At 42.4% G+C, this 57671-nt stretch carries 47 protein-coding genes and 3 tRNA genes; 31 read left to right on the top strand and 19 right to left on the bottom strand.

The window, feature by feature from the left end; genetic code table 11:
• The 11 genes from A8L45_RS24525 to A8L45_RS08445 form a co-directional block, all read left to right on the top strand.
• On the top strand, positions 1–210 hold a 210-nt coding region (locus tag A8L45_RS24525; protein ID WP_175401946.1), incomplete at its 5' end, for a hypothetical protein.
• The gene (locus A8L45_RS08405) at positions 183–6650 is read left to right on the top strand and encodes an Ig-like domain-containing protein (protein WP_068901178.1); all 6468 of its coding nucleotides are present in this window, start codon (positions 183–185) and stop codon (positions 6648–6650) included. The genes A8L45_RS24525 and A8L45_RS08405, both read left to right, overlap by 28 nt.
• 331 nt (positions 6651–6981) lie before the next feature.
• Entirely contained in the window at positions 6982–8184 is a 1203-nt protein-coding gene (locus tag A8L45_RS08410) for a hypothetical protein (RefSeq protein ID WP_217492140.1), read from the top strand.
• Complete coding sequence (locus tag A8L45_RS08415; protein ID WP_068901182.1) at positions 8184–9422, top strand: HlyD family secretion protein; 1239 nt, start codon at positions 8184–8186, stop codon at positions 9420–9422. Before A8L45_RS08410 ends, A8L45_RS08415 begins: the two co-directional genes overlap by 1 nt.
• 3 nt (positions 9423–9425) lie before the next feature.
• Positions 9426–9914, top strand: a complete 489-nt coding sequence (locus A8L45_RS08420) for a hypothetical protein (protein WP_068901183.1) — start codon at positions 9426–9428, stop codon at positions 9912–9914.
• Entirely contained in the window at positions 9907–10362 is a 456-nt protein-coding gene (locus tag A8L45_RS08425) for a hypothetical protein (RefSeq protein WP_068901185.1), read from the top strand. Before A8L45_RS08420 ends, A8L45_RS08425 begins: the two co-directional genes overlap by 8 nt.
• Positions 10362–12137, top strand: coding sequence for an EAL domain-containing protein (locus A8L45_RS08430; protein WP_068901186.1), 1776 nt, complete (start codon positions 10362–10364; stop codon positions 12135–12137). Before A8L45_RS08425 ends, A8L45_RS08430 begins: the two co-directional genes overlap by 1 nt.
• Before the next feature lie 133 nt (positions 12138–12270).
• Positions 12271–14217, top strand: coding sequence for an ATP-binding cassette domain-containing protein (locus A8L45_RS08435; RefSeq protein ID WP_083228258.1), 1947 nt, complete (start codon positions 12271–12273; stop codon positions 14215–14217).
• Between the two features lie 58 nt (positions 14218–14275).
• Positions 14276–14458, top strand: a complete 183-nt coding sequence (locus tag A8L45_RS24530) for a hypothetical protein (protein ID WP_175401947.1) — start codon at positions 14276–14278, stop codon at positions 14456–14458.
• Between the two features lie 24 nt (positions 14459–14482).
• Positions 14483–15475, top strand: a complete 993-nt coding sequence (locus tag A8L45_RS08440) for a hypothetical protein (RefSeq protein ID WP_175401948.1) — start codon at positions 14483–14485, stop codon at positions 15473–15475.
• A 200-nt stretch (positions 15476–15675) separates the two neighbouring features.
• Positions 15676–17007 (top strand): transglycosylase SLT domain-containing protein, encoded by a 1332-nt coding sequence (locus tag A8L45_RS08445; protein WP_068901192.1) that lies wholly within the window; start codon positions 15676–15678, stop codon positions 17005–17007.
• Here A8L45_RS08445 and A8L45_RS08450 read toward each other — a convergent pair.
• The gene (locus A8L45_RS08450; protein ID WP_068901194.1) at positions 16988–17641 is read right to left on the bottom strand and encodes a glutathione S-transferase family protein; all 654 of its coding nucleotides are present in this window, start codon (positions 17639–17641) and stop codon (positions 16988–16990) included. The genes A8L45_RS08445 and A8L45_RS08450 overlap by 20 nt on opposite strands.
• 12 nt (positions 17642–17653) lie before the next feature.
• On the bottom strand, positions 17654–18619 hold the full coding sequence (locus A8L45_RS08455) for a Gfo/Idh/MocA family protein (RefSeq protein WP_068901196.1): 966 nt from the start codon (positions 18617–18619) through the stop codon (positions 17654–17656).
• A gap of 395 nt (positions 18620–19014) precedes the next feature.
• On the opposite strand from A8L45_RS08455, the gene A8L45_RS08460 reads away from it, so the two are divergent.
• Both A8L45_RS08460 and A8L45_RS08465 read left to right on the top strand, forming a co-directional pair.
• A complete protein-coding gene (locus A8L45_RS08460; RefSeq protein WP_068901198.1) occupies positions 19015–19692 on the top strand; it encodes a response regulator transcription factor in 678 nt (225 codons plus the stop codon).
• Positions 19693–19877: 185 nt separating this feature from the next.
• Positions 19878–20885 carry a sensor histidine kinase gene (locus A8L45_RS08465; RefSeq protein WP_068901200.1) on the top strand — a complete coding sequence of 336 codons (1008 nt, stop codon included), beginning with the start codon at positions 19878–19880 and terminating at the stop codon, positions 20883–20885.
• Between the two features lie 360 nt (positions 20886–21245).
• On the opposite strand, the gene A8L45_RS08470 is transcribed toward A8L45_RS08465, so the two are convergent.
• Positions 21246–21980, bottom strand: coding sequence for an EAL domain-containing protein (locus A8L45_RS08470; protein WP_068901202.1), 735 nt, complete (start codon positions 21978–21980; stop codon positions 21246–21248).
• 281 nt (positions 21981–22261) lie between these two features.
• On the opposite strand from A8L45_RS08470, the gene A8L45_RS08475 reads away from it, so the two are divergent.
• From A8L45_RS08475 to A8L45_RS08495, 5 genes are all read left to right on the top strand, one after another.
• Positions 22262–23233: a nucleoside hydrolase gene (locus A8L45_RS08475; RefSeq protein ID WP_068901203.1), complete on the top strand. Its 972-nt coding sequence runs from the start codon at positions 22262–22264 to the stop codon at positions 23231–23233.
• 357 nt (positions 23234–23590) lie between these two features.
• A complete protein-coding gene (locus A8L45_RS08480; RefSeq protein WP_068901205.1) occupies positions 23591–24523 on the top strand; it encodes an AEC family transporter in 933 nt (310 codons plus the stop codon).
• A gap of 263 nt (positions 24524–24786) precedes the next feature.
• Positions 24787–25218 (top strand): hypothetical protein, encoded by a 432-nt coding sequence (locus A8L45_RS08485; protein WP_068901206.1) that lies wholly within the window; start codon positions 24787–24789, stop codon positions 25216–25218.
• A 612-nt stretch (positions 25219–25830) separates the two neighbouring features.
• Positions 25831–26319 carry an RDD family protein gene (locus A8L45_RS08490; protein ID WP_068901208.1) on the top strand — a complete coding sequence of 163 codons (489 nt, stop codon included), beginning with the start codon at positions 25831–25833 and terminating at the stop codon, positions 26317–26319.
• 3 nt (positions 26320–26322) lie between these two features.
• A complete protein-coding gene (locus A8L45_RS08495; protein ID WP_139122339.1) occupies positions 26323–26766 on the top strand; it encodes an MAPEG family protein in 444 nt (147 codons plus the stop codon).
• A 66-nt stretch (positions 26767–26832) separates the two neighbouring features.
• On the opposite strand, the gene A8L45_RS08500 is transcribed toward A8L45_RS08495, so the two are convergent.
• The 4 genes from A8L45_RS08500 to A8L45_RS08515 form a co-directional block, all read right to left on the bottom strand.
• Positions 26833–28101, bottom strand: coding sequence for an O-acetylhomoserine aminocarboxypropyltransferase/cysteine synthase family protein (locus A8L45_RS08500; protein ID WP_068901210.1), 1269 nt, complete (start codon positions 28099–28101; stop codon positions 26833–26835).
• 587 nt (positions 28102–28688) lie between these two features.
• A complete protein-coding gene (locus A8L45_RS08505; protein ID WP_068901212.1) occupies positions 28689–29939 on the bottom strand; it encodes a cysteine desulfurase-like protein in 1251 nt (416 codons plus the stop codon).
• Positions 29914–30552, bottom strand: a complete 639-nt coding sequence (locus tag A8L45_RS08510) for a 2OG-Fe dioxygenase family protein (RefSeq protein WP_068901213.1) — start codon at positions 30550–30552, stop codon at positions 29914–29916. Before A8L45_RS08510 ends, A8L45_RS08505 begins: the two co-directional genes overlap by 26 nt.
• Positions 30553–30981: 429 nt before the next feature.
• Positions 30982–31842, bottom strand: a complete 861-nt coding sequence (locus tag A8L45_RS08515; RefSeq protein ID WP_068901216.1) for a LysR family transcriptional regulator — start codon at positions 31840–31842, stop codon at positions 30982–30984.
• A 333-nt stretch (positions 31843–32175) separates the two neighbouring features.
• Here A8L45_RS08515 and A8L45_RS08520 point away from each other — a divergent pair, with 333 nt between their 5' ends.
• Positions 32176–32862: a nitroreductase family protein gene (locus A8L45_RS08520; RefSeq protein ID WP_068901343.1), complete on the top strand. Its 687-nt coding sequence runs from the start codon at positions 32176–32178 to the stop codon at positions 32860–32862.
• A 180-nt stretch (positions 32863–33042) separates the two neighbouring features.
• Here the strand turns inward: A8L45_RS08520 and A8L45_RS08525 are convergent, their stop codons facing one another.
• Entirely contained in the window at positions 33043–33663 is a 621-nt protein-coding gene (locus tag A8L45_RS08525; RefSeq protein ID WP_068901221.1) for an HAD family hydrolase, read from the bottom strand.
• Positions 33664–34791: 1128 nt separating this feature from the next.
• Between A8L45_RS08525 and A8L45_RS08530 the strand changes: the two genes are divergently transcribed.
• The 5 genes from A8L45_RS08530 to A8L45_RS08550 all read left to right on the top strand — a co-directional run bounded on the left by A8L45_RS08530 (position 34792) and on the right by A8L45_RS08550 (position 39715).
• Positions 34792–35832, top strand: a complete 1041-nt coding sequence (locus A8L45_RS08530) for a substrate-binding domain-containing protein (protein ID WP_068901223.1) — start codon at positions 34792–34794, stop codon at positions 35830–35832.
• Between the two features lie 74 nt (positions 35833–35906).
• Positions 35907–37289 (top strand): phosphate ABC transporter permease subunit PstC, encoded by a 1383-nt coding sequence (pstC, locus tag A8L45_RS08535; protein WP_068901224.1) that lies wholly within the window; start codon positions 35907–35909, stop codon positions 37287–37289.
• Positions 37282–38583 carry a phosphate ABC transporter permease PstA gene (gene pstA, locus A8L45_RS08540; protein WP_068901225.1) on the top strand — a complete coding sequence of 434 codons (1302 nt, stop codon included), beginning with the start codon at positions 37282–37284 and terminating at the stop codon, positions 38581–38583. Before pstC ends, pstA begins: the two co-directional genes overlap by 8 nt.
• A 130-nt stretch (positions 38584–38713) precedes the next feature.
• Entirely contained in the window at positions 38714–39466 is a 753-nt protein-coding gene (gene pstB / locus A8L45_RS08545; protein ID WP_217492147.1) for a phosphate ABC transporter ATP-binding protein PstB, read from the top strand.
• Positions 39467–39624: 158 nt separating this feature from the next.
• Positions 39625–39715 (top strand) — tRNA-Ser (locus tag A8L45_RS08550).
• Positions 39716–39771: 56 nt separating this feature from the next.
• On the opposite strand, the gene A8L45_RS08555 is transcribed toward A8L45_RS08550, so the two are convergent.
• From A8L45_RS08555 to A8L45_RS08580, 6 genes are all read right to left on the bottom strand, one after another.
• A complete protein-coding gene (locus tag A8L45_RS08555) occupies positions 39772–40224 on the bottom strand; it encodes a PaaI family thioesterase (RefSeq protein WP_068901231.1) in 453 nt (150 codons plus the stop codon).
• Positions 40225–40530: 306 nt separating this feature from the next.
• Positions 40531–40881, bottom strand: coding sequence for a DUF2750 domain-containing protein (locus A8L45_RS08560; RefSeq protein ID WP_068901233.1), 351 nt, complete (start codon positions 40879–40881; stop codon positions 40531–40533).
• A 374-nt stretch (positions 40882–41255) separates the two neighbouring features.
• Positions 41256–43307: a prolyl oligopeptidase family serine peptidase gene (locus A8L45_RS08565; RefSeq protein ID WP_068901240.1), complete on the bottom strand. Its 2052-nt coding sequence runs from the start codon at positions 43305–43307 to the stop codon at positions 41256–41258.
• Positions 43308–43632: 325 nt separating this feature from the next.
• Positions 43633–44055 (bottom strand): hypothetical protein, encoded by a 423-nt coding sequence (locus A8L45_RS08570; RefSeq protein WP_068901249.1) that lies wholly within the window; start codon positions 44053–44055, stop codon positions 43633–43635.
• Positions 44056–44237: 182 nt separating this feature from the next.
• Positions 44238–44831, bottom strand: coding sequence for a class I SAM-dependent methyltransferase (locus tag A8L45_RS08575; protein ID WP_068901256.1), 594 nt, complete (start codon positions 44829–44831; stop codon positions 44238–44240).
• A 499-nt stretch (positions 44832–45330) separates the two neighbouring features.
• Entirely contained in the window at positions 45331–46674 is a 1344-nt protein-coding gene (locus tag A8L45_RS08580; RefSeq protein ID WP_068901262.1) for a sodium/glutamate symporter, read from the bottom strand.
• A gap of 707 nt (positions 46675–47381) precedes the next feature.
• On the opposite strand from A8L45_RS08580, the gene A8L45_RS08585 reads away from it, so the two are divergent.
• Entirely contained in the window at positions 47382–48728 is a 1347-nt protein-coding gene (locus A8L45_RS08585; RefSeq protein ID WP_068901267.1) for a serine hydrolase domain-containing protein, read from the top strand.
• Positions 48729–48875: 147 nt separating this feature from the next.
• On the opposite strand, the gene A8L45_RS08590 is transcribed toward A8L45_RS08585, so the two are convergent.
• Together A8L45_RS08590 and A8L45_RS08595 are read right to left on the bottom strand one after the other, a co-directional pair.
• Positions 48876–48952 (bottom strand) — tRNA-Asp (locus A8L45_RS08590).
• A 35-nt stretch (positions 48953–48987) separates the two neighbouring features.
• Positions 48988–49078: transfer RNA gene (locus A8L45_RS08595), tRNA-Ser, on the bottom strand.
• A gap of 261 nt (positions 49079–49339) precedes the next feature.
• On the opposite strand from A8L45_RS08595, the gene A8L45_RS08600 reads away from it, so the two are divergent.
• The 4 genes from A8L45_RS08600 (at position 49340) to A8L45_RS24535 (ending at position 51042) form a co-directional block, all read left to right on the top strand.
• Positions 49340–49675: a PilZ domain-containing protein gene (locus tag A8L45_RS08600; protein WP_068901271.1), complete on the top strand. Its 336-nt coding sequence runs from the start codon at positions 49340–49342 to the stop codon at positions 49673–49675.
• 177 nt (positions 49676–49852) lie between these two features.
• Entirely contained in the window at positions 49853–50185 is a 333-nt protein-coding gene (locus A8L45_RS24155) for a hypothetical protein (protein WP_139122342.1), read from the top strand.
• Positions 50186–50290: 105 nt separating this feature from the next.
• Positions 50291–50845: a GNAT family N-acetyltransferase gene (locus A8L45_RS08610; protein ID WP_068901275.1), complete on the top strand. Its 555-nt coding sequence runs from the start codon at positions 50291–50293 to the stop codon at positions 50843–50845.
• Positions 50846–50904: 59 nt separating this feature from the next.
• Positions 50905–51042: a hypothetical protein gene (locus tag A8L45_RS24535; RefSeq protein ID WP_175401949.1), complete on the top strand. Its 138-nt coding sequence runs from the start codon at positions 50905–50907 to the stop codon at positions 51040–51042.
• A gap of 187 nt (positions 51043–51229) precedes the next feature.
• On the opposite strand, the gene A8L45_RS08615 is transcribed toward A8L45_RS24535, so the two are convergent.
• Positions 51230–51946, bottom strand: coding sequence for a DUF2799 domain-containing protein (locus tag A8L45_RS08615; protein ID WP_068901277.1), 717 nt, complete (start codon positions 51944–51946; stop codon positions 51230–51232).
• Between the two features lie 1527 nt (positions 51947–53473).
• Here A8L45_RS08615 and A8L45_RS08620 point away from each other — a divergent pair.
• Both A8L45_RS08620 and A8L45_RS08625 read left to right on the top strand, forming a co-directional pair.
• The gene (locus A8L45_RS08620; protein ID WP_068901279.1) at positions 53474–54376 is read left to right on the top strand and encodes an NAD(P)-dependent oxidoreductase; all 903 of its coding nucleotides are present in this window, start codon (positions 53474–53476) and stop codon (positions 54374–54376) included.
• Positions 54377–54886: 510 nt separating this feature from the next.
• Positions 54887–56323, top strand: a complete 1437-nt coding sequence (locus tag A8L45_RS08625; protein ID WP_068901280.1) for a glyceraldehyde-3-phosphate dehydrogenase — start codon at positions 54887–54889, stop codon at positions 56321–56323.
• Positions 56324–56483: 160 nt separating this feature from the next.
• On the opposite strand, the gene A8L45_RS08630 is transcribed toward A8L45_RS08625, so the two are convergent.
• Both A8L45_RS08630 and A8L45_RS08635 read right to left on the bottom strand, forming a co-directional pair.
• Positions 56484–56879 carry a DUF3192 domain-containing protein gene (locus A8L45_RS08630; RefSeq protein WP_068901282.1) on the bottom strand — a complete coding sequence of 132 codons (396 nt, stop codon included), beginning with the start codon at positions 56877–56879 and terminating at the stop codon, positions 56484–56486.
• An 87-nt stretch (positions 56880–56966) separates the two neighbouring features.
• A complete protein-coding gene (locus tag A8L45_RS08635) occupies positions 56967–57626 on the bottom strand; it encodes a LiaF domain-containing protein (protein ID WP_068901284.1) in 660 nt (219 codons plus the stop codon).
• Between the last annotated feature and the right edge of the window lie 45 nt (positions 57627–57671).

Here is a 57671-nt window from a genome sequence, read left to right on the forward strand (position 1 = left end):
CTGGTGCCGTCAGGGCTCCCCCTGACGCTGGAGTTGGACACCACCGCCGATGTAGGAAATGACTTTGCAATCGTTCCTGCTCTATCGGACGGCATTTATAACAATGATGAATATGAAAATAACAGTTTCTCCCTTCAGGGATCGATACAGCTGATCTCGATAAAGTCACCATTGTACTCAGCATGGAAGGAAGGCCAGACTACACATTAGAACGTCCAGCGTCTGATCTCAGTATTCCTAGTGATATTTTTGTTACCGCAGGGATGACCGAAGGGCAGATATCGATTGCGGCAACGGTGACCGACGTCGCCGGAAATACTAAGAACGCAAAGGAAATACAGGTAACTATTGATAGAACAGCGGATAAAGACAGTGATTTTGAATTGGTGCCCAGTGTAATGGGTGCGCCATTTGGCACAGCTGATCTTTCTGAGAATAATTTGTTCAGCTTTAGCGGCGATGATGATGATAAACAGAAAATTGTTGTGACCTTTAAGCATGAGAACGAGCCACTTGTGACAAGAACTTTAACTGCTCCTGACTTCACTTTCCCTGATGACGTTTTGCGAGGCTTTGGTGCGGGAGAAGTTGCAGTTAATGCTACCATTTACGATGCAGCGGGTAACACCGCTCAAGCGGCAGAGGTGAAAATTGAGATTGATTTATCTGCAGATACTGAAGGTGATGACTTTGAAATCGTTCTAGACATTGAAGATAAAAAATATAATGCAGATGAATACACAGAAAATAGTTTTACGTTGAGTGGATTTGATTCCGACATTAAAAATATCACCATTATATTCACTCAGGATGGTGTGACATCAGATCCTATTGTCCTTCCTTCTCCATTTACCGTCGCTAAAAACATTTTTGCTCAAGCTGGCCTCGATCATGGTGAAGTAAAAATTGATGCATTCGTAACAGATAACGCAGGAAATACGGTCAATGCTCCTCCTCAAATTATTGAAATAGATACTTCCGCAGATGGTGATGATAGAAAGCTCGCTATTATTCTCGACAATCCAGATGGTCTCTATAATATTGATGAAATAGACACAAAGAGCTTTTCAATTTTCGGTACGGACACGGATATCGAAACCGTAGTAGTCAGACTCACCAGAGTTTCTGACAGCACATTTGAGGATTTTGAACTTAATAAGCCAGCTTGGAATGTAGATAAGAATATATTCAAAGACTTCGATGGTGACATTGAGATTAGTGTTACAGTTACTGATACCGAGGGAAACACGGCTTCTGCTAAACCTAAAACTATTACTATTGATAAAACAGCCGACGTCGATAGTGACTTTGAGATCGGCATAAATTCACCTGACAAACTGGTTAATAAAACTGAATCCACTGACTTACCGATAAAGTTGATAGGTATAGATAATGATACCAAGACTATCGAAGCATATTTTTATCACAAAGATAGCCCTGAAAATAAGTTCACCATTAATATCACCCAAACAGATGATGATACGTGGGTTGCAGACAACATTGATATTTCCTCTCTTGACGATGGTCAGATTATTTTAGAGGCTATCGTAACCGACAATGCGGGTAATACCACTGTCACGACCACTGATGAATTCACCCTCGATAAAGTCGCCCAGAAACCGATATCTGTCTCATTTGAGGCGGATATAAGTGAGGATGGCTACCTTCAAGATGAAGAATATAACGCAGTCTCAACCGTCGTCAGAATTTCTCTGCCCAACGACGCAGAGGCGGGTAATCTTTTGTATGTCTACGACAGTAAATCAGAGTTAGAGAAACAATACACATTGACAGAAGGTGACATTTCTAACGGATATTACGAGGTTTCTCCGCAATCACCTGCAGATAATGAGGTGTTGACAGTAAGAAGTTACATTGTTGACAGTGCAGGCAATCAGTCTGAAACAACAACTGCGTCTATCGAGAGGGATATCAAAGCTGATCGAGGTCAGGTGTTGCGTGTTGAGATACCTGAAAGCCTTGAGAATGTGAGTGGTGACGAACAAAAAGATTTGGCGTTTTCATTGGTCGGTGTTGATAACGACATCAAGGACGACGGTATAACCGTGAGGTTTATTGATGTTAATAAAGAGTCGGTATTAGGTCAGGCAATTAAAAATGAAGATGGCTTCTGGGTGATAAAAGGTGATGTCAGCTCGCTTGATGATGGAGATATTAAGATTGAGGTCACCGCAGAAGATAAAGCAGGAAACACTATCATTAACGACAACTCGACAATAAATAAAAATATTCAGGCAGACTTCACGGGTGAATTTTGTTTGAAGGTCGACCAAGAAGATCTGTTGGTTAACAAAGTTGAGAGTAACAAGGTTGAATATGACTTCGAAAATTTGGACGAGCGTGTCAACAGGGTAAAGATTGTTGTCACAGACTCGACAGGTAAGAACAAAAATGAAGTCGAAGGTAAAGTGTCACTCTTTGGTGATAAATATTTTGATATATCAGAATTTGATGATGGTGAAATAACCTTCAATATTACTTTTTATGATGAACATGATAATAAGAGAGACTTTGTTGAAACCATTACGCTTGATAAATCTGTGGCTAATGAGTTCCGATTGGCAGCATCATCTGATGCTGGATTTGAAGATGATGATGAAAGGACAAACGACACTACGCCGACTTTCACCGGTATAACTGATAAAGACGGAAAAATATCATTAACGATTAATGGTAAAACGCATACGAATATTATCGTAAATGATGAAACAGGAGAGTGGAGTTTTACGTTACCAGAAGAGGATGCACTAAACATTGATGGGCCCTATGAAGTAAATGTACATGCTGAAGATAGGGCGGGTAACACTAAAAATGCGGAACCAGTAACGTTTGAGCTCGAAACAACACTTCCTGAGAATTTTAATAACTCAGGTATTTTAGAAGAAGATGATACGGGGATCAGCCAAACTGATGAAATAACGAGCGAGCGTCAACCTTCGTTCTCAGGCACGGTAGAAGCAGGTTGCCGAGTTACGCTTTACATAGATGGTAAGGAATATCCAGCGACTGTTAATGGTGAACAATGGGAGGTCACTGTCACTACTCCGTTGGCTGAAAATAAAACCCACACCTACCAAGTCGTGGCGATGGATGTGTTTGGCAATACCAGCGTTATTGATCAACAAACACTGATAATAGACACGAAGGCCCCTGACATCACTTCATCCATTGAGCCGTCAGCAGATAAGGTATTAATTGAAAATACAACAAATGATGTCACTCCCTCTTTTAGAGGAACATTATCCGATCAAATTAAGGTCGCTAGCGTCCAAATGTATTTTAATGACAATGGCACCGAGAGGGAAATAAGCGTTAGTCTAAACGAGGGCAAAACCGAATGGACTGCTGATTGGCTCTTCGATGCTCTTACACATGGAGATTATCAGTACCGCCTGGTTGCAGCAGACGAGGCTGGTAACAGTGAATCCTACAATTTCAATTTCTCTGTCGATTTGAGGGCTGAGGTCACCGTAGATTTGCTAAGCGATACTGGCACGCAATCGTTAAAAGTCGAAAATATTACTAATGTTGAACAACCCGCTATTGGAGGAAGGGGCGACCCGGATTCCAGTATCGTCCTGACCTATTTAAATGCTGACGGTGGTGAGGTGACGCAAAATGTAGCTGTGAATTCAGTGGGAGACTGGTCGTACACAATTACTGATCCGCTGGGTGAGGGCAACAATACAATCACTGTCACTCTAACCGACCCGTTCGGCAATGAGGACGTCGCCGAACTTAACTTCATATTAGATACCACACCACCAGCGGAGCTAAACTATGCCCTCGATGCGGATACTGGCTCTGATGACAATGATTACGTCACGTCTAACCCTAAAGTTGAGATTTCCAATCTGGAGTCAGGTGCCTTTTGGGAATATTCCTTAGACGCTGGTGTGACATGGACAAAAGGGCAAGGTACATTTTTCAACGTACCTGACGGTACCTATATCACTGATCAGGTGCAGCTTCGTCATACGGATAAGGCAGGAAACAATGCCGTCTCTAAACTTCCTGCGATCACAATAGATAAAACGGTCGAGCAATTGAATTATGAGCTTGAAGCAGACACTGGCTCAAATACAAACGACAAAGTGACATCTAACCCCACCATTGAAGTGTCCAATCTGGAGGCTGGTGCCTCCTGGCAATACTCGCTCGACTCTGGTGCGACATGGCAAACGGGACAAGGTACAACGTTTGATTTAGCCGAGGGCGTTTATGTCGCTGACCAGATACAGCTTCGTCACACTGACAGGGCCGGAAACAGTGAAGATACACTTCTACCCGAGATCACCATTGACAACACGGTTGCAAATCTGACGTATTCCCTCCGAGAAGATACGGGTGAAGACTCAAGTGACAATGTGACCTCTAATCCAACAATTGACATCGCTAATTTAGAAGCGGGTGCAACGTGGGAGTACTCCCTAGATTCTGGTGTGACATGGGTAACAGGACAAAATACATCATTTAATGTGCCCGAGGGTGAGTACGGAGCCAACGAGGTTCAGATTCGTCATATTGATAAAGCTGGAAACGTTGTTGATACTAAACTCGCGGCGATCACAATAGATACCACGGTTGAGAGACTGACATTTTCGCTCAGAGATGACACTGGCTCCAGCGCATCGGATAAGGTGACATCCAATTCTACGATCGACATTTCCAACCTAGAGCAGGGAGCTTCTTGGCAATACTCGCTAGACGCTGGTGAGACATGGATAACCGGGCAAGGTACATCGTTCACGTTGCCAGAGGGCGTGTATGCAACAAACCAGATACAGCTTCGCCATACTGATAAAACAGGGAACGTTGCAGATACTCTTCTCCCCGAGATCACCATAGACAAAACAGTTGAGAATCTGACGTATTCCCTCCGAGAAGATACAGGTGACGATACAAACGATAATGTGACCTCCAATCCAACAATCGACATCGCTAATTTAGAAGCGGATGCAACGTGGGAGTACTCCCTCGATTCTGGTGTGACATGGATAACAGGACAAAATACATCGTTTAATGTGCCCGAGGGCGAGTATGGAGCCAACGAGATTCAGATTCGTCATACCGATAAAGCTGGAAACGTTGTTGATACTAAACTCGCGGCGATCACAATAGATACTTCGGTTGAGAGACTGACATTTTCGCTAAAAGAGGACACTGGCTCCAGCGCATCGGATAAGGTGACATCCAATTCTCAGATCGAGATTGATAACTTAGAGCAGGGAGCCTCTTGGCAATACTCGCTCGACTCCGGTGCGACATGGCAAGCTGGACAAGGTACAAGTTTTGATGTGCCCGAGGGCGTCTATGCCGCTGACCAGATACAGCTTCGTCAGACGGATGAAGCGGGCAATAAAAATGACACCAAACTCCCAGCCATAACTATCGATAAATCAGTTACTGAAGTATCTGTTGATGTCAAATCAAAAGATGGTAGCAGTGGTGATTACAATACTCGTGATGGGATAATAACTGTGTCTGGTGTGGAGGCAGGGGGTAGTTGGGAGTATTCAATAGATGGTGGTAACACATGGTTAGACGGAGCGAGCAGTAATCAGTTCACTTTACCTAATCAAGGTAGCTATTCAAGCGGCAATATACAGGTAAAACATATTGACTTAGCGGGAAATTCTAAAATTACCATCTATACCAATAAAATTACTTACTCTGACCTAAATGTACAAAACATCTCTGTTGAAAACGATACGGTGGCTGAAGGCAGCGCCAATGCATTAAGCTGGAAAGTAGAATTTGACGGCCAGAATGTCGGCGATCATCGCCTCAATCTTCAATTCACTGGTATCAATGGTTTTGATAGTGATGATGTTGAAAAACTTGAGGTCACTTACTTGCTCAATGGTCAACCACAGAAAAGCGAAGTTTCCGTCAGTGATATAAGCAATATCGAATGGATCATCCCTGACAAGGCAGAGGAAGCCACATTCAAACTTTATACTAAACAAGATACAACACTTGAATCTAATGAAAGTATCAGCTTGAGTGCATCGGTTGACCATGGTGGTACTTTGATTCAGGCGAACAAGGCAGCAACAATTAACGATGACGATGATGTATCGATTCAAGGAAGCCAAGATCCTAATCCGGCCGATTTTATCACCAATAGCGAAACACCCACATTCGAGGGTGAGGTGGAACCGGGTGCGACAGTCAGTCTTAGCGTTAACGGCGAATTTGTCGATAGTGATGTAGCAGATAGCCTGACCGGCAGCTTTAGCATTAAAGTCGATGACCCACTTACCGAAAGTAACCATACCTACTCGCTGTCAATAAGTTATAAGAAAGATGTTGATGGAGTGTTGCAGGATATCACGACAGAGAAAACAGGAACGTTTGAGGTGGATACAACGCCACCGCCAATACTGCTCGATTCTGACGACTTAAACGAGGGAGATAGCAGCCTCGGAGGAAGCGGCTATACGGGTAACGACATCGGTGCAACCGTAAAACTACTGAAAGATGGTCAAGAACTCGGTTCAACGACGATTAAAGAAGATGGAAGCTGGGAAATTAACGACCCCAACTATTCGCAAGGTGACCAAGTGACCATTTCAATCGAAGACATTGCTGGAAATACCAACAATAGCATTCATGATATCGGATAATAGTCGGTATAAAGTATGTAAATTAATTTTATAACTCATTAAAAACAACCTTATAATTAAGGGTGTGAGGATAATAAAAAAATAAAATTTCTCAGCAAGGATGCATGACACGCTTTCAGGATGAAGTATTCGGTGTCGGAATCTGCGGTATTCTTTTAGGGATAGGTTTCGTCTGATTTGTTAACCGGACATAAGACGGCTGATTATGAAAGCTCATAATTCACTTTGCATATTACTTCTGACCGCTGTACAGAGCTTTTCAATATGTCATGCATTTGAGTTATCACCAAATGTAAATAGAACAATACGATATAGCGTATCTTTTAATGATGTGTTTGAACAAGCACTTTATTCTTCCAGAGGTTACCGTGCTATTCAAAAAGAGCTACTGTCAAACTCTGAATTATCAAGAAAAGAAAATAACTATTATTATCCAAAGGTGTTGATCACAGGTGAAATAAAAGAAAATTATGGTGAACCAAAAAAAGACCCAAAAACAACAGCAGACATTAAACTCACACTAAATTCGAAAGTATACGGCAGCCAGACAAAAAATCGCCAAGATGCTGCAGGAAATAATGTTTTATCTTCAGATTTTACTTTAATGAGTAAAGAAATTGAAGTGTATTTTGTTGTATTAAATTTCCTCACCAAGATAGAGCGGACACGCCTTTATGAGAGGCAGGCTGGTGAGATTGGCAGAGAAATTGACATTCATTACCGCCAGCAGCTGAAGGCGTCTAAAGAGGGCATAGGTACTCAATCAGACGAAGTCGACGCCAGATTGAAGAAATCTCGTTTCAGCCAAACAGTATTCGGTATCACGTCAAAAATAGATAACTATTTTCGAGACTTGAAGAGTGAAACGGGCTTTATGGTAGACGGTAATACCAAGCGCGCTTACAACAAGATTGGGCTCGAATACAAAAATATTTTACCTTTACTGGAGCGTCAGCCTACTGTGTTGTCAGAAGAGGTGTTGGTAGAGAAAAACTTTGGGGTATTAAGTAATATTAAATCGCTTGAAGCTACAAAGCTATCTAGTGAAGCGGGACGAGAAAGATTTAAAATCATGCTGACGAATGAGAATGCCGTATCTTTGCTCGCCGGTAGTCCAACATCGGGTGTTAAATCGGGTGATACGGGTAATTCTTTCTTGTCACTAAAATTTGAGCTTGATGTATTTGACCAAGCACTGGAACGTGATAAACGCTCATCGTTACATCTTTTTGAAGCGGAAAGAGAGAAACTATTTAAACGAATTGAAGAGATGTCTGCTGAGTCTGAAGCATTGGTTTATCGCTACGAGACCTTGGTTAAGAAACGCAGTTCTATAAATAAACAAATCCGTTTAAGTAAAGATCTCATCATTAAACAGAAAAAAGAAATTGCGATAGATAAAGTAAAAAGCATAGATATTGTAGATAGCCTTATTTCATTAAACCAATCTTATATTTCATTAATGAATATCGAACTTGAACAGTTTGATATTATTTACAGGATTTTAGAAATGAAATCTGAGAGGGCTTTTTAATGTTAACGAAAAGAAAAGAGTTTAAGTACCTTTTCTTACTGCTTATTGTCTCAGGCTTTTTGTACATACTGTTTGTCAAAAAGATTGAAGTCGTTGCACCCGGAACAGGTTTGACGGGCATTAAAGAAAGTAATGTTAACGTAAAAGCGCCTGAGAGCAGCTACATCGTCAATATTGTTGCTTCACAAGGAAATAAAATTGACGCTGGAGAACCCCTCCTCCGTTATCGCAACATGGCTGATGAGTACAAACTTGAGCAAATTGCTCAGGAACTCAATACCGATAAGCGAATTTTTCAGGAGCTCGAGGATGAGCGTTGCTTTTTGTTAAGTGACAGGTTTAGCGAATCGAAAATTGAACAGTTAAAAAAAGGCTGTAATGGCGATGAGACCTCTTATGGTGCAGGTGGTTTGTACATTCTGAGTTTCTATGAAGATTACCTCCAGGAAAAAAAATACCTGCTTGATATGGCTGTTGAGCACCAGAAAAAGGCTGAAGAGTTACTAAACAAACGCCAAATCCTTGCGACGAAAAAAGCCATTCATCGAAAAGCAAACGGCTCTACATTGCGATTTTATGATTTGCAAACAGAGCTGTCGGATCTCAACAGTGAAATTGTCAGTTTCGACATCAGTAATCTTGAAAACCAGAAAAAGTTGAGTGACAAGCTCATGGTTTTTCAGATGCGTCGGTCCGAGCGTTTACTGACCATCGATGAAAAGCTCGACACTCTTCAGATGGACATTATTCAGAAAGAGAACGAATTTAGGCTGCTCACTGAGAAGAAACAGAAGTCTCTCATTCGTTCTCCTATCGACGGCACTGTGCTTGAGATGACAGAGGGGCTGTCTGTTGGCACCTTTGTTCAGGAGGGCAGCTCGCTGTTTGTGTTGAAAAAGGAAGGTTCCTCACAGGAGGTGTTGGCTAAGTTCGATACCAAGTATCGACACTTCCTCAATGTTGGCCGAGACGTAAAACTCAAAATTAACTCGCCCGGATTCAACAAAGTTTTCACGGGGAGAATCTCAGAGCTTAGCTCAGACTCTTTGGCGTATGAGGAACAACAGTCTTCAGGTAAACGTTATTACCGCGTCACGATCGAGCCCGATGATGAGTTTGTCAGTTTGTCTTTAAATCTTGGGATGGATGTTCAGGTATTCGTTGTTGATAACGAGGTCAGTGTTTTTGGCTTCATCCTGAGTGTGTTGCCCAGCGATATTAAATTTGATGTGTGGTAAGCCATGATTGGATTTGTCTCTGCGCTTTCAGCATCACTGGCCATCATCATTCTGGTGACCATTAGCGCATTGATTGGATACATAGAGTCAATATTTCCCACCCATGGACTTATAAAGGTCGACGAAACCAAATATCGCTATGTGATGAAAGGCTATTACGTCGATGAGGCGCTTTTGCGGGAAGTTATTATTGCCGTGGACAACCTTGGGCTGACCGAAAAAGTGGGTTCTTATCAGACGGGTTGTAATTACGGTTTCAATACCAGTGAGCGTGAGATGACAGTCATTCCAACCTTCAATTACGTCACCCTGAATCAATATTTCGCAGGTGCGATGCCTATTGATTCAATCACTGTTTATGAGGAACTCGGGGTGATCAACACCTGCTTCATCGATATCAATCTAGGCAAACGCATCTCAACTCCAGCAGTCGAAGAAGAGGTTACGGTGCCGACAACAGAAACAGTTGTCGAGGATGGCGCGGATGGATGATGACAGCCTAGCTCCCTTTGTTGATGCGCTTGCGTCTGCGCTTATCGTTATGGTGTTGGTTTCAATTTTTTTTCTTGTCCAAACAGCCATGACAGTCACTGAAGAAGCCAAGTTGATCGTAGTGAGCGATAAACCAATCGCTGAGACGGAACCGACTCCTAATCCTATTATTTATCGGGAATTGATCAGTACAGATCTTGATAACAATACTCTGACTTATCTGGTTAATTTTAAGCTTGATGATTCGCTTGTTCATCAGATTCGGTCGCAACTTTTAACGGCGAGTAGGGTGACCATAACCATTGCCAGTTCAGATTCAGAAAAAAAGAGTGTGGTGAATATTTTACGGTTTATTGGCTTTATGAATTTGCCTAATGACATTGATGTGAAAACCAAGATAGAGAAGTCCGACAAGCTGCTGTCGACACTTAGCTGGGAGATAAATTGATGCACTTTTTAGGAATACTCTTCTACGTGGGTATTGCCGTTGGCATATACACGGTAGAAACGACACGCGCATTTGTGTTGCAGTCTCTCGAGCTGTCACCCGAAATCACAGTGCTGATCATGCTGGCATTTGCCTATCCGCTGATCCTTTTTATCGCGGTCATGCTCTACCACCTGACAGACAACAAACGTTTTTCACTTGATTACTATAAAGGTCAGGTGAACCTGTGTTCTTCTCTGTGTGTTTCCTTTGGTCTGATAGGTACGTTTGTCGGGCTGGCATTAATGATTGAAGGCATCGCATCGGGTATGGGTGTGGAAGGGGACTTCTCCACCAAAATGTCCTCTTTGTTGGGTGCGATCAGTGAGGCGATGGACGCTATGTCGCTGGCATTTTTGACCTCTATTCTCGGCGTTAGTGCTTCAGTGGCAATTTTGTTTTGCACCAATTTCTTCAGCTCGTATTTCCTGACTCACGGCCCAGAAAAAGAGGGACAAGTCGATGGCTCCGGCACGGAGTTGATTGCCGACAAAGACTCTAACGAGAGCATTGTGGTGATCAAGGACGCATTGCGAGATTCACTAGAGATGATCGCCAATAAAGAGAAAGTCTGGTCTGATTTATTTTTGCTGATGCAGAAAAGCTCGGGCTCTACCGTGGTCGATCAACTTAATAAGATCATGTATCGCAACAACCAGCTCATTGAACTCATGTCTGAGCAAATTAAGCAGCTTCGTCAGGAGCAGGCGACAGGGGTGGAGGGGCTTCAAACATCCTTGAAGAAAAATGCTGACCAACTGTCAGACGATTTTTCTCAGGTAGCTACAACGATGGATAACGTGAGTTCCGCCGTCAGCAACATGAATGAAGCTGTGAATGAAAGTCAAACCATGACGGCAGCAGTGATAGAAAAAACCACCAACCAAATGAGTGAAGTGATTAACCGTAACCTTCGCGAATTGAGTAAGGTCGCAGAGATACTGGGCGATATCAGACTGGCTGTCGCTGTTCCAATAGAGGAAGCGTTGAAAGATGCGCTCCGTCAGAATGTCTTTACCCTGATGTTTCAGCCCGTATATGAAAGCGGTGGTGAAGTCATTGGCGCAGAAACCTTCATTCGCTGGGAAGATCCAGTGCGAGGGCCTGTGCTCACTCGCGATTTGTTAGATGCGGCGAAAGAAGCGAATTTGATGAACGATATCGACCGCTGGGTGATGGTGAATGCTATTCGTCAATTGTCCAGATGGTACTTTGATGGCAAATGGCAGGATAACTGGCAACTGTCGATAAACTGTAGCAGCGAGAGACTGCTGTTCCCCTTGTTTATGGCAGAGCTGTCGTCTGAACTTGAAAAAGCCAAGCTGCCACCTAAGCTTCTCGCTTTTGAAATCACGGAACAAACCATTATGGATGACCCTGAAGCATCCAACGATAAAATTATGCAATTGCATCGTCTCGGTGTCAGCGTGTACTTGGATAACTTTGGTACTGGATTCACTTCACTGGGTAACCTCAGGAATATGGATATCGACAGGGTGAAAGTGAGCCGGACTATTACCGACGGCATGACGCAAGACCTGACCGGTGTGACATCCATTATCCGCTCTATCATGGTTATTGCTGACGAAATGAAACTTAGCGTATCGGCTGAGGGTATCGAAACCAAAGAACAAATGGATCTTCTGAAGCGAGAGGGTTGTTCGATGTTCCAGGGGTATTATTTTGGTAAGCCAAAATCGCCCGACGAATTCATCATTGAGTACATAAGAAATTAACTCGGCCATTCTGACCGAAGACGACTTTTGCACGGCATGGCTGGAACAAATACATACAAAATTGCACTGGCTTGAATGACACGGGCTTTATTGGCCAATATGTAAAGCCAGTGGTTGGGGAAAAGTAAGGCATATGATGAAATCGAACATAGAACAACTCATCAGAAGCACACACGCCAAGTTTGATTGGAACTTGTTCTCACGCTTGGATGGCGAGAACGTTGATGCCTTCCTCAATGAGATCAACGACAACTTTTCTGACCCCTTGTTCGATTATCACTTACATAGAAAAATGGTAACCAACGCTGAGGACTTGCCTGAGTCGTTTGTGACGTTGGGCTACGACTCCATGTACGTTTACCGGACGGGAAATACGTATATCAGTGAAGGAGTAGGGAAAATTGATCCTGAAACTCTAGTCGCTAAAGAGATCGTGTTTATACAGGATTATCCAAAGAAGATGACCGGCAAAGGATTTGTCGAAGTGATTTACTCTCTTTATCCCAAAATCAACTTCTTCCTCCTGGCTACCGTACCCTTTGTCATTATCCCCGCGTTTTACTCTAACCTATTCAATACTCGATTGATTTTCAATGACATGGTAACCACGTTGTTTTATGTCACCATGGCCTTCTTACTCTTGTGGGGTGTCGACTACGGTCTGAAGCGCTTTATCAAACACCGGCACCTTAACCGAATTGATGAAAACGCATTAAAGATTGAGCGGTACATGCTAAGTATTGTGCCGTATCTTCCCACCGGCAGTGCACTGATGAAGGTTCGGACCATAGAATCGAACCGCAAAACGATCTGGGAAAACATTTCTGGCGTCATTGTCGACTTTGTCAGTATTTGTCTTGTAGTGGGCATACTGTTTGCCTTTATTGGTTTTTACGCATTCGGGCTGGTTCTGTTTTATTTTGGCGTCATGTTGGGTGCGACCTACATGAGATACCGAAATTACACCGTATACATTGAGTTAGAAGCTGCGCAACAAGACCTGTTAACTGAACGTATCTCATACTATCGCAATAACACCCATCTCCGTTTTTTCGATAATGCAGCGACGCTGGACAGTTTCGAGCAATCGTGCAAGAAGTCTTACCATTCTGATCATGGTATCACCAGTTTTAATTTTAACTGGGACGAATTGGTCAGGGTGACGACCTTCCTCGCCAGTACCGTTTTGTTCACTGTGATTTTCTTTTCATCTAAGGCGAACCCTGAGATCTTTAATGTGCTGATTGCCTGTCTTATCTTGAATGGGCGGGTGGCTTCGTCGGTGGTGAGTTTGGTGACTAAGTCATTTTTTATCATGGTGTCGACCTACCATATGCATACGGCGCTGAAAGATGTTTTTGAGACCTTTGATGACAAGTTATTTTCCAAAGGTTTACAGCTCGATAAGATTAGCCGGATCACCCTAAATAATGTTTCCATCATGAATGATGAAAAAACGCTGGTTCAGGAGATCAGTACCCGATTTACGAAAGGCAATATTTATGGTTTCTACGGCAATGTGGGCTCGGGCAAGTCGACATTAATGCAGACAATTCTGCGCAACCATCATAATTACAGTGGTAGCGTCGTCTTCAACGATTTTTACAATCTACGCGATATCGACCCCACGGTATTTGGTAAGCGTGTAGCTTATCTTGACCCGTCCTCTGATTTTCTAAAGGGCTCGCTTTACTCTAATTTCTATGTCAGAGGGATACGTGACACGGGCCTTATTGCGAAGGTTTGCACAAACATTTTTCCGGATGCCGTGATTGATTATGAGTTTGTGTTTGTGCGTGATATTTCCACCATTCCCATGTCGACAGGTCAAAAACGTAAGCTGCTATTAATGATGACGCTGAATAAAACGAAAGAATTAGTAGTTCTTGATGAAGCCTTTATCAATATGTCTGTTGTCGATATCGCTCAGATGATCGTATTTCTTAAAACAGAACTCAGCCAAGCCATTGTCTTGATTGTCAGCCACGACAGGCAAATTCTAAATCAGCTTGATAACCTTTATGAGATTAGGGAAGGCGGTTTGAACATGATTAAGAATTCAATTGTCAAAGTGGTTTAGCACATAAACTACAACGTATTCTTGCAAACAATGCGTGTTTATCAGCCAAATCAATCATATGATCTTTCACCAAGGCCCGAACGACGACCGTGGAGTACCGATAGACATGGCACACGCCTCAGCGTCTGGTTGTATTTCCCCTGAAACACCAAGCGCTGTATCTATCCACTCATTTAACCACCTCATTCTGATCATTCGGGTGTCTTCAACATTAGATCATCGTACAACACTCAAAGACTAAGGATCATCAGTGGGGGGCATCAGAATGCCGAAGGGTCGGGAAAAGTGGATCACTGTTGCAACCTGTCTGTTGGCTGGCTGGATGTCTCTGGGTTGTGAGTCCGTTGATTCTCAGGGCCCTTTGACTGCTCCTGTTTCAATTGGCTATCTTGCGCCGCCAAAACTTGCTATTACCAACGAGCTAACCCGAGTTGGCATTCGAAGTAGTCATTTATCTGAACTTGACGATAAGCGATTGAAAGAAGAACTCACTGACACTTCAGTGTCAGGGGGGCCCATCTTTGTTCAGGCTACTGATGTTCCGGAAGGGAAGTATTCTGCTCCCTTACCGCAGCACTACCTAAATCTTCATTATTATACTGATTCACAGACACATGATTACCAAGTGCAGCAAAAGGCATGTAATAGTTCAACTCGTGATAGCTGCGCGGGGATAGATAGCTTTCATGTTCGTTGTGAGAAAACCTCCACGATCGCAGTGTTAGATGTCAGTATTACCAAGGTGAAAAACAGCGAAGATATTTTCTCAAGGTCTTATAGCGAAAGGACTGAGTTTGATCGTTGCGAAAACGACAGTGACCAGAGTATTTCCAAAAGTCGTGATGCCGCGTTTTTGGCGATTTTATCGCGGCTAAAAGAAGATATGCTTCCGCATCAGGCAAGGTTGTCAGCTTCTTTGATTCAATTTCCATCGACGTTGACCGAGCCTTATAACACACAGTTTTTGCGTGCTTTTCAGCTCGCGCTTCGTGGACAAAGTGTCAGCGCCTGTCATGTTTTCATTGAACTTTACAATGAACTAAAACAAGATTTTTCACTGTCTTATAATGCGGCTGTCTGCTTTGCTGTTGTTGGTGACCTTGATGCAACCGACGCCGCATACAAAATAGCGGAATCGCTGGCTAACAATACTGATAAAATACATTTTATCAAGAAGCTGAGTGAAAAACGGCACATCATAGAGTCAGCCCGTACTCAACTAAATGCTTTGCAGCAAAGCCGTACCCAGGCCCCATAATTGTCAGTCTGAATCCCCACTTTTCTGATGATTATCTATCTTTGGATTAATGCGAAAAGAAGACAGTACTGAGGAAGTCAGTTCGGCCAAGACAATATTGTGTGAATCGGCGCGTTGTATGTACCCTTTTTGACTCTCATCAGTAGGTTGCTTTATTTAAAAAGTCCATCATTAGGGCGTTAATGAACAAGGAGAGTGGGGTGCGAAGGCTTGTCTGTGTTTACCTATTTTGTCTGTCTTTTACATGTTATTCCACAGAGTTAGAGTCAACACATTTTCTGAGCAACGTAACTTCAGACTTCGGTGTCGATGACACGATAGGTCGTCAGGCTGAAAGGGCATCTGAAGGGGAATCTGGCGAGTTCTTGGAGTTCGTCGATGAGGAATATATTGAGCGTCAGCAGCAACAACAAAGCTATTTGAATGCTTTCGATCTCAGGCGTGATGCGCTTTTGAAGCTTTGGCAACTTCCGTTACAAACTACTGCCGCTCAGCAGGTTATTTATAGTTCAGATCTGCTGTCTCGCCTTATCATTAATCCTGCGACTCAAACTGTCAGCATTGATATTATTAATAAAGAGGATATCCCTTCTCTTGAACGTCCTTGGTTGAAGAACATACGTGATCAAGAAATATCCGGCTTTCTTCAACGTTATGATCTTCTGACTGTTATCACGCGTGCCAAACAAGCGCATGTTCCGCCGAGACCTAAAGAGTCTGTTCGCACAATTCTTGAAGACGAATTAGTGTTACAAACTGAAAGGATGCTCAGTGATGTTGAGAGAGATTTGATTCTCAGCGAGTCAGATAAGACAAAAGAAAAGCAGAAAATTCAACGTTTTTATGCAAAACGGCGTGCCAAGCTCTTGCAGCAACTCGCATCCTCTTCAGATTCTGTTTATCCTCTTGTTATCAGGCTGACATTGCCGCTTCCTATATCTTATTGGCAAAAAAAGCTGCAGCTATACCTGGATAATTTTCGCCTTCAGGCCAGTCTGACTGAGACAGATCTTACTCTTTTAATCGCTATCGCGAGGGTGTCGTCGCGGTTTGATGCCGACGCCCGGTATGCCTCATCATCATTTGGTCTGATGCAAGTATCAGCCTCCAGTGCTGGTATTGCGGTATCTCAGAGAGTATTTCGGCGGGCACTCACGCCTTCACAAGAGATACTTATCTCTCCGGGAACCAATATTTTTTACGGTGCCAATTACTTAGCAATACTGAAAAATCAGTATTTTGCTGGAGTAACAGAGGGGGCGGGGCTGACGTATTGCATGCTGGCTGCTTATCGACTGGGACCAGAGTTTGTGATTGATATTTTCCGACAAAACGACAATGAGTCATTAAGCTCGGTAGTGGCAAATATAAAAAAGCTCAGCGATAAAGAAATTGTCGATCAGCTTAAACAAGGCATTCCTTATCAGGCGGTGATCGACTTCATTGAAAATACGTCAGTCTTAGCCTCTGAGTATGCCCGTTCAGGGTATTTCTTGACGCAGAAAGACCTTTCTATTCCTGATAATGGCTGATCGGTGTCCCTTCTTTTTCGCAGACAGCGATGACTGCTGGATCATTGGCTAACAACGAAATAAACCGCTTTAAATTTGGGTAGGCAATCGGAGGTGTGTCTAACCCTGATGCCCAGTGTAGAAGCATGAAAAGAAAATAGTCACAGGCGGAGATTTTATTACCACACAGGTATGTCTTACCTTCAAGCTGGGTATCTAAAAACGTCAAAATATCAGACAGCCGACGTTGCTGGCCATCTTTGATACTTTTCGTTAACTCAGACTTGTCTTCTTTATTTGCCAGATGCCGCTCAGGATAAAAGTAGATCATGAGCTCTGGTTGGAATGTTGCTGTTAAATAGCAGAGCCATTGATAAAACTGGCCTCGATCTGGCGAATCACTCGATGGTATTAGTGCAGCCTCTGGATGCTTTTCAGCCAGATATAAACAAATGGCCGCGCTCTCGTAAATGACAATATCGTTGTCTTTAAGGGCAGGTATACGTCCAGTAGGGTTTACCTTGAGATAATCAGCCGATTTTTGTTGGTCTACTTTTCTATCAACTAAGGTGAGTTCGTAAGGTACACCAATAGATTGCAGTAATAGATGTGGAGCAAAACTGGCATTGCGCGGAAAATAGTACAACGTATACATCCGGTGTGTCCTCTATAGAGAGTTTAAAAAAGGAGGGAGCTCATCGGTTGTCTCCTTCAAGGTAGCTTCAACCAGTTTTTGAACGTCCAATGCCTCTCTCAACGTCGCTAATTTGTTTGGCTCGCCGTTCACCAGTTTAATGATGTGCTCAAGTTGGCTGTTTTCTCCGCTGACATGCACTTCTTTCCATCCACTGCCATCATTTATTTCAATTTGGCGCCAGTTGATGAGACGGATTGATTTTTTTGACGAAACTAACGTCCATTGTAAATAATCGTCTTTTACTACATCGCTGGATGCCTCTATGCTGACAGGAACACCCAAGCTTTCATATTTAGCAGTTACGGCCGTTTCTGAAGAAATATCATCTGGGTAAACCACATCTGTCTGGGTGAGGTGCATTTCGCCGAAGATTCGTTGCTGCAAAAACAAAAACTGAGTGGCCACCTCACGAAAAAAACCGCCTTCTTCTTTGCGACTCAGCCAGCTACTTGCGCCTTTTTGCCATTCTCTGGGCCATTGGCTGAAATGTATCTGCATGTCGATTTCTTTTACACTTTGCGGCGAAATGTCGGAGAGGAGAAGCTCAAGAGTATCTGTGGTTGAGTCTGTGGCTCCCGGTAAATTCACGAACGCGGGAATTTGCTTTGATTCAGCCAGAGCGACCACTTCTTCAGCTTCTTTTATATTGGTTGCCAGCGGCTTTTCACACCAGATTATTTTTCCTGCCTCAATAGCTTTTCGGCAGTATTCAAGATGGCTGGCTGGTGGCGTACCTATGTAGATGATATCGATATCCTGTCGAGTAAACATATCATCTACCGTAAGAATTAACTCAGTGCCTTCAGTGACGCCAATATCCGATTCAGGGCGTGAATCATATATACATTTCACAGAGAATGAAGAATGGTTAGTAAGGTTATGAAAAATCTTTCGGCCAATGGTTCCAAAGCCGATTATACCTACTGAAATGGTCACAGAATTGCTCCAGATTAACTGTATAGTTTTTCTAACTTGTTATCATTAAAAAATGTAATTATTGTTTACATGCTACATGGCTGACGTCCTTAAGTCTTGGAGGACAAACACGGTTTAGCTCCATATCAAAAAAATAACATGTATTGTAAATTTGACATCATCTTTCTGTGACGTCATAAAACCGTCTTCTCTGACTGTGTTAATGATGACAAAGATGTAGAATACGTCTTGTTGGTTACAAACTGATTTGTTAATAATCTGTTTTCTTTATTGAAAGAATATAAAAATAATTAAATTTTTACTAAATAACGAATATATTTAGTTGCTTTATGGCTATGAATGTGAACCTGATCGTTCACATGTTAAAATATAACTAAAATAATGATTAATTCCTTATGAGTTCTATAGACATACTTATCATCGAAGATGATAAAGAGTTAGGCGATATGCTGATTTACTTTCTCAGTACAGTCGAAAACTTTTCAGTATATCGCCATGATAGTGGTGAAGGAGCAGTGGAGGTTGTGATTGAAAAACAACCAAGACTGATACTCCTTGATATACAACTCCCCGAGAAGACTGGCTTTGAAGTGCTTACTCAGCTCCGAAAAAAATCAATTAATATACCTATTATTATGATGACGGCGAATGACAGTGAGCTGTGTGAAACTAACTCACTCGTTTTAGGGGCTAATGATTACATTAGAAAGCCAATTAGGGCTAATGTTTTAAAAGAGAGGATAAAACGACAGATATCGCCGGCTAAAGAGAGTAAATGCTCTTTTATTCTTTCGGTTAAAGATAGCCAGTTGCTGTATAAAAATCATACTATTGATCTTTTGCCATCTGAATATGAAATACTCGATATACTGTCAGATTCTGATGGACCAATGTCAGTGCATGATTTATTCACAATGATCCATGGTTATGAGCCTTCACTTGATGATAAATCTATTTACATGAGAATTTCGTCATTGAGAAAGAAAATTGCAAATCATTTAACCGATATTGAGTTGATTAAAAATAAACGAAGTGTAGGTTTTTATGTAACCAGAGATATTTTGAAACAATGAGAACCTTCACATTACAAATAATAATGTCAGTTATTCTTGGTTTCTTTATGTCCAAATTGGCTTCAGAGGCGTTCCTTTCTTTTTGGGTTGGAGATTTAACGCAACGAGATTCTCAAGATTGTAGGTTTGGTTTTTTTAACTCGCAGGATCAATTTAGCTTCATTTGCCCGGAAGAAGGCGTATGCATGGAATCTTTTGTCTGTGTTGAGAATAACAATCCTTCTTTATTTGCACACTCTGTAGAAGGAACGCTGGGTGGCCGCGTCTACTCTGATGGAAGTAAACCTATCGCCCTTCAGACTGGGCAGCCAGATTCAAATATTTTTGTTGTTCACTCTTTTGCTTTTTGGATTTGGAGCTTCGACCTGTTTCTACAGCTATTGTGCACTTTGATAGTTATGGGAGGATTTTTATCCTCATGGTCAAATGGCCTAGGACGCCTCGAACAGTTGTCGCGGGCTTTGTCTCGTGGTGATCTGTCTAAGAGAGTCAGTTTACAGGGCCCCGCCGCTATAAAGTCCTTGATTCGGAATCAACATGACATGGCGGAATCGATTTTACGGTTACAACGCAAAAAAAAATTGATCTTTGGTACCTTGCCTCACGACATAAGAACACCGTTAGCTGCAATTCAGCTGACTACAGATATTTTGTCTGAACACAAAGGAGATAATGAGTTTCTTACTGCTCGTTTAGCGGGCCAAGTGAGTAAGCTCAATATGATTTGTGAGAGTAGCCTTCATCTCTATAAAATTCTGAACAATGAGGTGGAGGTATGTAAAGAAACCCTGAGCCTTGCGGATATTCTTAGCGATTGTCATAACCTTGTCGCCCCCGGTAAACCGTTTAATTGCATTAACTGTCATCAACAGATCACGTCTGATAAGCGACTCATCAGCATCTTAATACAAAATATTTTGTCCAATGCATTTCGTTACGCTGGAGAGGTCGTGACGGTCACTTTTAAGTCTTACCCCAGTCATGAAATTATCAGTATTACAGATGATGGTCCGGGGTTTTCAGAGGATATCGTCGAAACCTTTCGTAAGAGAGACACCTCAAATATAAACAGTACTGATGGTTTCGGCCTTGGTCTGTTATTAATTTTTGAACTGACAAAGTTGTTGTCCGGTGAAGTGAGGATCGTAAACACCGGGAAAGGAGGACAAGTATTATTGGCGATCGAGAAATAGTATAGCCTTTGAGAATTCCGCACTTCTTTGGTGTTGAAAAGCAAAAGTTTCGGGCGATATTTAGTTGGTCAATTAACATTGTTCCTACGAACGTAGCAACAGTCCAGACAATTGGCTGCGTTTTTAGCCCTATATCATTGTCGGTTGATAACGCAGTGCTGTGTACTGACTCTGATGATACATCGAGATACGAGAGATGCGGGTTTCATCGTTTTTTAAATGAGTAGGCCACCAACGCAACTAACTTAAGTGTATAGTTGCGGAGTGAATGAAACTCGGGAGAATTATTGTCCTAAGTGGCCTTTTGATCGTTTAAATTCAGCGGTGTCATGCACCATTGCGATAAACGATGAACGTGATTTATCCGCGCAATACATAGTTGGTGAAACTCATGTCCATATCCCTTGGATGTGCATAGTAAAAACCTTGAACATAAGTACCAAAGCGTTTTAGTTCACAATGCATATAGCTGGTTTCTACACCCTCAAGCACAATATCATTGCAGTGAAAATTGACCTTGTCGATGAGATCGGCAATGACATCGTGTTCATCGATATGCTGATATAAGAATGACTGATCAATTTTCACCATATCCCAACGAATTAATTCAAGTACTTCATCATTGATAGGCGTTGGAAGATAGTCATCAAACCAAATTTGATGGCCATTTTGCTTGAGTAGTGACGTTGAATCCCAGAACTGAATATGCTCGCCCTTGAAAGATTCAACATCTGTTACCTCAATAGCGAGTGGAAATCTCGCCATATTGACCACCTCACCCATGAAGCTGAAATCAATGAAGTACTTGAGAGGAATGTTGATCGAAATTATCAGGCTTGTAGATGTATATATTTTGGCCTGCTCATTAAGCGCGGTTATTTGGTCTTTAATGATGGTTTTCAGGCTTTCTTCATTTAGGTTAGAGAAAAAAGGCTCGCTGTGAATATGCTCTCCACTATTTGAGTGCACTCGCGTTAGTAGTTCGAGTGCGTGGGTTCTGAGCGTTTTAATGTCTATGATAGGTTGCAAGCAAAAAGTCAGAGAGGCATTAGTCGTTTTTGAATCAGAAAGTGCGGTTACATTCTTTGTTGTCATTGATGGACTCACGAAAAGCTGATGCGGGTTCTATCGACCTGCTTAATAGTATTGGTTGCCAAATACGTTCAACGGAGCATTTATCCTTTTGGAAGGTTTTCAGCATCCTGTGTGGCAGCTTAAACATAGCGCCGTGTAACTATGGAAAACAGTAAACAAATTTAAGCAAACTAAAGCCTAATGTAAGAGCGGCTGCGTTGGATCACAGTTAACCGATAGGATAGTCAGTTATCTGCTTTTCCGGCCCAGTTGTGGCAAGTGTCGAATGAGGGAGAGAATATATGTCTAAGGAAAGAAAGGCGGAAAAAATCATTCTGGATACGGATCCGGGTATTGATGATGCCATGGCAATCTTATTTGCGATGAACTGCCCTGATATCGAATTACTTGCGATAAGCACGGTGTTTGGAAATGCATCACTGCAAAACACGACCCGAAACGCGCTGTTTATAAAAAATAAATTTGATTCTACTTTTGATGTCGTTTCGGGAGCAGAAAAACCCCTGAAGAAAACACCAAATGGCCCAACGGATCATGTTCATGGTATTGGAGGGCTGGGTATCGTTGAGGCCTCAGATTCACATCACTTGCCGATTTCTACTCCCTCTTGGGAATATATGGCGGATAGGGTGAGAGCCGATCCCAATGAAATAACTTTGGTGGCGATTGGTCCCTTGACAAATCTTGCCCTATTGGTTGAAAAGTCACCTGAAGTCGTTCCTCTTGTCAAAAAGGTTGTCATTATGGGAGGCGCATTTGGTGAAAATGGCCACCGTGGAAATGTGTCTCCGGTAGCAGAAGCCAATATTCATGACGACCCTCTTGCTGCGGATATTGTTTTTGGTGCGGAGTGGCCTGTCACCATCATCGGGCTTGATGTGACTCATGAGGTACTCTGTACTGACCGCTATCTTGAGAAGATACGAGACTCAGCGGGTCCCAGTGGCGAGTTTATTTATCAGGTTACCCGCTTTTATGTTGATTTTTATCAGCAGAGCATCGGTAAGAGAGCATGCTTTCTTCACGATCCAACCGCGCTCACGTTTCTAGTTAGCCCAGAGCTTTTTGAATTGAGGGAGGGGCCAGTGAGAGTGGTGACCGAGGGGTGTGCCGAGGGAATGACGATTCAGAAAATAGAGACTAAACCCTATAGCTATGATGATTGGCAACAGCGTCCAAATCAGAGTGTTGCTATTGCAGTAGACAGTCAAAAAGTACTCGAATTATTTTCAAATACTGTCAGGCATGAGTAAACCTGGATAAAGATAATTCTTCAAGTACGCACAGGCTATTAATGCTGAATGTTACAGATTGCTATTGCCATATTTTTATCCAATCTCATATTCGTGTATCGGTAGATGAGGCAATAAAGTGTAATATCCAATGGTTTACTTTTCGGCATGCTGCAGCAGAAAAAGTACTGTAGCATTTGGTTAATTTAATAGGGTTACTGAGCCTTTTTGTGTCCTATCTATGATCTAAGTCCATATAAATGTACTTCCTCGTGCTATGGCATTATTGGATTGGAGTAAAAAGTTTTGTAGTTATTCCTAACGTTGCCTTTTGGTAACTGGGAAATTTTTGACGTTTAGATCTGGTAGGCAAAAGTAGTGCAAATATTTCTATCTATTATACCTGTTTTTTTAGTTTCTCTATTTGGTTACATGATTGCTTCCTCAGGAAAGCTTAATAAAAATGACATACAGTCGTTGTCAAAATTTACCTTTTCATTTGCTATTCCTGTGATGCTCTTTTTCAAAATGGCCACACTGGATATTCCAAAAAATATAGAGTGGAGCTTATTACTATCTTATTATCTTGCTGTTTTATGCGTCTTCGTGGTGATGACGTGTTTAATGAAATATTTTTTCAGTGAGGATCCCGAGGAGCAGAGCATAGGTGGATTCTCTTCCACTTTTTCCAATGCTGTTGTTGTTGGTATTCCTGTTGTCGACCAGACATTAGGTCATCAGGCCATGCTTCCTTTGCTCATGTTGATATCCATTCACGCTCTCACACTCTATTCAATGGGGTTTATCTTTGCTGAAAGAGATAAATTTGAAGCGACGCGTATTCTGACGTCAGTAGCCAACATATTCACTGAAATGGTAAAAAATCCAATCACTTTGAGTATTTTCAGTGGCTTGGTCATTAACTCTCTTTCAATCGATTTACCTGCTGTGATTGCTTCCAGCCTAGAGCTAATGGCAGGTGCAGCGATTCCCTTAACACTTTTTGCACTAGGTGCATCCATTCATCAATTTTCATTGTCTTTAAAAAATCGGTTACCAATTATTGTTGTGGTAATGAAAAATCTCGTGCTACCAGCATTGGTGTATATTTTCAGTTTTCACATTTTTAACATCAGTTCTTTATGGGCAACAACGGCAGTGATAATGGCTGCTATGCCTGTTGGAGTGAATGCCTATATTTTTTCTCAGCGGTACCAAAAGTGCATACCTGATGTTGCAGGTGCAATACTTCTTTCAACACTTACCAGTATTTTTACGGTTACGGCAATTTTAACGATAATAAATAAGTAATTGGTTTATAAAACTAAATTCATATTATTTTTAGGGTTAATAATCTAAATAAGCTATTTGAAAATAATCTATTAATTAGGCATTGCACGAGTATTTATCTTCGCTAATCTTTAATATTTCATTGAGTTCTGGAACTTTTACCAATCTGAAAACACATAATTTCAGTATCTGGTGTTCGCTTGGGAAATCAATACTGAACCCATAGTTTACTACTTGATGCATTTAACTATTAGCTTTTCGCTGATTCTAGAGAGGAAACTTTTATGATTCATTATCAACCGGTGGCAACACCCAAAACAGTGGGAGATGGTTCAGACAAAGTCGGCTTGAGAAACTTGGAACAACAGGCAAAAATTAGGCAACAGTCGCATTGGGTCCAAAACACCTTTGTGGCAAGCTACAACAGTTTGTTTGAACAGAAAAAACCCTTAAATCAATCAGCATCAAAAGCTGCCCAAACGCAACAGGTACAGCAGTCACAGCTTGCTGCTTCGGCAACGCAGACGCAAAACAGAGCCGGGATGCTTCGAATTTCGAGCTCTACTGATACCTTTAAAGGTAGTGCTGGGCGCACTGGTGATTCATCTGCAGGTTCCAAAGCAGATCTAAAAGCTATGCGTGAAAGAGAAATTTATGCGGCAACGGGGCAAAAACCGAGTGTGAGTGATCGCTCAGACGATGAGGTGATGTCATAGTCGTGTTGTGGTATCTCAGGTATAAAAAGTGAGGTATCAAACCCAATGTCTGGTTTTGGCCCTACTGCCTGAGATATATACAACGTTTTAATCGTTTTTTACCTGTCCATATCGGATTCGTTCCTTCCTTATTTCCCCGAAGTCCATTGTTTAAGCCTTCAATGTAACAACACTACAAACTCAGCGTTCCATCTAAGCCTCTTTTTGCTAATTTCGTCCCTAACCAGTGATGAACTGAGTTGAGGTCGATGAGTGTGTTAGAGACACAGACATTCATTTGAAACCAAATAACAACATCTTCCAACTATATACATTGTCTGAATATGTCATTAAACCCGTCATATGAGTGTATGGGTTTGAGCGTGTCACTTGACGTGTATGAGTTAATTGTTTCATCTCTGTCGTCTGTTCTGACAAGTAAGTCAGGTAAAAGTCCGAGTCTTTTTAAATAATAGAAATTGAGTCATCACAATGACTTGAAAGGAAGTATCATTACTGTTAGCTGTCTCTCAGCAATTTTTCTGATTCATCAAGGTGGTAGAAGCATATGTTGGGATACATTCAGTTATATCTAATTGGCAGATTTGAAAGTGGTAAGGCATACCAATTTTTATGGAAAATGACTCAACATCGCGCAGCGGAGATCTAAACAGAAAATATGTTGGATTTTGGCACCGTTCACTTGCTTCCTTGGTTGACGGTGTGTTGTTAGGGGTAGTGACAGCCCCGTGGCTTTACAGTGTTTATGGAGAGCAACTTTTTGTGTCTGAGCGTTTGTTTCTTGGTACGACTGATGTGATGCTTCGCTTTATTCTTCCATTTGTAGTGACACTTTTGTTCTGGATATATCGCGCTGCCACTCCCGGAAAGATACTCATTTCTGCCAAGATTATTGATGCAAAAACCGGACTTCCACCAACAAAGATTCAATATGTAGTGAGATATTTTGGCTATTTTGTGTCATCAATCCCTTTTGGGCTTGGCCTGCTTTGGGTAGCACTCGATGATAAAAAACAGGGTTGGCACGATAAATTGGCAGGAACATATGTCATTTATACCAACCAGTATGTTGATAAAGACATATCTATTTTTGAGGGGTAATGCGTGGAAATAGGGAACTTTGAATTGTGGCCTCAGATACTTGCAATGATTGCGCTGACGTTTGTGGTTTGGGTTTACATGTATATACGCAGACTGTCTTATATACTTACCCATCATGTCGATTATGCGCGACTTGGCAAGTCTTCTGCTCTGGTCGAAATGATGCCAGCCGAGGTCTCTTTTCCTTCAGACAATTTGAAAAACCTTTTTGAGCTACCAGTCATTTTTTATGTCATCAGCATTATTTCTGTTCAGGCAGAGTTGGTGGATAAAATTATGGTGCAGGCAGCTTGGTCGTTTGTTGCTTTACGCTTGGTTCATAGTTTCATTCACTGTACATTTAATAATGTAAACCTAAGATTTCTCTTTTATATCCTGTCTAGTTTTGTCCTTTGGTTTATGGTTGTTCATATTGGTGTTGTTCTGCTGGCGAAGCCTTTACTGTAAAAGATAAAAAACGCCCGTGTAAATACGGGCGTCCAGAGAACTTATCTTTTTGCCAGTGGTTAGGCTTTAGGCATTCAATGCCTGTTCGATATCCGCAATTATATCGTCGATGTGTTCGATACCAACGGAAATACGAATCATCTCCGGTGATACGCCAGCCTGTGCTTGCTCGTCCAACGTGAGTTGGCGGTGAGTAGTTGAAGCGGGGTGGCAGGCAAGTGATTTTGCATCGCCGATATTAACCAGTCGTTTTATCATTGCTAATGCATCAAAGAAGCGAACACCAGCCTCATAGCCCTCTTTCAAACCGAATGACAAAATGGCTGATGGGTTACCCTTCATGTACTTTTCAGCCAGTGGGAAATAGGGTGATGATGGCAGGCCTGCGTAGCTTACCCAACTCACTTTGTCATTCTCTTCAAGATATTTTGCCACTTTATGCGCATTTTCCACATGACGTTCCATGCGAAGAGGCAGAGTCTCAAGGCCTTGCATCAACATAAATGCGTTCATTGGCGACAGAGCTGAACCGGTATTTCGAAGTGGTACTGTTCGGGCACGTCCAATGAAAGCCGCCGGACCAAATGCCTCGGTATAAACAACACCGTGATAAGACGGCTCAGGTTCGTTTAGCACTGGAAAACGCGTTTTATGTTGATCCCACGGGAAGTTGCCTGAATCGACAATGACGCCACCAAGCGTAGTGCCATGTCCACCGATGTATTTTGTCAGGGAATGAACGACGATATCTGCGCCGTGCTGAATAGGCTTACACAAGACGGGAGTAGCAACAGTGTTGTCAACAATCACAGGCACACCTTGCTGGTGTGCGAGATCAGCAATTCGACTGATATCTACAATATTTCCCGCCGGGTTCCCGATGCTCTCACAGTACACAGCTTTTGTGTTTTCATCGATCAGTTCAGCAAGGCTCTCAGGAGAGTCATCTTTTGCAAAGCGAACCTCTATGCCTTGGTTGGGCAGCATGTGAGCAAAAAGTGTATAGGTGCCGCCATAGAGTTGAGGTGTCGACACAATGTTATCGCCAGCTTGTGCCAGTGTGAGAATAGCATAATTTATGGCGGCACTGCCTGCACTGACGACCAGAGAGGCAATACCACCCTCTAAGGCAGCCATGCGCTGTTCCAAGACATCATTCGTTGGGTTCATCATCCGTGTATAGATGTTGCCGGGTACGGCAAGGTTGAAAAGGTCAGCACCGTGTTGGGCATCGTCGAACTCATAAGCGACAGTTTGATAAATCGGAGTGGCGACGCTTTTCGTGGTTGGGTCAGTCTCATAGCCGTGATGTATTGCAAGCGTTTCATCTTTCATCTGTTCTATCCATCCCTAGTCTTTATTAATTTCTCGAGCGTTGATGCTTTATCAGCAAAGTGTAGAGCTTAAGGTGTATGCATATTGGCGTTGCAAGGAACATCAGATTCTTTGTTTCACGCCAAATATACGCATACGGCTTAAAACAGGGCAGCGTAAGTGTCTCACGAACACTTATGAAGTTTGGAATATGAATGTTAGCAACACAATACATCTAATGCCTCGCATCAAGCTCCCACAAATCGCTGCAACAAGTATCTAAAATAACACTCACTATCAGAGTACTTAAATAATGCTTCTGTCATTTCTTTTGCACTGTTTTTTATTCTGACTAAATTAGAACCCACATTTGTATGTATCTTGACATAAGTCGCTTTAAATTAACGTTGCAAGAATGAGTGTAGAGATATGAAACTTCTCATATTTGGCACTTATTGTTTTTTAAATTAGTCAGTGTCAGGGAGGTGTGTACTATTTTCTGGGTTTAAGGATATTCGAGTGGATAAGTGGCGGGAAGCAGGTTACATCAGTTTGTGTAATAAGAAGAGTGCATATTGCTTTTCGCTATATGCACTCTAGAGATCATATTATTGACACACACCGAGATTATCTAAAGCAACAAACAGGCGATCAATTTCTTCCACTGTGTTGTAGTGCATCAAGCCAACTCGCAGGATGCCACCTTTATCTGTGATACCCAAAGCGTCAGTCAGTCTGTCTGCATATAGATGTCCAGTCCAGACGTAGATTTCTTGTTCACCAAGATGCGCTGCAACTTCTGACGGGGTTAATTCGTTAAATCGAAGTGCGAAGGTCGCTGTTCTTCCTGTAGCTTCAGGTCTGCCAACGAGCTGTATTCCCGGACAAGTCTTAAGCTTTGTCAAAAAATATTGTGATAGCTCATGCTCATAACTGTGGATCTGGCCATATGCCGATACCAGTTGCTCGCGAAGGTCATCGCCAGTGCCCAGTGAAGCAAGATAGCGAACAGCCTGAACGAATGCGGATATGGCCTCAAAGTTCAGCGTACCCGTTTCCCAACAATTAGGGGCATAACCGGGTGCGGGCTCGACCTTGTAAGGCGTCAAACTGTTGAGTAACTCCGAGCGCCCCCACATAATACCGAGATGGGGACCAAAGAACTTGTAGGCCGAAGCTGCAACAAAGTCGGCGCCCAGAGTCTGTACATCGACGAGCTGGTGGGGTAGTAAATGAACAGCGTCAATAAATGCTAAAGCACCTGCTGCTTTGGCTTTTTTGACTACTGTATGAATATCGACAGTGGTTCCGCTCAGATTACTGGCAGCTGTCACCGCAACCAGTCTGGTTTTGTCGTTGAGAAGCTTATCCAGTTCATTTATGTCAAGTTCACATGTTTTACCTGTTACAGGGAGGTAATGGACTTTGACCCCTTTTTCTTCAGCTGCCATCGCCCAGCATGAGCGATTTGCACCATGGTCAGCGTCACTCAGTATGATCTCGTCACCTGCTTGCCATTCTCTGGCTATTGAACGGCTGAAGTGAAGTGTCATTGACGTCATATTAGCGCCAAAAACCATTTCATCGCGGGTAGACGCATTAAACATTGCTGCTGCATGCTCACGAGCAGTGTTAACTAACTCTACAGTATTGCGGCTCACTGAAAACTGTCCGCCCAGATTTGAATTTCCGGATGCTAAATAATCAGCAAATGCCGCTTGAACCGTTTTCGGAAGTTGGGTTCCGCCAGGACCGTCAAAGTAGGCGGGAGAAAACCCATTAATAGTTTGCTGTAGAGCAGGGAAGTTTGCTCTTATCGTATTTATATTGCATTTAATCTGCAGTGAAGACGAAGACATCTCTTACTCCTTTTTCGCCTGCTTTGCTTGAGAGTGTTTCTGAAATATGGTGGAAGTAACGACTGTCGTTAAGGATGATGAATTGATTTTCCTCAAGGACGGTATTCAGGTGTGGATGCTGATCAACTGGCGATGAAAATATTTGAGTGTAGCCACCAGAAATATTTTTTCTCTGCACGCAGAAAATACCAACGAAGCGGAAACCATCCTGATGGATACCTTCTGGTGCTGGGGCGCTGGTTGCATCTTCATTACAGGTAACACGAATTTGATGGACATCGAAGTGACCATTCACTTTATCTATTTCAGTGCGTTCTACAAATGAACGAATAAGGTGTTGAAACTCGTCAGTCGCGACCATTTCATCACTCATCGGCGCGAAATGGCGCTCGATATCACCAACAACGCGATTAAATTTTGATGATTGGGTAAAAGGTTTGTGAGGTAGTCTTTCTGTTAAACCACCTTCATTAGCTCGAAAATGTGCATAGGAGCGGAACCGGATATTACTGTCAACATAGGGATCGCTTGGGAGCGAGTCATAATATTGGCTGAGCACGCCAGCCACTGAATCTGGCGTTTGAAATGCCTCAAGCAGAAACTTATTTTGCATGAATTTATCCTCAGTTCACCTAATTGATGTTTTTATTCTGTCTCAATAGTGTCAATAGGATAATTATGTTGTAAATTTGTTATTTTTCAATGCATAAAACTCAATTCGCCATTACATTCTAATATTTTATAGTGACCACTGTTCATAATAGTCTTTTGTTTTTTATATTGGATTTATATTAGTGTTTTAATTTGCATTGATTTATTTTTATAGCTCAAGAGTCTGAAATATTACTTTCATCTAGTTTTTGTGAAAAAATTACTTATAGGGAGGTTAAATATGAGATCCAGCTTAGATAATCGATATTTTATGTAAGGGTGATGTTGGAAAGTTAAAATTCTGTCAATGTGTTGTTTCGGTGAATTTATGTTGGTGCACTTGTATATGTTGATCGGCCACGCTCTTTCTGTGGCCTTGCTGTAACGATGACTAAGAATTCACAATATCTAATTTTGTACATAACTTCTTGAGCGCTTCTTCAATAGCAGCAATAACATATTGTACATTTCTTGGAGTATGATTCTGATAGTTATGAATCGCGTAGACAGGAATTTTATCTTGCTTTAGACCCGGATTACCGGGATGGTCAATTCTTATCAATGTGCCATTATCGATAAAATCAAGCACGGCAATATCGGGTAATAAGGCTATTCCTGCTCCTTGTATTACAAATTCGATAGCTGCTGGGAATGTACTTACTTTGAGTTGTTTTTCTGATGAACTATTTTGCCAAGGCAAAACAATTTCAGCCAACGACTCATTACAAATGATATTCTTGTTAACATACCAATATTCGGAGACTTCCCCAATCTTTCTTGCTTTTGATGAGCTATCAACAAGTTTTCCAGCACGTATCGCTACATCAATATTTCCTTGTATTAAATCAAGTTGTTTATCAGACACAATGAGATCGATAGTTAGTTCTGGATGTTTAGCCATTAATTGAATAACAACGGGAGAAATAATGGGACGTACAAGCCCTTCAGGCGCTGTTAATGTGAGACCACCACAAATAGTTGATTGGGTTTCATTGAGCTCATCGACAGCAATACGTAAAAGGTTTTCTAATTCTACACAACGTTGGAAAAATCTTTCACCAGCGTGAGAAAGGGTAAGCTTACGTGTTGTTCTGTGCATAAGCTGTACACCGAGTTCTTGTTCTAGTGCTGTAATGTGTTGACTTAAACCGGATTTTGTAAGGTTTAATTGATCTGCGGCTACAGTGAAGCTTCCTGCTCGTATTACTGATGCAAATAATTGCATTCTAAAACTTAATAACTTATTTTCCATGACCTTCTCTATTAAAAATTATACATTAATTAGTGTAATAGCTCGAACAAATAACGGATTGTCATGCTGCATTCGATAAATTTATTAGTTGTTAATTTATGCGAACTTAACTTTATAATAAAAGAAAATGACATCCGCTGAATATGATGCGACCTACTTGGCACTTTCAATATGTTTCTAAACATAGCACATTCGGTTTTGGTGCCATGCTCATAAATTGGAATAAAACTTGTAATATTTGCTGTGCTATTACTAGTCCTTCATTTTAGTCTCAGATTGAAAATTATATTTTTAATGTGAAGCAAAAGTGTCTTTTAGGGAAAGGTAATGCAAATGAATGAATTAGAGAATTTTTTATCTCTTAAGGATTATATAGAGTATCCACAAGATGAAATGTTAGCACGAGCCAAAGCCCACTTCTTTCATATCCGTCGTCGTCACACAATACGTGATTTTTCAGATCGCCCTGTTGATAAAGATATAATTAAAGAATGCATAAAGGCCGCAGCAACTGCACCTAGTGGAGCAAATCATCAGCCCTGGCATTTTGTCGCGATAAGTGATCCTTCAGTCAAATCACAAATTAGGGAAGAGGCAGAAGCGCTTGAAAGAAGCTTTTATGAGGGGCGTGCTGGTGAAGAGTGGCTTGATGCTCTGAAGCCTTTGGGCACCGATGCTCACAAACCCTATTTAGAAAAAGCACCTTGGTTAATTGCTATTTTTGCCCAAAAACGTGGTGGAATTGAGAATGACAATGAACAAACCAATTACTATGTTCATGAATCCGTCGGTATTGCGACAGGGTTTCTTATCGAAGCTCTGCATAGCGCTGGCTTAGTAACGTTAACCCATACTCCAAAACCAATGAGTTTTTTGAAAAAGGTTTGTGGCAGGGATAATGACAATGACAACGATCGTCCTTATATGTTAATCGTTGCTGGATACCCCGAAGAAGGCGCAACAATACCGGAACACGCGACTAAGAAAAAACCACTTGATGAAATAGCGACGTTTATTTGAGCCAAGGGCAAACACCAATCTTAGGAATTAATTTAATTGTTGAGGATACTTTTCCTTGATCGTTCCGGTGAAAATAGACTCTAAATATTTCGTTCATCAGGAAGGAAGTGACAGCTGCATTTACAATTTACTTCCATAATAAATAAAAAAAGAGCTGATCTTTATGATCAGCTCTTTTTCTTAGTGGAAGGCAAAACTACTCTGTTTAATAGCATTGAGCATGGTCAAGGTTCGAATCGGGTCCGTGTGATGGACACCAAGGATACCCAGTTTCTCAGCCGACATTATATTTTCATGCGAGTCGTCAATAAAAACTGCATGTTCAGGGGCTGTTTTCGTTGCCTCAAGTGCATACTTGAAAATCTCGATATCAGGCTTAGCAACGCCCACAGACGAGGAGTTAATGATCATATTGAAGCTATAAAGTAGATGATTTGTAGCAAGATCTTCGTCGAGTTTGTCAGTCGCATTAGTAATAAGTACGAAATCTGCTTCAGGGAAGGTCGCCTTGATTCTATTTAAGAATGAACGATCTATAAAGCTTCCTGCTTTCATCCAAGCTTGTGTCATCTTTATTGCTGAGTCTAAATCAAAATCATAAGAAATTGCCTTTTCCACCTGGACAATCCAATCATTATGGCTTTGTTTACCAGTGATCGTGGGCAGCAAGTGATCGGGCTTAAATGCATATCGATAAAGAACGCCGTCAGGCAGACCCATAGTGGCCTCTGCTTCTTTAATGTCATGCTTAGACCAATGTCTCAGGACACCGTCAAAATCAATAAATACAGTTTTAATCATCTAAACGACCTAGGCGATATTAAATATTATTAGTAAAAAATTTATATAATTATTTTATAAACTTGATTTTATATGCAATGTTGTTTCGCAAGCGTTAAATGATTGATTTTATGTTGCTATGATTTTAGTGGCGATAATAATGCTATTTTTCTCTATTTCAATAAAAAAATTAAAAATAATTAGGGTTAAGTTTAGCTTTTGAGACGATAAACTTTTTCTTTAATGTCAATTTTTTGGAACTAGTTCATATCTTATTAATAAATAAGAGTGATTAAAAAGTCAAAATATTGGCGTGTTAATTATTTGTTGTAGAGGAGGTAAATATAAAGATATATTTCGACCTACTTCTTATGTTAGTGATGAAACCCTAACTTACTGGGCCATCTCTGAGTCTACTTTGTAGATTGAAATTTTTCAGAATCGAATTAACTCGGACCTTCTTTAGTTACTTTGAATTTCTTTTACACACGCCTCAAGAAAAAATTTATCAAATACATTTCAAGTGAAAGATTTGACTTCAGGATCACCAACAGATGTCAGTCTCTACGTAAGTGGACAAGAATTGCAGGTGGTTACTTCTACGCCATTTACATCATCGTATGTCATACCTGAATAGTTCATAGTTGGTTAGTCAAGATAGTGGAATAGAAAATTAACCTGAGGAGCCATAAGTTTAAAAACTCCCGTCCAAAAATTCTGAAACATATCGATTCAATGGCCAGTGTGGCAATGAGCAATCCTCTATCATGAGAAGGAATTGTTACACATCGCGGATCTTAATGTGAATCTCGTCTCGTTTAATAATTAGCAACTTAACAATAAAAAATAGCAAAAAACGTAGTGTCAGGATATCTAACAAGAAATAGATATAAAAATTAATTTTTTAAAAACAACATCTTAAGGTGTTATATAGCGCATTTTATAATGTGAAGTCTTTATTGATAGAATCGGAAAAAGGATATTTTTTAACCTCGGTTGTAATTAAAGTTTAATAAAAGAGTCAGGTTAGTGTAACTAAAGATTTCTAATTTGTACGCAGAAATTGAAACACCCCATTGGTACAAACAAAGGCGCTTGTACCTACCTAAAGAACTCTCTATTTATAGAACTATCGACTTGGAGGTTGATGTGAAATTGAAGGCATTGATGGCAGCAACAACAGTTGGCCTGACAGCTCTTATCGCGGGTAATGCGAATGCCGCTTCTCGTGACTATATCAGTATCGTAGGCTCGTCTACTGTTTATCCTTTTGCTACCGTTGTTGCAGAGCGCTTTGGCCGCACATCGTCTTTTTCTGTTCCAAAAATTGAATCAACAGGTTCTGGCGGCGGTCTGAAACTGTTTTGTTCAGGTGTTGGCGAGAATACGCCAGATATCACTAATGCTTCGCGTAAGATCAAGAGCTCAGAAATCGAGCTTTGTGCGAAGAATGGTGTAAATGACATCGTAGAAATCAAGATTGGTTATGACGGTATCGCGTTTGCAAACTCTAAAAAGAGCCAGCAGTTTGATGTTGAGCTGAAAGATATCTTTACTGCTCTGGCGAAAGTAGTTCCAGACGGCAAAGGAAATCTGATTGCTAACCCGAACAAAACTTGGCAAGACGTAAATCCTTCTCTGCCGGCAACCAAAATCGAAGTTTTGGGTCCACCGCCAACATCTGGTACTCGTGACGCGTTTGTTGAACTTGCGATGGAAGGTGGCTGTAAAAAGTATCCTGAATTGGCTGCTCTGAAAAAAGCAGACAAGAAGAAATACAAAGCAGTTTGTCACGGTATTCGTGAAGACGGTGCGTTCATCGAAGCTGGTGAGAACGATAACCTGATTGTTCAGAAGCTTGACGCAAATCCTCAAGCATTTGGTATTTTCGGTTTTAGTTTCCTCGACCAAAATTCAGACAAGGTTCAGGGCTCTCAAATTGCAGGTGTTGCACCTAGCTTTGATGCCATTGGCGATGGTTCATACCCAGTATCACGCTCACTGTACTTCTACGTGAAGAAAGCTCACCAGAATGTTATCCCTGGTCTGAAAGAGTATGTAACTTCTTTCACTTCTGAAGATGCAATTGGCGATGAGGGTTACCTCACTGACCGTGGTCTGATTCCACTGGCTGCTCGTGACTGGAAAGTGGTTCGTAACAGCGCTGTAGATCTGAAACCAAACCTGTAAGTAAACAGGGTTGCTAAATAGGCCGGGTGCGTTACCCGGCCTTGTACATTAACTCTGTTTTTCTAGGAGTAGGTATGCAAGCGTCGACCTTAATGACCTTGATTTTTCTTTTGGCGCTCAGTGCATTTTTCTTTGCACGTAAGCGGTCAAGAGACCTTGCTATTGAGCAAGGTGGGCTGAAAACATTTCATTCTCGCCCTTCGTACTATGGTTCTTTTTCAGCGATTCTGGCTGCGGTTCCAGCGCTGATTTTATTCTCTATCTGGCAAGTCATCGAACCAAATCTTATTCAATCTCTGGTTTTGGCTCAGGTCCCAGAGAGATTGCTTCAATCCAATGAAGGCGTAGTTCTATTATTCAGTCAGATAATACACATCTCAACAGGTGTCATCACGACAGATGATCAGGACTTGTTGAGTGCTGCAGCGCATTTCAAGCAACTGACCCAAACAGGCAATCTCATCCAGAATGTTGCCATCATTACTTTGTCACTGGCAGGCGTAGCTCTTGGCTGGAAGCTGGTTAGACCGAAGTTTAAAGCTCAGCGTTACGTTGAGTATGCATTGCAAGGTTTTCTATTGGCATGTTCCACTCTTGCCATTTTGACGACGTTAGGGATTGTTCTTTCTGTATTGTTCGAAGCCATCCGCTTCTTCCAAATTATTCCAATCACTGATTTTATATTTGGCCTTGAATGGTCACCGCAGATCGCCTTGAGAAGTGATCAACAAGGGGCGAGCGGAGCTTTTGGTGCGATTCCTCTGTTCACCGGAACATTGATGATCTCCTTCATCGCAATGGCTGTTGCAGCTCCTCTTGGCCTAATGAGTGCTATATACCTTGCCGAGTATGCGTCACCGCGTATTCGAAACATTGTGAAACCTATTTTGGAGATACTGGCGGGTATCCCAACTGTTGTTTACGGCTTTTTTGCTGCACTGACGGCGGCACCATTGATTCGTGATTTCGCACATGGGATCGGCCTAGACAGTGCATCTGCGGAGAGTGCATTGGCAGCAGGTCTGGTCATGGGGGTAATGATCATTCCGTTTGTGTCGTCTCTCTCAGATGATGTTATTACCGCAGTACCCCAATCTTTGAGGGATGGCTCTCTCGGACTCGGAGCCACAAAATCAGAAACCATAATCAACGTCGTGTTACCTGCGGCACTACCTGGAGTTGTTGGCGGTTTGTTGCTTGCAGTTTCGCGTGCTATTGGTGAAACCATGATTGTAGTCATGGCGGCAGGTTTATCTGCCAACTTAACAGCTAACCCGTTGGAATCTGTCACTACTGTTACTGTGCAGATTGTTACCTTGTTAGTGGGCGACCAGGAGTTTGACAGTCCAAAAACGCTTGCTGCGTTCGCTTTGGGCTTGACACTTTTTGTTGTCACGCTGGCGTTGAACTTCGTTGCACTTCGTATCGTGAAGAAATATCGAGAGCAGTATGACTGATAAATTACTAGAGATCTCCAAAACCAAAAAGGAGAGGGTAAAAGCCGGAATTTCGCGCCGTAGAAACAAAGAGGCACGTTTTCGTTTCTATGGTATCGCATCAATTTTGATGGCATTTACATTCTTATTTGTCCTAATAACAACCATAGTTGCTGATGGTCATACTGCTTTTTACACGACACAGATTCGTCTTGATGTCTCGCTGGATTCTGACACTCTGGGAGTGAAAGAAGGTGAAACGGATCCAGCCATTGTATCGCAGGGAAGCTACCGTAAAGCATTACGTAATGCATTGCGTGAAGAAGTATCAGTCGATGGTAGGCGTGACAGACGCGAACTGTATCGGTTCATATCGAACGGTGCTGAGTATGACCTAAGAGATATTGTGACGAATAATCCTGAACTGATAGGTACAACTTACACCTATTGGGCGCAGGCTGGAGATAATTTTAATCAGTACAACAAAGGTAACATCAGAGGAGATATCCCTGAGTCCTCTCGTCAGTTTAAAGATAAGCACATCGGTTGGTTCGATACGCTTGAAGCTGATGGCAGGGTGAGAACGGTATTCAATCATCATTTCTTTACCAATGGTGATAGCCGTGACCCTGAACTTGCAGGAATCTGGGGGGCAACTGTTGGGTCGTTTTACACTTTGCTAGTCACCTTGGTACTGAGTTTTCCTATCGGTGTAGCGGCTGCAATCTATCTTGAGGAGTTCGCACCTCGAAATCGAGTGACAGAGTTGATTGAAATTAACATCAATAACCTGGCTGCAGTTCCCTCGATTGTTTTCGGTCTGTTAGGTTTGGCTGTGTTTCTCAACGTTGCGGATTTGCCACGTTCAGCGCCAGTTGTAGGCGGCCTAGTGCTTACGCTGATGACGCTGCCTACCATCATTATTTCAAGCCGTGCAGCGATTAAAGCGGTGCCACCTTCAGTCCGAGATGCTGCTTTAGGCGTCGGTGCATCAAAAATGCAAATGGTCCTACATCACGTTTTACCACTTGCGATGCCAGGAATGCTGACAGGTACTATCATAGGTATGGCACAAGCGTTAGGAGAGACGGCACCACTACTCATGATAGGTATGGTTGCCTTTATTGTGGAAGTACCAGGCGGCCCACTGGACGCTGCTACCGCACTTCCTGTACAAATTTACCTCTGGGCAGAAAACCCTGAGAAAGGATTCATTGAAAACACATCGGGCGCGATTATGGTGTTACTTGCCTTCTTGGCATTCATGAACGCCGTTGCAGTTATTTTGCGCAAACGTCTAGAACGCCGGTGGTAGGAGAAAAAAGATGACAACAACTGTATTGAGTGGAAGCGAACTGTCGAGCACAGGAAATGCGACGTTAAAGTCGCAACATCAGGCAGCGCCAAAGGAGACCTGTGGTGTCCAGTTTGTCGAATCTCCACGGATGACGGCTCGTGATGTGAGTGTCGACTACGAGTATGGTGCAAAACCGGCGATTCGAAATATCAACATTGATATTGGCGAAAAGCAGGTACTGTCTATGATAGGACCTTCAGGTTGCGGCAAGTCAACGTTTCTGCGCTGTCTTAACCGAATGAATGACACTGTGCCCGGTTGTGAGGTATCTGGTGCTATTCATCTTGATGGCAACGATATTTACGATAGAAATACCGAGATCGTAGAGCTTCGCTCGCAGGTGGGTATGGTTTTCCAGAGACCCAATCCATTCCCGAAATCTATTTTTGATAACGTTGCTTATGGGCCACGAGTCCATGGCCTTGTTGATCATAAAGAAGATCTTGAGGGTGTTGTTGAACAGTCACTGCGTCGTGCAGGTTTGTGGGATGAGGTGAAAGATAGATTGTATCAACCGGCAACAGGTCTTTCAGGCGGCCAGCAACAGCGTCTTTGTATTGCACGGACCATCGCTATCGCACCTGAAATCATTCTGATGGATGAGCCGTGTTCGGCGTTGGACCCAATAGCGACGGGTATCATCGAAGACTTAATCGCAGAACTGAAAGAGAACTTCAGTATCGTAATTGTGACGCACTCTATGTCACAGGCTTCACGTGTTTCTGATCGTACTGCATACTTCCATCTCGGTGACCTGGTTGAAGTAAATACCACTGAGAAAGTATTTAATGATCCTCAGCATAAGTTGACGCGAGATTACATCAGTGGCCGATTTGGCTAATCAGTTCTAGCCGGACGAAAATTAAGCGTGCCCTTAAATGGCACGCTTTTTATTGCTTAAAATTTAACGTGTATGGTGGAACGTTAGCCAATCAGTGTATTTGAGTTGTTTTGGGGCTTTACATTGATAATAGTCAGCTATATTATTCTTCCCGCTTCGGAGAGATGGCTGAGTGGTTGAAAGCACCGGTCTTGAAAACCGGCATACGTTAATAGCGTATCTAGGGTTCAAATCCCTATCTCTCCGCCACATTAGAAAAGCCGCTGATACATCAGCGGCTTTTTCTTTTTATAAGATAGGGTTTCTTAATCATAGGTGTTCAATTCATCCGGAACATCAATCTCTGCAAGGCGCTGACGCCCACGAACAAATAATCCGTTTCCTCTACCTATCTCTTTATCATCGCTGTCGTAAACAACAGACTCGGCAATAATCTGGCTTTTACTTCGATTAACGACTTTACCAACTGCTCTCATGTTACCTGAAACGATGGGCCGGGTGAGGTAGGTGGTGAAAGACGTCGTGAGAATGAAGTATTCATCCTCCAGTGAACTGGCAGCAAAGTATGCGGCATCATCAAGCATTTTAAAATATACCGAACCATGCACCGCTCCCGCTGAATGGTGGTGTTGCTGAGAGGCCATAATTTCAATTTCTGCCCGTCCTTCAGAAATTGTCATGGTGGGTTTATAAAAAGCATTCACTGGCGCAACGCTGTACATTCGCTCCAAAAACCTAAAATGACTCTCTCCATCCATACTTCCTCTCCTTCTTAAATTCAAAGTATTATCGAGCAATAATAAACCCGAGTTAACAAGCATATTCAACTAAGGCAGGGTCGTTTTAGTATGAGATAGGTGAGACTGATTCGGTATGTCTTTTTATTTCAGAATGAAAGAAAAATAGAACGGATGATCAAGAGAGAGTGTATTGAAAGGGTTTAATGTATTACGGACAGAGGAATAACGTTTTTCGTTTAGATATTTTTAATGGATAGCTCTATGTACGAGCTACCCACTTTTAGGAATCTAAAAGGCCCCTAGTTTGTCACTTGAGTGCGCATTTTACAGATACATTTTAGCTAGGGCAGAAGGCTCAATTTCCTTCCCTTCCAATGACTGATTCCAGTTTGTTCCTACCAGAACGCCATCTTCATCCAAAGTTAGTAACCAATCTTCTACGAATACGTCGAGTGGAATTTCGGTGACAACAAAATCCGCCCACTCCTCGACATTATGATGCTGAGCATCCTCTTTTGATGACCAGAAGGGCATGACTTCGCTTTCTTCAAATTCTGTTGAATCACATGCTAACCAGCCATCTTCGTTCTGAAGTCCCCATACGACCTGAGAGTTCTTGGTTTCCTCGATAAACATCAGGAGATTAGCTTGAGTATCTGTCGTTAATTTAGTCATTTTTGTTACTCTTTATGTGTATGAGCAATAGGATACCACTGTGGTATGCATTAGACTCGCGTCTTTTTGCTGCAGATAGTAATTTGGAAATATGTCAGCAAGTGGTATGAGAGAGAATGAACCGCATAAATGTCGTTTTCTTGCTTTTTTGTGGGGGAGGTGAAGAATCGTGAGGCTTTTTGTATGTTCATCGAAACTTTATCTACGCATAGGAATTGTATCCGCGCGTAGAAATTATATCCACGCATAGAAATTATATCCATGCATTGACATGCTGACCTCGCATCGAAATTAAGACTTCAAGAGAGCAGCGCCAAGTGCGTGGCGCTGCATTTATCGTCAATCGTTATCTATTCGGATAAGGGCGTGACGTTTTACAGTATTGGCTGCTTTTGCATTTGGTCAAAACAAAACGCGTACATATCTGCTTTGGCATCGAGAACCTTGTGGGTGGGTGTTCCAGCACCATGTCCAGCATCCACATCTATCCGAATCATGACAGGGTTATCTCCAGCATGTTTTTCCTGTAATTCGGCGATAAATTTGTAGGAATGAGCGGGCACCACTCGATCGTCGTGGTCGGCGGTCGTAACCAGTGTTGATGGATATCGCGTACCCTCTTTGACGTTATGGACGGGAGAGTAACCCAATAAGTATTGAAACATTTCTTCACTTTGGGCTGACGTGCCGAAGTCATACGCCCAGCCTTCACCTGACGTAAAGGTGTGATAGCGAAGCATATCAAGGACGCCTACAGCGGGTATGGCAACTTTGAATAACTCAGGCCGTTGCGTCATGCAAGCTCCCACCAACAAACCACCATTTGACCCTCCGTGAATGGCAAGCGACTCTGACGAAGTGAACTTGTTGTCGATAAGGTACTCTGCTGCCGCAATAAAATCATCAAAGACGTTTTGCTTGCGCTGTTGAGTACCAGCGTCATGCCATGCTTTGCCATACTCACCGCCACCCCGGATATTTGCCACGGCATAAATACCGCCCATTTCTACCCAGGCAGCTGCAAACGGGCTGAAAGCAGGCTCAAGGCTAATATTAAAACCGCCATAGCCATAAAGTAGGGTAGGGTGACTGCCATCTAGTTCAATACCTTTGCGATGGCAGATTGTGAGTGGAACCCGGGTGCCATCTTTTGACGTGAAAAATACTTGGCTGGATGTCAGTGCATCACTATCAATCGGACACTCACTACGGCGATAGAGAGCGGTTTCGCCTGTATCAGGGTCAAGGTGATAAATCTCTGACGGAGTGGTGTAATTGGTGAACGACAAATAAAGTTCTTTATTTTCTTCACGAGTATTGGAGAGCGACGCACAGCCTACTGCAGGTAAGGCAATGTCTCGTATCCACTGTCCATCAATACCGTACTGTTTGATTTGTGTCTGCACATCAACTAGGTAGAAAGCAAATAAATATCCACCGGCATAACTGACACTCAGTTCATGCTCTGTTTCAGCGACTACATCCTGCCAATCAGTCTGCTGTGGTTTTTTCACATCCGCAGCCACAATTTTACCCATAGGGGCCTTGTGATTGGTATAAATAATCAGCTTGCCGTCTTTATGGGTACAAACATAGCTATCAGCCGTGTCGTTTTCAGTCAGTTGGATCAGCTCCGCCCCTTCAATATTTAGGTCTTTAATGTAAAGGATATTGCCGGAGGTAGCATTGGCTCCTTGTACTACTAGGTATTGGTTGTCTTGAGTTGTATAGCCGGAAACGTAGCGAAAGCTTGGATCGGATGGATGACCAAACACAAGCTGATCCTGTTGCTGACCGGTGCCCAGCTTGTGGAAGTACAATTTATGAAGTTCGGTGCGTGCTGATAACTCGCTGCCGTCTGGTTTATCGTAGGTTGAGTAATAAAACCCTTCATCGCCAAGCCAACTCACGCCAGTAAATTTTGCATCCTGAATTGGTTCGTCAACCTGCTCCCCGGTTTCCGCATCAATGACATAAATGGTACGCCAGTCACTTCCACCCTCTGACGTTGAGTAGGCGATGAGACTGTCAGAATCAGAAAATGACAAGCTGCTAAGTGAGATTATACCTTCGTCGTGCCAACTGTTGGGATCAAGAAAAATAGAAGCATTCTCGATGTTGTCCTGATATCGATAGAGGACGGCATGATTCTGGAGGCCATCGTTGCGATAGAAGTAGGTGTACTCTCCTTTCTTAAAAGGAGCGGACTCTTTCACGTAATCATATGCCTTTGATAGCTTTTCTCTGATGGCAGCACGATAAGGGATAGAATCAAGATACTGGAAGGTCACTTCATTTTGCTGGCCTACCCATTGAGCAGTCTCGTCGCTGAGGTCATCCTCAAGCCAGCGATAGGGGTCCGCGACTTGCTGCGAAAAATACGTATCGAGGGTGTCTTGCTTTTTTGTTTTTGGGTAGCGATACATGAAAAACTCCATTTTTTAGCTACGTTCTCTAGAATATTCAACGTGCTTCGGGTACCGAAATTAAGGAAGGTTGCAGGTATGACGCTCAATCTATCTTTAAGTATATTAGCGATAATCACTAAGATCAGATAGAAAGAGACGGGAAATGCACTCCTGATTGATTCTCAATATCATAATGCAAAGCGAGTGAATTCCAGACTCTCAAGGGTAAGTCGTATCAGATTTTGGGTATCATCTCATGAAAAGAGAGTAGGGTGGCGTATTTCAGGGCAAGGCAGTGTTGTGCTTTACCCGTTTTGTTCCTGATTCACTCGGCAATGTGCAGTTAGCTTTTCCAATGCGTAACAAGCAGGCCAACGTTAAACGCTACCAGCCCAAGCAGAGGAGGTAATATTGGTGGTTCGGCTGGTGTGTTCGTTAATACAGTGTACATAGCGTAAAGGGTAGGAATACCAGCAATGTTGCCGCAGATGGGCAGTGCCCAGAAAGCCCATTTTTGGCCTTGCCAATACGCTGACACAAGTACCCAGACTGCCAGAGTAAAAAAAGCCAGTGCGAGACCACCCACTACTTTCATCAGTGCGAGTATTAAAATTTGCTGTGGCTTAGGTAGGTCTTGCCACTGCGTGGAGAGTGCATCGGCATGGTAGGGCATAAACTCAGTTTTGGTGAGGTAAGTGACGGCGAAGCCCAGCATGATGAGTAGAGAAAATACATACAAAAACATAGCTAATTTGCTACGAGCCACATCGCGCTCCTTTGTATCAGTTGATGGACAAAGCCGCGGGCAAACTGCACTAAACATACCTGCGATCAACTTCCTTGTAGTCAGGAAGAATAGCATCCACTCTCTAATACAAGCGTTCTCAGTAATGGGAACCTAAGAATTAACATTCTAAAATAGGTTTTTATATTGATTTTTTAGACTAATTAACGTTTTACAGCGAGAAATGTAAAAAAATGCCAGTATTTTTCTCGGCCAACAGCAGTTTTACCTTTATCCCTTTTTTCATCGAATGTGATGATGTCAAAATCAGACAGCATGGTTTCTACTTCATGTCGAGAAAACCTACTAATCAGTCGTTTTTCGTTCGATTCCCAGCTGTCTTGATCACCAAGTATCTGCCCAAAAAAGACACCTCCTGTTTGTATTGACGCTTTAATGTTTGACCACACCTGGTCGAATTTGATTGGGTCGCAAAAGAAAAGACTGGATTTGGCAATAAAAAGGCCGTTTGCAGGGTAATGGAAGGTTTCGAAGCAATCTCTGTATATCGATACTGATTTGTTCTCAATAAAGCGTTCGTGACATATTTTAATTGCTTCTTTGTCGGGATCGAAAGCTAATACTTTGTACCCCGCCTGAGATATAAATTCTGATTCAGTTCCCGTTCCGCACCCGGCATCGATTGCGACCATAAGGCCTGATGTATTTTCAGCGATAGCCTGCTCAACCAAAGGATGGTGGGGGCGGCGATTAACCGCCTGATAGTATTCTTGCCAATGAGTGTTTTTAGTGTTCATTCCAATCCTTTGGGTGTGATGTGTTTATCTGGAGGTTATTGCGCTCAGAATAACCGATTCAGGAGTGAATATTTGATAGCGGAAATGTTTATGAGATGAAGCTCATTTGCCATGACAAACAGGCTAATTTCTACTTTTGAAGGTTCGATTTCTCAATGAAAAATCTAGAGTTGCTTGAAGTGCTGGTCTGGTACGTGTGTAAAAGTACATCTTAATACTATTGATTTCGCGGTGAACCAATAACGCTCATATTTCAAAATTGAACAGTCAAAGATGATAAGTTTATTTATGAAGTTTGAATATGAGCTATGATGCTTTTTTGCTATCACTGATTAACATTGGCCTTAACATAGGAGAGTGAATAGTCTCTGTATCTGAGTATTCACAGTCCAGATTAAAGTCACCCAGCTATCATATTTTGTTTGGTAGATCAGTAAAGGAAGGGCAAAAAGCGAACAGTAAAAACCGTCCGCTTTTCTGATCAATATGGCGAACTGAATTACGAGTTATCAGCGATTAACTTTGGGTGTTTGTTGAATACAAAACGCCAAATCAACAAGACAATCAGTAAGTAGCTAAGGCCAATCCCCAGTGCTTCCCAGTGATAACCATTAAACATTGCAACGGGCATCAGCGATATGATGAAAATATCAGTAATTGAGCCGGGTACATAAGCAATCGCATAGTCATCGAGTACCTTGCTTCGCATTTTAGGGTCGACAATTCGGAGCAGCGCGATGCCCATTGCAACCGTGCCTGTCAGCCATCCCCATGAAAAGATGCCTTTCTCAAACCAGTTCTCACCCATAATGCGCGGCGCAACCCATAGCACCAGCCACAGTGTGAACAGGACACCCGCTGTTGCCATAATTACCATAGGAGCAAGGTATTGTGCCAAGACAGTGATTTTGATAGCTGAAATACCAAAGATAATCAGGTAGTCGGTGCTGATCCCCGCGGCATGGTTGAAGGCGCCGTCACAGAGGTAATTAGATGCATTTGTTCTTTTGGCTATCAACCTGACCAGCATTCCGGCAAGAAAACCCGTGACAAACGTTGGAATATTCACCTGTTCATTAAATGAAGACAGATAATTTGCCAAGACATAAGAAGACGCTGTGACGACGACAACAAGCGCTGCATGCAATGCGAAGGTATCAATAGACAGTGAAGACATTGTATCTTTCATTGCCGGTTGCTGAGACTCCGGTTTAATCAGACCTTTACGTTCAAAGTCATCCATATTGTCAAAAGAGGTGAATGTTGAAATCCAACCCATTTTTAACGCAAATTGCAGGATCAACATGCCGATTGAAATCGAGAGAAAGATCCCGACGGTGGCAAATGTCAGGCTGAGAGTAAATCCGTCTTCCCAACCCAGATGATTGAAAATTTCACCTACTACTGATGCTGAACCATGACCGCCCATAAAGCCTGCTGAAAGTGTGACACCAAACCCGGGATTGATTTCAGGCCAAAAAAATGTCGTCAGGAAAAGTCCGAACAGTGCAGCAAATAGCCATTGTGATACCGATGCTATCTGGTTAAAGGCCCAAAGCGAACCCGCTCGTTTGGCAACAACTCTAGGGGACGGAATGTCAGTGGCCAGACCCAAAGCAGAGAATAACGCCGCGGTCAGTAGTCCTGCATTGGCCGTGTAAGTCTCTGTCCATGGCAAGATGTTGGCGACAGCGGGCCCGAGACAAAGTCCCATGAGACCAGCTAATACCGCAGATGGTACATAGAGGCGTTGCAGAATGGGCAAGTGTACACGAAGCACCTTCGCAACGATGAGAAGAAATCCGGCTATTGCTAAATCAGTCAGCATTAGACCTTTTGGCATGTATCCTCCAGTAATGCTTGAATACAAACTACCGCAACAAAACCCAATTCTAAAATGGGCGGTTGAGTAGTTGTGTGAGTGACACGGCCGAAACAGCGTATTTAGTCAAAACCAAACGTTTTACCGAAAGAGAACAAAAGGCGGTGCTGTCGGCGGCTCAAAAAAGCCGACTATCCTAACGGCAATAAAAATGAGATTCAAGTCACATAATTTAATTGGTTTTATGAGTGGGCGTATCAACATTAAGCGGTTAGAGCATGCCCACTGATGGAACAGAACCTTGTGGTACTTTTCACGGGTCGGCCTAGATCGATAAAAAATGAAATGCATAAAGCGTTTTGATGAACAGGGACAAGTGCTTAGCAGTAATAATTAAGTAAGGTACCTATCATTTTGCAGTAGAGAGGATAAAAGCCATGATATGCATTAATTTTTTATGCAGCCAAAAAATTTGGTGAATTTGACTGCGCTTGTTATCAGATAATGCGACTTTCGACTATTCAATGAGAATTCACTAATAGATCCTAAACTACCATTTTCGTGAGTATATACTCACGACACAGTCAGATTATCAACATCTGGTAACTCGCCACCACTCCTAATAGTTTTGAACGGTCGAATGCTAAACGTTTTTGATACCCAGAGGTTGACTGTAGGAGTGTATAAGGGATTAGAAAAATGATATTTAAAAATGGAGATGCCTCACTATGATTCGTTTATTTCATTTGCTGATATTTGTCATGGTTACAGTGCTTACCGGTTGCGACAGTATTAAGCGTGTTGGCGAGATCAAGCATGGTACAGGATTTTCTGCGGCCGAAATGTGCTCTAGGCTTTTTGTCAGTCAGGAAGCAGAGACACTGATAGTAGAAGATGTAATAAGACATAAAGTTTTTCCACTTACCTGGGTTTGGCATGTTGATATCAACAGAGAAGATAAACAAGTCAGCGTATCTGCACCCTTTATTCCTGGTTTAAACAAAAAGACCGCAGTATATAGAGAGGGAATAGGCTGTTCAGTGCTGGATGATGATGCGCCAGAAAGTCTGGCAGTCACTGCGGTGAAAAAGCACGATCTTGATGCAAAAAGAATCAGTGAGATTCCGGTCGACATTTCTGCATCAGCTCAAGCGGCAATACAGCCATGGTTTGAAGAAACAACGGCAGATTCGTTTAGGCAACAAAATACTTATGCTGTACTGGTAATGAAGAACGGTAAAATTATTGCCGAGCAATATGCAGATGGTCACGGTAAAGATGTGCCAATGTTAGGATGGTCGATGGGTAAATCTCTGACAGCACTGCTGGCCGGTGTTCTTTTCGATCAAGACAAGCTGACTATCGATGATATTGCTCTCCCTGCCTCAGAGATTCACCCTCTGCCTGTAAGGGTTAAACATCTATTGAATATGTCTTCGGGGCTAGAGTGGGATGAAGTTCAGTATAGTGGTGCGTCAGATGCCTCTGAGATGCTGTACTTAGAGCCAGATTCAGCTGCTTATGTGGCTACCCGGCCTCAAATAGCTCAACCCGGTAGCAAATACACTTACTCAACGGGCGATACTCAACTTCTGGCAAAATTCATCTCCGACAGAGTAGGAGGGGGTGGGCAAGCTGTTTATGATTTCTACCAGAAAGAGCTCTTCCACAAACTTGGTATTGGCAGTGCTTTTTTTGAACATGACCCTGCCGGCACATTCATTGGTGGTGCGCGGCCCTTCCTTAAACCCCGGGACTGGTTAAAGATAGGTTTATTGCTTCAAAACAAAGGCCGGTGGAATGGGGAGCAAGTTATTTCTGAGGAGTGGATAGATTATCTTCTGACGCCTTCTCCTGCTAACCCTTACTATGGTGGAACCATATGGTTGGGTGATGAAGAGGTGCTTGGTTTCCCCGACGATATGTTTTCTATGCGAGGTCATCTGGGCCAATATATGACGGTTATTCCTTCTCAAGATCTGGTGATATTAAGGTTGGGTATCCTCCATGCAGAGGATTATCCGACTCAAGTAATGGCAAGGACGTTAGAAATTAGTCAAGCTATCTCAGACTAGGAAGTGTGCGGAGCTGGATGTTTAACCGAGCCAGTCGTTCTTTTCAGACGGTAGGATGTTTTACTGACGAAAAAACGTATTTGATATTGATGAAGAAGATAACAGGAATAAAAAAGCCCCAGCAGATGCTGAGGCTTTTTTACGTGTTGGCGGAGCGGACGGGACTCGAACCCGCGACCCCCGGCGTGACAGGCCGGTATTCTAACCAACTGAACTACCGCTCCATGTTCTGTGCACGCCGAAGCAAACCCAGAAAATGTGGCGGAGAGATAGGGATTTGAACCCTAGATACGCTATTAACGTATGCCGGTTTTCAAGACCGGTGCTTTCAACCACTCAGCCATCTCTCCGTAAGTGGTGCGCATAATAGGTCACATTTTTGAGGTTGTAAATACCTTGCCAGTTCAACTGGTCAACAAGTCGCCGCCTGTGCGTTTTTATAGGTTTGAACGTTTGATTTGTGGGCGTTTCTACGAGGCTTATCAATTAAATAATGTCAGATATCAATCATTGGTGTGATCAGGTGTGAATAGTCAGAGATTGAGGCTTTAAAAGCATTTGAAGTTTTGGCTAACTTGTTAGTATGTGAATCAAGGTCAACTATTGAATTGATGCAAAATGAAGCAAGGCGTTTTTTTCGCCTCGATTACCCTGAATCTTACCGCCCAGAGCTCCAAATTAATGATCGGTGCTTTCAGGTACAACAGATCTCTGAGGAAGGTATCGTGGCGATCATCCCTAATGTTTCGTTAAACCAGATCGGTGCGATATTCAATGCCACTATCACTTTTTACGATGGCGTGACTTTCGAACTACTCGGCCGAATCTTGCGCATTGAGGGGGATCGTGTTGTCGGTCAACTCACCAAAGGGATTAATTTTAAAAGAATGAATGAGGAACAGAGGCAGTTACGAGTCAGATTTCCACGTTATAAATTTAATAGGTAGCACCGAGAGAAAAATCCCCGGCTTTTCTTTCTCACTTAATCTTTATTCATACAGGTCAAAACTCACCCCCATCGATCGGATTAATCGTATGTTTTTCTGCATCTCGTCTTTGAACTTTCGCTGACTAGTGAATATCTTTAATGAGTCACCCTCATCAATTTACTGGTGGACATTACTTTGGATCTGAACAGACGAAAATACTTCAGGCTTACTTATCCGGATTCCTATAGACCGAGAATAAAAATCTATGGCGGTATTTATCAGATAGGCCAAGTGTCGGAGAGAGGTATTGTGATGCTAATACCTGAACTACCGCACTATAAAATTGGCGCAAAGTTCTCTGCAGTAATAGAGTTTGCAGATAAAACCCAGCTTAAGTTGGCTGGCAGGTTACTGCGTATTGAGGGCAACAAAGCCATTGGCGCTTTGAGTGAGCCGATTGATTTTAAGAGAATCAACGAAGAGCAGCGTCAGCTCAAGCTTAAATTTCCGGCCTACAAACCGCATTGAAAGCGAATATGGTGTCTGCGATCGGCCTCATGAACTTTCTCAAATCCAGCAACAGCCTACCTGATAACATCATCCTCAGATGTTAACAACCGCGAAAAAAATGATATGCAGTTACCCCAAGATATTAGCCTCCGCCCCCTTGAAATAGAAGACACTGACGCTTTTTATCGTTGGTTTTCAGAACCGGATATTGTCAGGTATAGCCTTTCTGGATTTCAGTACCCAAGGTCAAAGTCAGACATAGTGGCTTGGCTTAGAGAGAGTAATAAAGAAGATAAAACTGTTAATTTTGGTATCACTGCGGCGGGTTCCGACGAGGTGATAGGGTATGCGGGAATAACGTCAATAAGTACTATAAACCGCAGCGGTGAGTATTTTATTTTGATTGGTGAACGAGACTCTTGGGGTAAAGGTATTGGCACCATAGTGACTAAAAAAGTTATTGAATATGGTTTTTGTTCTTTAGGTCTTCACCGGATCGAGTTGACTGCATTTTCTACAAACATTGGTGCAATCAAAGCTTACGAAAATGCAGGTTTTCACCATGAGGGGGTAAAGCGGCAAGCTGGTTTTAGAGATGGAGAATTTATCGATAAAGTTCAAATGAGCATTCTTGCAACTGAGTGGCCACATTCCACTGAAAGATCTCCAAACGTTTAAGTGTATCGTCCGTTTGCCCCCATCCTTTCTGGTCTTGAGTTATTTACTCAAGCGACTAAATGCGGCGCAAAAATCCAGAAGTGCCAGTGGAGTACAAAGCAACCAATTTTGATTTTGGTAATACGATCGTATCGTCGAGTCCTCTTGTTGAGTCATTGAATGATATGGCTGACAAAGGGGTTGTCGACATCTTTTGATGTTGTGATTTGGTCAATCGGATGAGTTAATGATCTGTCAGAACAATTAACTGCTGCGAAGCAACTTAAAGATGGCGGAAGAGACTTAGTAGTGCGGTGCATATTTGTGAGATACATGCACCGCAGTCGTTCTACTTTCTTGTAGCAGCCCCAGTGACGATATTCAGCATGAACCAGGGACTCAAAATCAGAATAAATCAGTTAAGCTTTTGATTGTCTCAGCTGTATTGGTCACTTTTAGCAGCCCCTCATAAAAGCCTTGTTCTTTTGCCAGGCTTTCATCCTGACTTTTTAATTTTGCTTTCCTTTCAACAGATAAATCGGGTTTTACCATTTCTTTGGAAATCATTTGACGTTGACGCTGAATTTCATGCAATTTTAGTTGGTATTTTGCTTTTGTTAACTCGCTATCTGCACGCTTCAACTCTTCTTGTTTTCGATTGATGTCAGCGTGGAGGTTGGCTTTGTCTTCAGCACTAAGATCAGGGTTGAGTAAACGTATTTTGTCATCGTCAATACTGCTTTGAAGGCTTTGGACTTGTGATTCAAGCCGTGCCACTCGGTAGTTTGGTGTATAACCAGCAAGGAATTCAGTCGACAGCTCTGCGGGACATACTTTGTTGTAAGACTGATTAGCCTGACCGACCATTACGCCATTTTCATAGGTGCAGTAAGTGCGAAGTCCATCATTCCTTCCCTTGTTATAAAGGCTAAGATCAACTTTTACACTGTATTCGGAACAGTCTTTGCTGTAGTCAGCTGCTTTATTTTGTTGACCGGCGCTGCCATCTTTTAAACCGATCTGATACCAGTCACCCAGTCGACATTCTTCTTCGCTGATAGCAGCACAACCACTGATAGTAGCTGCAAGGATAATGCACATTGGCAATGCTTTACTTTTCATTATATTTTGATTCCTGTTAACAAATACAACTGACCATCAACATCGTTCGTTAATCGTCTTAAGCACGGATCTCGGTATCCAGTCCTTACGAAAATAATTCACAGATATAAAAGTGTTAATAAATGTAAACAAATCGGTCAGAATTTTAGATATATCATCCCAGATGTGCAATTGATGAAATCGCCGATTAGGGTATAAAAATTTAATCAATACACGCCTGAAGTAATGCAAAACTATCCGTCGTATCTTAGATATATTTCGAAATTAGCAGTGATATAAGAAAGTAATCATTAATATCTTCCACAACAAGAATCTCAATCACTTTCTCATTGAAACACAGCTATTTCGTAACTGGTTTTACTATTACTGATCCTATTCGTATTCTAAGTTTTCAACCAGCAATACTCAATAGGTTTTATATAAATAGTAATTCATTCCCATTTGACTCCTATTCTAAAATTTACTTAAGGAATATAAGAGTGGAAAAGGGAGTAATAATTTTTGCATTAATAACATACATTTCAGTAGTTTACGATGAATCACCTCTATTAAAAAGATAAAATAGAGAGTGATATTGTTATTGATAGTATTTTGTATGATAACCAGAAAGCCGCAGGGTTGGAGGGGATGAGAATCGAAAAGTATACATATAAACCTATCATAGTTATGAGGGTATGAAATGGATTTGAATGCTAGCTAGGAGTGTTTTTGGTAGTCGATATGCATTCTTTGTGTTCAGTTGGTAGGGTGGTGATAAGGCTCAACAGCGCGTTCTTTGGCAAAAAATCTGAGATAAGTCTTGCAACATAAAAGAAGCCAGACTTATCAATAGTACCTTTAGCTGCTCTTTAGTGTGTCATTATTATTAAGTTAGTCGGTTAGTTGATGAGCGGCATTGGTAGACTACCGGAAAAAATATCAATCGAAAAGCTGCTGACGGTTATTTTAACCACTAAAAAAATAAGTTAGAAATGGGAATGGTACCCAGGTAAGTAAACCTAAGATGGCTTTCAAATAACATAAATGCGATATGACTTGCCCATCTTACCCGCTGACCAATAGAGATTAATTCACATACTCGCTGGAAGAAAAATAAAAAACATCATGTATTGATATTTATAAAACAGGTGATCAAGTTCCCGTAATTATCACCGCGCCCTTCAAAGGGTTTCGAGCGGTTGTTGAGGGTTTACCTCTTTGGATGGGGTTCATTGACGCCTTTCAGACTCACTCTTTCCAGATCAAAATCAAATCAGTACTTCGAGAATGAGAAATAGACATAACGCGCTGAGGGAGCATCAGACATGGAGTATGTTACAGGGTTATTACTTGCTTCCTATCTCTAAGATACACCTTGAGCTTGCAGCATGAGATTCCATTCTACATTTTGTGTTTAACTATGCTCATAGTTATTCCTAGGTATAGAGATGTCACCTTAGGGTCGCCATTCAGAAAGATGCACTGCCCTCTATGTAGAAGGTGCTGGCATAGGATTAAAAGAAACGAACAAAGGACTGGGAAGATAAAATGGAAAAAATAAAAAAACTTGGCTTCATCGGGTTGGGTTTGATGGGAAACCCAATGGTTGAAAGATTGCTGAATGCGGGCTTCGACGTGTGTGTCTGGGCCCGTTCTCCTGAAAAGGCGAAACGCGCTACTGATGCAGGGGCCACACTTTATCCATCAGTCGCATCGCTGGTGGATGATGTCGAGGTATTGATGTTGTGTGTGTCAAATACTGCTGCGGTGCAGGATGTTGTGACAGGTCAGTCTGGCGTGTTATCAGCCTTGGCTAAGAATCAGTTTTCCTCCCTGTCTGTCATTGTTGATTTTTCCAGTATTGCGCCAAACGTTACCCGAGATATTGCTGAGCAGGCGGATAAATACAATGTGAAATGGGTCGATAGTCCGGTGTCGGGTGGCGTTGCTGGGGCAGAGCAGGGCACTTTAGCTGTGATGTGTGGCGGTGACCCTGTCATTATTTCTTCATTGATGCCGTTTTATGAGCCTCTGGCAGGAAACGTGACCCATATGGGGCCGACAGGCAGCGGCCAGGTAACTAAGATAGCAAACCAAATGCTGGTGAGTTGCAACATTATGGTAATGGCAGAAATGTTTGCTTTGGCAGAGAAAGCAGGAGTTGATGCCGGCAAGATCCCGCAGGCATTGAAAGGCGGTTTTGCTGATTCAATACCTCTGCAATTAACGGGGCCCCGTATGGCAAATAAAGAGTTTGATGAAGTGAAATGGCATGTGAAAACACTTCTCAAGGATTTAACCATGGCAAATGAGCTCGCAATATCACAAGAAGCATGGTCGCCGATGACAGAACTGGCAGCTAAGTTAATGGATTTACATGCTTCTAAGGGGTATGCGGATGCCGATCCGAGTTCAATTGTGTTGCAATATAGCCACTCAACAAAAGATTGATATCAACTCCGGTTTTCTCGCTAGTATTCGGTGTTAGATTGTCTTGTTCTATAGATTAATTTGAGATTAACCAGACAAATATTGTGATATCTATCTGTGTATTAGCATTACTATTGAGGCAAAAGAGGCGGTCATACTGAAGAAATTATTCTTTCAGTTTTATTACCTGCTTTAATCCATCGAAAGTAGATATAAATTTCGTTAACCAGGCATATGGTGATTAAAGTTGCTATTTTTATGCGGTTTTATTCATTGTTGATGCGAATTAAGTGATAGTTTTTACCTATGGAGAAAAGGCTGATGGCTACCTTTTTTCGAGTTAAGTCACTCTAATTTGGATTGGTTCACCCTATTTTTCTTTCATTTATTTTTCCTAGCAGAAAAAGAACTCGACCCTTACAATCCGCACTCAATAACGATAACTGATTAATACTTTTTTCCTTATTTTTATATTTTTGCTCGAACAGAGCTGAAAGTAAGGCTTTTATCCAACAAAAAGGGTGACAAGGAATGAGTCCAGAGAACTATCAACAAGAATGGCAAGTAAAGCAAACGATTGCGGAGTCGATTTCTCCGCTCATAGGCCAGATTTATCGACAAAACGGGGTAGAAGTCCTCTTATTCGGTAAAACTCTTGTTAACGCTGCGACCATAGATATTCTGAAGCTTCACCGTGTTTCCCGCCGATATATCGGTGAAGAACTTTCCCCTAAGAAAACGCTTCCAATCATTGAGCATTTAGTGGACATGCCTTTATCCCCTTGCAGGATAGATGTTGGCCAGCTGGCGCATCAATACTGGAAAGAACACAATGACGCTGAAGGTCTTTCCGATTTTCTGCAATCTGCATTATCAGACGCCATAGCCAGCGACGCAGAAGTTCAGCCGAAAGACGTCGTTTTATACGGCTTTGGGCGCATTGGTCGGCTACTGACTCGCCTATTGGTTGAGAAGAGCGGCTCGGGATATCCCCTCAAACTGAGAGCGATAGTAGTTCGTGGTGGTAAAGATGGAGATCTCGAAAAGCGTGCAAGCTTGCTTCGCAGAGACTCAGTCCACGGCCAGTTCAACGGCAGTATTGAAATAGATACAGAGCGTAAAGCCCTGATCGCAAACGGTAACTACATTCAGGTCATTTACGCAAATAGTCCTAAAGAAGTTGATTACACTGACTATGGTATCGAAAACGCCTTGGTTGTCGATAACACTGGCGTGTGGCGAGATGTTGATGGTTTGGGACAGCACCTCAATTGCCCGGGCGTAGACAAGGTCCTACTGACTGCTCCAGGTAAAGGCGATATCAAAAACATTGTATTTGGTGTTAACGACGGAATGATTGAAGCAGAGGATCGTATTATCTCTGCTGCCAGCTGCACAACAAACGCCATTACCCCCGTATTAAAAGCAATTAATGATAAGTACGGTGTATTGTCTGGTCATATCGAAACCGTGCATTCGTACACTAATGACCAAAACCTGATTGATAACTTTCACAAAGGCGAACGCCGAGGCCGAAGCGCTGCAATGAACATGGTCCTGACGTCGACAGGTGCTGCAAGTGCTGTTGCCAAGGCATTGCCCGAGCTCGCAGGTAAACTGACGGGTAACGCTATTCGTGTTCCAACACCAAATGTCTCTATGGCTGTTGCAAACCTTAATCTAGGCGAAGGAACAGACAAGGATAGCTTGAACAACTACCTGCGTGATATGGCGTTGAAATCTGAATTAGCCGCGCAAATCGATTTTACGGAATCAACCGAAGTGGTGTCGTCTGACATCGTTGGTTCTCGTTATCCGGGTGTAGTCGATGCACAGTCGACGATTGCTCAAGACAATCGTTGTGTGTTGTACATCTGGTATGACAATGAATTTGGCTACTCTTGCCAAGTGGTCCACTGTATGGAACAAATGATGGGTGTTCGTTACAAGACGCTCCCGGGTGCCTAAAAGGTTGCTCCACAACTTTTACAAATACCTGAACAGTAACGACATCGGCTCTCCCGCCAACTGAGAGTCGAATACCTTATAATAATAATGAGTGGACAGATAATTGCCCGGCAGATGCCGGGCTTTTTTTATTTGATCGTATCTTTTGATTTAATTTTATTTACGACTGCTTTTCTTCAGTTACCTGACTGAGTATCTCGTCACCCCAGCCCAGCAATTTCCCGTCTGCAAAGATGACTGGCGTGCATTCGTCTTTGGTATCGTGGCCGTCACCTTTAACAAAATGTGTGCGATAGAAAAGAACTTTGTACTGCATATTATTTAGGGTGAAAGCCTCAGAAAATGACGAATCTCCAAGCTTATTCTTAACATCTGAATAGGATGAACCAACGTTTAAATCAGCAATTTTATTTCGCGTCTCTTGCCATTGGGCTTCGTGACTCGATGAACTTGACCATCCGGGTCCATGCTCATCATTGCCAAGATTGACGACGCAGCCTTGCAGTGTAAGTGAGAGAAGACCAAGGGTGAGTATGTGTTTTAGTTTTATAGACATTATCTTTCCTAGATATTAACTGACGCTATTTATGTGTATATATAAAAACGCTTCTGTCTGGTTAGCATACGCTAACCACAATCTTTCCTAGTCTTTTGAAGAGAACAAGCCTGTTTTCTTTAGCTCTTGTGCGAACTTAATAAAGGCATCTCTTTTGAGTTCCCTGACTTTGATTTCCAGTCCGCCCATGCCAACAAAGCCATCAATCGTGATTGTGGGGGCATCCATGTCGATGGTCGACGCTATTTTATTTTCAACGCCTCCCATAATGCAGAGCGTACGAGTAACAACGTTCACGTTTTTAGGGACTTGAAGTTCGACACCGCCCATTAAACAGAAAACTGTTATTCTTATATCTTTGTGTTTGAAGATGGCATCGGTAAAGTCGAGAACTGCACCACCCATCACGGTCGCAACGTTGAGCTTTTTCGGCACAATCCATGCCCCTGAGCGATCATTTCCACCCATGAAAGCAAGAATAGTTTCATCCTGGCTTTCTTCTTGTTCGGCAGTGTATCTCGGGCTAAAACGGTAAGATTTGGATTTCACATATTCACTGTCTACTTCCATATCTAAATCAGAGATTTGTTCAACAATTTCCTGATGTGTCGTGGCTTCCATAACAATATCGAGGCGGCGCTCGAACGCTGCATTTGAGATGACACCATGACTGTAGTTATAGATAAGCTTGTCGACTGTTTCTTCTCTTACTTTTTCAATAGGTCTGTCATCTAATTTCACACTCATTATGAATTCCCTTCAGTCTGTAATATTTCGTCTTCATCAATAACC

This window comes from Veronia pacifica, assembly GCF_001707825.1.
GTDB classification, from domain to species: domain Bacteria; phylum Pseudomonadota; class Gammaproteobacteria; order Enterobacterales; family Vibrionaceae; genus Veronia; species Veronia pacifica.

Coding starts and splice junctions, on each gene's coding strand:
- A8L45_RS08475 (WP_068901203.1), top strand. CDS start 22,262: ATGTCTAAGGAAAGAAAGGCGGAAAAAATCATTCTGGATACGGATCCG.
- pstB (WP_217492147.1), top strand. CDS start 38,714: ATGACGGCTCGTGATGTGAGTGTCGACTACGAGTATGGTGCAAAACCG.
- A8L45_RS08585 (WP_068901267.1), top strand. CDS start 47,382: ATGATTCGTTTATTTCATTTGCTGATATTTGTCATGGTTACAGTGCTT.
- A8L45_RS08520 (WP_068901343.1), top strand. CDS start 32,176: ATGAATGAATTAGAGAATTTTTTATCTCTTAAGGATTATATAGAGTAT.
- A8L45_RS08435 (WP_083228258.1), top strand. CDS start 12,271: ATGATGAAATCGAACATAGAACAACTCATCAGAAGCACACACGCCAAG.
- A8L45_RS08575 (WP_068901256.1), bottom strand. CDS start 44,831: ATGAACACTAAAAACACTCATTGGCAAGAATACTATCAGGCGGTTAAT.
- A8L45_RS08420 (WP_068901183.1), top strand. CDS start 9,426: ATGATTGGATTTGTCTCTGCGCTTTCAGCATCACTGGCCATCATCATT.
- A8L45_RS08515 (WP_068901216.1), bottom strand. CDS start 31,842: ATGGAAAATAAGTTATTAAGTTTTAGAATGCAATTATTTGCATCAGTA.
- pstA (WP_068901225.1), top strand. CDS start 37,282: ATGACTGATAAATTACTAGAGATCTCCAAAACCAAAAAGGAGAGGGTA.
- A8L45_RS08610 (WP_068901275.1), top strand. CDS start 50,291: ATGCAGTTACCCCAAGATATTAGCCTCCGCCCCCTTGAAATAGAAGAC.
- A8L45_RS08430 (WP_068901186.1), top strand. CDS start 10,362: ATGCACTTTTTAGGAATACTCTTCTACGTGGGTATTGCCGTTGGCATA.
- A8L45_RS08580 (WP_068901262.1), bottom strand. CDS start 46,674: ATGCCAAAAGGTCTAATGCTGACTGATTTAGCAATAGCCGGATTTCTT.
- A8L45_RS08630 (WP_068901282.1), bottom strand. CDS start 56,879: ATGTCTATAAAACTAAAACACATACTCACCCTTGGTCTTCTCTCACTT.
- A8L45_RS08635 (WP_068901284.1), bottom strand. CDS start 57,626: ATGAGTGTGAAATTAGATGACAGACCTATTGAAAAAGTAAGAGAAGAA.
- A8L45_RS08615 (WP_068901277.1), bottom strand. CDS start 51,946: ATGAAAAGTAAAGCATTGCCAATGTGCATTATCCTTGCAGCTACTATC.
- A8L45_RS24530 (WP_175401947.1), top strand. CDS start 14,276: ATGATCTTTCACCAAGGCCCGAACGACGACCGTGGAGTACCGATAGAC.
- A8L45_RS08600 (WP_068901271.1), top strand. CDS start 49,340: ATGCAAAATGAAGCAAGGCGTTTTTTTCGCCTCGATTACCCTGAATCT.
- A8L45_RS08510 (WP_068901213.1), bottom strand. CDS start 30,552: ATGCAAAATAAGTTTCTGCTTGAGGCATTTCAAACGCCAGATTCAGTG.
- A8L45_RS08470 (WP_068901202.1), bottom strand. CDS start 21,980: ATGACAACAAAGAATGTAACCGCACTTTCTGATTCAAAAACGACTAAT.
- A8L45_RS08415 (WP_068901182.1), top strand. CDS start 8,184: ATGTTAACGAAAAGAAAAGAGTTTAAGTACCTTTTCTTACTGCTTATT.
- A8L45_RS08525 (WP_068901221.1), bottom strand. CDS start 33,663: ATGATTAAAACTGTATTTATTGATTTTGACGGTGTCCTGAGACATTGG.
- A8L45_RS08485 (WP_068901206.1), top strand. CDS start 24,787: ATGATTCATTATCAACCGGTGGCAACACCCAAAACAGTGGGAGATGGT.
- A8L45_RS08555 (WP_068901231.1), bottom strand. CDS start 40,224: ATGGATGGAGAGAGTCATTTTAGGTTTTTGGAGCGAATGTACAGCGTT.
- A8L45_RS08450 (WP_068901194.1), bottom strand. CDS start 17,641: ATGTATACGTTGTACTATTTTCCGCGCAATGCCAGTTTTGCTCCACAT.
- A8L45_RS08460 (WP_068901198.1), top strand. CDS start 19,015: ATGAGTTCTATAGACATACTTATCATCGAAGATGATAAAGAGTTAGGC.
- A8L45_RS08500 (WP_068901210.1), bottom strand. CDS start 28,101: ATGAAAGATGAAACGCTTGCAATACATCACGGCTATGAGACTGACCCA.
- A8L45_RS08565 (WP_068901240.1), bottom strand. CDS start 43,307: ATGTATCGCTACCCAAAAACAAAAAAGCAAGACACCCTCGATACGTAT.
- A8L45_RS08625 (WP_068901280.1), top strand. CDS start 54,887: ATGAGTCCAGAGAACTATCAACAAGAATGGCAAGTAAAGCAAACGATT.
- pstC (WP_068901224.1), top strand. CDS start 35,907: ATGCAAGCGTCGACCTTAATGACCTTGATTTTTCTTTTGGCGCTCAGT.
- A8L45_RS08405 (WP_068901178.1), top strand. CDS start 183: ATGGAAGGAAGGCCAGACTACACATTAGAACGTCCAGCGTCTGATCTC.
- A8L45_RS08620 (WP_068901279.1), top strand. CDS start 53,474: ATGGAAAAAATAAAAAAACTTGGCTTCATCGGGTTGGGTTTGATGGGA.
- A8L45_RS08490 (WP_068901208.1), top strand. CDS start 25,831: ATGGAAAATGACTCAACATCGCGCAGCGGAGATCTAAACAGAAAATAT.
- A8L45_RS08425 (WP_068901185.1), top strand. CDS start 9,907: ATGGATGATGACAGCCTAGCTCCCTTTGTTGATGCGCTTGCGTCTGCG.
- A8L45_RS08465 (WP_068901200.1), top strand. CDS start 19,878: ATGGAATCTTTTGTCTGTGTTGAGAATAACAATCCTTCTTTATTTGCA.
- A8L45_RS08560 (WP_068901233.1), bottom strand. CDS start 40,881: ATGACTAAATTAACGACAGATACTCAAGCTAATCTCCTGATGTTTATC.
- A8L45_RS08440 (WP_175401948.1), top strand. CDS start 14,483: ATGCCGAAGGGTCGGGAAAAGTGGATCACTGTTGCAACCTGTCTGTTG.
- A8L45_RS08505 (WP_068901212.1), bottom strand. CDS start 29,939: ATGTCTTCGTCTTCACTGCAGATTAAATGCAATATAAATACGATAAGA.
- A8L45_RS24535 (WP_175401949.1), top strand. CDS start 50,905: ATGCGGCGCAAAAATCCAGAAGTGCCAGTGGAGTACAAAGCAACCAAT.